The 42,927-nt window shown below is 58.1% G+C and carries 28 protein-coding genes and 1 pseudogene (1 of these 29 only partly in view); 17 read left to right on the top strand and 12 right to left on the bottom strand.

Annotated features, from left to right (window positions below):
• Nucleotides 1-280: 280 nt before the first annotated feature.
• From BBOU_RS08735 to BBOU_RS08970, 3 genes are all read right to left on the bottom strand, one after another.
• Nucleotides 281-610: a hypothetical protein gene (locus tag BBOU_RS08735; protein WP_051616776.1), complete on the bottom strand. Its 330-nt coding sequence runs from the start codon at nucleotides 608-610 to the stop codon at nucleotides 281-283.
• Nucleotides 573-1,049 carry a nucleotide-binding protein gene (locus BBOU_RS00900; RefSeq protein ID WP_051616773.1) on the bottom strand — a complete coding sequence of 159 codons (477 nt, stop codon included), beginning with the start codon at nucleotides 1,047-1,049 and terminating at the stop codon, nucleotides 573-575. The genes BBOU_RS08735 and BBOU_RS00900 overlap by 38 nt, the downstream gene beginning before the upstream one ends.
• Nucleotides 1,050-1,561: 512 nt before the next feature.
• Nucleotides 1,562-2,317, bottom strand: coding sequence for a methyltransferase (locus BBOU_RS08970; protein WP_238551920.1), 756 nt, complete (start codon nucleotides 2,315-2,317; stop codon nucleotides 1,562-1,564).
• 533 nt (nucleotides 2,318-2,850) lie between these two features.
• Here BBOU_RS08970 and BBOU_RS00890 point away from each other — a divergent pair.
• The 3 genes from BBOU_RS00890 (at nucleotide 2,851) to BBOU_RS00880 (ending at nucleotide 12,659) form a co-directional block, all read left to right on the top strand.
• A complete protein-coding gene (locus BBOU_RS00890; RefSeq protein WP_026503005.1) occupies nucleotides 2,851-7,128 on the top strand; it encodes a YobI family P-loop NTPase in 4,278 nt (1,425 codons plus the stop codon).
• Nucleotides 7,129-7,248: 120 nt separating this feature from the next.
• Nucleotides 7,249-9,219 carry an Eco57I restriction-modification methylase domain-containing protein gene (locus BBOU_RS00885; protein ID WP_026503004.1) on the top strand — a complete coding sequence of 657 codons (1,971 nt, stop codon included), beginning with the start codon at nucleotides 7,249-7,251 and terminating at the stop codon, nucleotides 9,217-9,219.
• A 2-nt stretch (nucleotides 9,220-9,221) separates the two neighbouring features.
• Nucleotides 9,222-12,659, top strand: a complete 3,438-nt coding sequence (locus BBOU_RS00880; protein WP_026503003.1) for a DEAD/DEAH box helicase family protein — start codon at nucleotides 9,222-9,224, stop codon at nucleotides 12,657-12,659.
• A 98-nt stretch (nucleotides 12,660-12,757) separates the two neighbouring features.
• On the opposite strand, the gene BBOU_RS00875 is transcribed toward BBOU_RS00880, so the two are convergent.
• Entirely contained in the window at nucleotides 12,758-14,881 is a 2,124-nt protein-coding gene (locus tag BBOU_RS00875) for a DUF262 domain-containing protein (RefSeq protein ID WP_051616771.1), read from the bottom strand.
• A gap of 303 nt (nucleotides 14,882-15,184) precedes the next feature.
• Between BBOU_RS00875 and BBOU_RS00870 the strand changes: the two genes are divergently transcribed.
• Entirely contained in the window at nucleotides 15,185-15,406 is a 222-nt protein-coding gene (locus BBOU_RS00870) for a hypothetical protein (protein WP_026503002.1), read from the top strand.
• 291 nt (nucleotides 15,407-15,697) lie between these two features.
• On the opposite strand, the gene BBOU_RS00865 is transcribed toward BBOU_RS00870, so the two are convergent.
• Nucleotides 15,698-16,840, bottom strand: a complete 1,143-nt coding sequence (locus tag BBOU_RS00865; RefSeq protein WP_152595631.1) for a hypothetical protein — start codon at nucleotides 16,838-16,840, stop codon at nucleotides 15,698-15,700.
• A 601-nt stretch (nucleotides 16,841-17,441) separates the two neighbouring features.
• Here BBOU_RS00865 and BBOU_RS00860 point away from each other — a divergent pair.
• Nucleotides 17,442-19,241 carry an ATP-binding cassette domain-containing protein gene (locus BBOU_RS00860; RefSeq protein WP_026503001.1) on the top strand — a complete coding sequence of 600 codons (1,800 nt, stop codon included), beginning with the start codon at nucleotides 17,442-17,444 and terminating at the stop codon, nucleotides 19,239-19,241.
• Between the two features lie 327 nt (nucleotides 19,242-19,568).
• Here BBOU_RS00860 and BBOU_RS00855 read toward each other — a convergent pair whose 3' ends face one another.
• Nucleotides 19,569-21,038, bottom strand: a complete 1,470-nt coding sequence (locus tag BBOU_RS00855; RefSeq protein WP_081815521.1) for an MFS transporter — start codon at nucleotides 21,036-21,038, stop codon at nucleotides 19,569-19,571.
• 504 nt (nucleotides 21,039-21,542) lie between these two features.
• On the opposite strand from BBOU_RS00855, the gene BBOU_RS09375 reads away from it, so the two are divergent.
• From BBOU_RS09375 to BBOU_RS00840, 3 genes are read left to right on the top strand one after another with little or no spacing between them, the layout of a single operon-like run.
• On the top strand, nucleotides 21,543-21,968 hold the full coding sequence (locus BBOU_RS09375) for a ferrous iron transport protein A (RefSeq protein WP_238551918.1): 426 nt from the start codon (nucleotides 21,543-21,545) through the stop codon (nucleotides 21,966-21,968).
• Nucleotides 21,965-24,253: a ferrous iron transport protein B gene (gene feoB / locus BBOU_RS00845; RefSeq protein WP_026502999.1), complete on the top strand. Its 2,289-nt coding sequence runs from the start codon at nucleotides 21,965-21,967 to the stop codon at nucleotides 24,251-24,253. Before BBOU_RS09375 ends, feoB begins: the two co-directional genes overlap by 4 nt.
• Nucleotides 24,254-24,265: 12 nt before the next feature.
• Nucleotides 24,266-24,577 carry a cytosolic protein gene (locus BBOU_RS00840; protein ID WP_015450464.1) on the top strand — a complete coding sequence of 104 codons (312 nt, stop codon included), beginning with the start codon at nucleotides 24,266-24,268 and terminating at the stop codon, nucleotides 24,575-24,577.
• Between the two features lie 263 nt (nucleotides 24,578-24,840).
• On the opposite strand, the gene BBOU_RS08965 is transcribed toward BBOU_RS00840, so the two are convergent.
• On the bottom strand, nucleotides 24,841-25,281 hold the full coding sequence (locus BBOU_RS08965) for a DUF488 domain-containing protein (RefSeq protein ID WP_081815526.1): 441 nt from the start codon (nucleotides 25,279-25,281) through the stop codon (nucleotides 24,841-24,843).
• Between the two features lie 87 nt (nucleotides 25,282-25,368).
• Nucleotides 25,369-25,917: pseudogene (locus BBOU_RS00835) on the bottom strand (DNA-3-methyladenine glycosylase); the annotation flags it as partial.
• Between the two features lie 191 nt (nucleotides 25,918-26,108).
• On the opposite strand from BBOU_RS00835, the gene BBOU_RS00830 reads away from it, so the two are divergent.
• From BBOU_RS00830 to BBOU_RS00810, 5 genes are all read left to right on the top strand, one after another.
• Entirely contained in the window at nucleotides 26,109-27,059 is a 951-nt protein-coding gene (locus tag BBOU_RS00830; protein WP_026502998.1) for an ABC transporter ATP-binding protein, read from the top strand.
• Nucleotides 27,060-27,070: 11 nt separating this feature from the next.
• Complete coding sequence (locus tag BBOU_RS00825; RefSeq protein WP_026502997.1) at nucleotides 27,071-28,342, top strand: ABC transporter permease; 1,272 nt, start codon at nucleotides 27,071-27,073, stop codon at nucleotides 28,340-28,342.
• Entirely contained in the window at nucleotides 28,329-29,612 is a 1,284-nt protein-coding gene (locus BBOU_RS00820; RefSeq protein ID WP_026502996.1) for an ABC transporter permease, read from the top strand. Before BBOU_RS00825 ends, BBOU_RS00820 begins: the two co-directional genes overlap by 14 nt.
• 43 nt (nucleotides 29,613-29,655) lie before the next feature.
• Nucleotides 29,656-30,186, top strand: a complete 531-nt coding sequence (locus BBOU_RS00815; RefSeq protein ID WP_202961004.1) for a GNAT family N-acetyltransferase — start codon at nucleotides 29,656-29,658, stop codon at nucleotides 30,184-30,186.
• Nucleotides 30,187-30,342: 156 nt separating this feature from the next.
• Nucleotides 30,343-30,753 carry an arsenate reductase ArsC gene (locus tag BBOU_RS00810; RefSeq protein WP_026502994.1) on the top strand — a complete coding sequence of 137 codons (411 nt, stop codon included), beginning with the start codon at nucleotides 30,343-30,345 and terminating at the stop codon, nucleotides 30,751-30,753.
• A gap of 73 nt (nucleotides 30,754-30,826) precedes the next feature.
• Here the strand turns inward: BBOU_RS00810 and BBOU_RS00805 are convergent, their stop codons facing one another.
• On the bottom strand, nucleotides 30,827-31,636 hold the full coding sequence (locus BBOU_RS00805; RefSeq protein ID WP_026502993.1) for a carbon-nitrogen hydrolase family protein: 810 nt from the start codon (nucleotides 31,634-31,636) through the stop codon (nucleotides 30,827-30,829).
• A 79-nt stretch (nucleotides 31,637-31,715) separates the two neighbouring features.
• Between BBOU_RS00805 and BBOU_RS00800 the strand changes: the two genes are divergently transcribed.
• From BBOU_RS00800 to BBOU_RS00790, 3 genes are all read left to right on the top strand, one after another.
• A complete protein-coding gene (locus BBOU_RS00800) occupies nucleotides 31,716-34,247 on the top strand; it encodes a TerB N-terminal domain-containing protein (protein ID WP_081815520.1) in 2,532 nt (843 codons plus the stop codon).
• On the top strand, nucleotides 34,232-35,692 hold the full coding sequence (locus BBOU_RS00795; protein ID WP_238551916.1) for an ATP-binding protein: 1,461 nt from the start codon (nucleotides 34,232-34,234) through the stop codon (nucleotides 35,690-35,692). The genes BBOU_RS00800 and BBOU_RS00795 overlap by 16 nt, the downstream gene beginning before the upstream one ends.
• Before the next feature lie 101 nt (nucleotides 35,693-35,793).
• Nucleotides 35,794-38,259 (top strand): DEAD/DEAH box helicase, encoded by a 2,466-nt coding sequence (locus tag BBOU_RS00790; RefSeq protein WP_026502990.1) that lies wholly within the window; start codon nucleotides 35,794-35,796, stop codon nucleotides 38,257-38,259.
• Nucleotides 38,260-38,372: 113 nt separating this feature from the next.
• On the opposite strand, the gene BBOU_RS00785 is transcribed toward BBOU_RS00790, so the two are convergent.
• From BBOU_RS00785 to BBOU_RS00775, 3 genes are all read right to left on the bottom strand, one after another.
• Complete coding sequence (locus BBOU_RS00785; RefSeq protein ID WP_026502989.1) at nucleotides 38,373-39,854, bottom strand: ATP-binding protein; 1,482 nt, start codon at nucleotides 39,852-39,854, stop codon at nucleotides 38,373-38,375.
• Nucleotides 39,855-40,009: 155 nt separating this feature from the next.
• On the bottom strand, nucleotides 40,010-41,545 hold the full coding sequence (locus BBOU_RS00780; protein ID WP_238551914.1) for a nucleobase:cation symporter-2 family protein: 1,536 nt from the start codon (nucleotides 41,543-41,545) through the stop codon (nucleotides 40,010-40,012).
• A 62-nt stretch (nucleotides 41,546-41,607) separates the two neighbouring features.
• Nucleotides 41,608-42,192 carry a xanthine phosphoribosyltransferase gene (locus BBOU_RS00775; protein ID WP_026502987.1) on the bottom strand — a complete coding sequence of 195 codons (585 nt, stop codon included), beginning with the start codon at nucleotides 42,190-42,192 and terminating at the stop codon, nucleotides 41,608-41,610.
• Between the two features lie 239 nt (nucleotides 42,193-42,431).
• On the opposite strand from BBOU_RS00775, the gene BBOU_RS00770 reads away from it, so the two are divergent.
• Nucleotides 42,432-42,927 carry the beginning of an ATP-dependent helicase gene (locus BBOU_RS00770; RefSeq protein WP_026502986.1) on the top strand. The gene runs 2,156 nt beyond the window's last position, so the window shows 496 of its 2,652 coding nt (coding positions 1-496); its start codon is at nucleotides 42,432-42,434; the stop codon falls past the right edge of the window.

Below are 42,927 nucleotides of genomic sequence, written 5' to 3'. Positions count from 1 at the left end.
GGACGAACCGTACGCTGCCGCCTGCCCGGACAATGCTGGTGATACTGCCGCTTGGCGGGTGCGCACCAGGCGGCAGCCTGGGCGACATGCCGTCAGGCGACGAGCCGGGTCGCACCGAACACCGCCTGGTCCACCATCCGCACATGAATCGTCAACAACCGGGGGTCGCGTGCCGTTTGTCGTATCAACCATGGGAGGCAATCCGTGTCACCCCGGTCGGCTTTCCGACGCAGTTCGGCAAGGCATGCGGCTCTCATCTGGGCTGCTTGGGCGACGGGCGTCACCGTCCGCCCCGCTTCCGTTGTGGTGTGAAGTCGGTTTTCCGGCCGCCCGCCCACATGCACGCGTGGGTGAGCCACTTGGGTTCCTGCCCCATGGGATACCCGGGTTTGCCTTGGCCGAGCATCATCGTACTGGTTTTATCCCACTGGCAGATACCACCCCATTGGGCGACCCGACTGGTGACTTGCCGCCATCCGGTTTCGGGGCGGGGTTTGGCGAGTTGTCCGGTTTGGGTGATGGCGAGTACGCGCTGGGGTTGGCGTATCGCATCCAACGCGTCCAACCCGTCATCAAGTTGACTGCCTGACGAGCCGATGATGAATATCATGCGCGCCAACCCGAGGTCTATCATGGGGCGCATGACCCCGCCTGCGAACGTGCTGGGTGTGTTCCATGGTCGCGTCCACCTGGTCGGCGTCCACGATGATGATGTCACTGGAGGTTTGCAGGGCGGTGATGGCCGACCCGTACAAGCCGACAAGGTCGTTGCGCATGGGGTCCACGCGGCCGGGGAGGAGAGCGAACGCGGCGTGAGTCCGGTTGGGCATGATGAGTGCGCCGGCGATACTGTCCAACGCGGCGTCCTCCAGGCCGCCGGTTTTGACGTGGAGGAAGGCGCGTTGGGATTGTTGCCCGGGGTTGCTGTCGATGAGGACGGTGCGCATGCGGCGTTGTCCGAGGGCGTGGACGATGGCTCGGGTGGTGGTGCTTTTGCCGAGGTCGCCGGAACCGCCGGTGACGAAGATGACGGGCGCGAGATGATTCATATCAGGTGCCTATGCGCTGTTGTTTATGGTTGGCTGGTTGGGTGCATTTCGCGTATTTCTGGCCTTTGCGGTTTCCGGCACCTTGATTGTTTGGTGATGTTTTTGGCTTGTTGTTGGTTTGGCTGTTGTGTTGATGTGCCTGATGACTGGTGTGTTTGTTTGATTGGTTGATGTTGATGTGTTTGGTTTGGTTGGCTGATGTGTTGTGTGTGGTGAGTGTGTGTTGTTGGCGAGTGTGAGTGTTGTTGTGTTGTGTTGGTGAGTGTGTTGTTTTGAGTGACGTTTAAATGAATGGCGAGGTCAGGTGATGATAAGGATGTTGGCTGGTATTGAGGAGTGTGATGTGAAGCAAGAGGGGAAAAGAGAAATGGCAAGAGGGGAGGGGCGTGGAAAAGGGAGTGGCGGATTCTAATGGTCGTCGCAACATCTTTGCTGACAGTTGGTGTTGATGGTGTCGGTTGGTGTTGACGTTGCGGTGTCGTCGATCGGTTCGGGGATCTTCTCGTTGGGTTTCATGTGGTCCGGGGGCTTGCGGGGCCTGTCGTTGGGTTCCATGGCGGCTGCGTCGGGGTGTTCCTCGGTGTATCCGGACGGGTCGGTTCCCTTGGGGGGAGTACTGGCGCGGCAAGTCGTTGGTGTTCTCGTTGGTGCTGGGCGCCCCGTCGGGGGTCCGGGCGATGGCGCGGACGCCGGCGGAGCGGTGCATGTCGGCGATGGCGATGCGCTCGTCCATGCGCAGGTGTCCGGCGTCGATCCGCTTGGGTTTGTCCATGCCGCCACGGTACCGGTCCGAGAGCGGCCGCTCGTTGCGGCCGGTGGAACGTGTCCTGCCGTTGCGCCAGGCCTTCCCGGCGCGTTTGGACACACCGACCGCGTGGGCGGCCTGGGTGAAGTCCGTGCCGCCGCGCACCAGGCCCGGTGCTTCGCGCGTCTCGCCGCCTGCATGTCCCGCAGCTTCCCGTGCTTGGTCCCGTCGAACTCGAACACCATGTTTCGATTCCTTCCGAATCCAGGGTGTTGCGACGTTCACTAGAACCCGCCGGACTGATTTTCTTGTACGGGGGATTGAGAATGACACGATCGAACACTGGGCCGAGCAGGGTTTCGAACACCGATGCGTTGATGACCTTCGTGTTATGACACACTTGGGACAGGGGGCGTTCAGAATCGGCGGCAAGATTCGCATCCTGTTCGACGGCGACCACACTGCTGCCGTCTGCCGACCGCTCCGCGACTGCCGCGGCCAGAATGCCCGTCCCGGAGCTCAAATCAAGGATGCGGACTGCGTGTTGGAGTGAACAAGCTGGCAGCCTGATCGGCGATCGGAGCGGGCGTCAGAAACTGCTCGAGGCGCTGCTGCGTCTCGGGTGACAGTGTTGCTGCTGCATGGTCACGGATTTCGGCTGCTGATGTTCTCGTACCGTCAACATTACCGCCAGGTAGGGGCGGGGTGAGGTAGATTTCTTTCCGCAGTGGGCAGTACCGTAGCTCTAGGATTTCGTGCGGAACTGAAACTGATATTGAATCTTGTATTATCCTAGATGCCAAAATAGATGAATGATTGGATGAACATCGCAGCGGTGTAAGAGTGAAAGGTTGAATTGGATTGAGAGATTCGTGAAGCATTATCGTACTGCCTCGGAGTGAGATTGACTCATTGACTGATTGACGCGGCAAGCAAATGCGGCTGTATAGTTGGATAACATCAATGGGAACGAAGCGGTCTTGATCTCGCGCGAGGTAGGCTATTCTTGCGAGTTGGCATCAGCATCGGAGCAAGAGAGAAGGAGAGCGGTTCGGTATGTGGAAGCGTGGCAAGATGACGAACGCGTCTGAGAACGGGGATTCTGATAACAAATTGGGAGTTACGGAATTAGAGCCGCTATACCCGCGGTATATCGAGGGGGAGCACCGTGTTTATGTCGATGCGATTGAGAGCGCAATTGATAATGACCATGAAGGTAAGCTGCATAACATCGCATTATCAGGGGTGTATGGCTCGGGTAAGAGCAGTATTCTTGAAAAAGTAGTTGAGGATTTTGAGGACGGAAAGCGGTTTAGGGTCGCTGCGAAGGGCAGTGGCCGAAATTCCCGCAGTCGTACGAAGAGCATTTCTCTTGCTCCATTGGCCTCCCGTATCGATAACGACATACATGACGACGGACAATTCGGCGGAAGTTCCGCTGAAAGCACTCCAGAAAGCAACAGCAATTCGGTAGATCCCCGGACCAATAAAATACAGCGCGAGATTGTAAAACAACTGTTGTATGGGGCAAGACCTGAGGATGTTCCGCTTTCAAGGTTTCATCGTATTCATGAAATGAGCGTTCCAAGGTTGCTGCTCTGCGCATTGTGCATCAGCTTGTTTCTAGTTGTATTTCTGGGAGTATTTTTCGGAGGGCAGCTTAGAGCTTTCGGAAATATATTGTTGGAATTCCCTCTACTGAATGCGAAGTTGAAGAATAATCCAAATGCGCCGATGGTTGGTTATTTGGCTTTGGCGGTATTGTTATTTTTCTTGTCTTGCATGGCATGTTCCTATCTGACGAATAGCAATTTGAAAATATGGCAAGTTGATGCTGGTGGGGCTTCTATCAAACTGGACAAAGGCGTAGATTCATTCTTTGACCAGTACCTTGATGAGATTGTGTATTTATTTGAAAAATCGAAAGTAGAACTTGTAGTTTTTGAAGATCTCGACAGGTTTGAAAGTCCTGAGATTTTCGATTCGTTACGAGAGCTAAACCAGATCCTCAATGATGACCCGAAGATTGCTAGAAAGAGAGTGATACGTTTCATATACGCGATAAGTGATGCGGTGTTTGATGATCAGTGCGTCGCTTCCTCTGCATATCAGAGTGGCAATAATAATGATTGCGATGACCATCACAGACGCACAGAGGCGTTTGCGCGTGCGAAGTTCTTCGATTTGATTGTTCCAGTTGTCCCGTTTGCGAATCCGGCCAATTCCTATCAGATGGCCCGCCGTACGCTGGGTGACAAGATTACCCAGATGGAGGGTGTCGGTGACCTCTTAGAGGATGTTGCGCGATATATTCCAGATCAACGAACTTGGATTACCATCCGGAATGATTTCATAGTGTATTGCGCAAAGCTGCATATCGGATTGGAAGATGGGAAAGATGCCGAGAATGCTCTTGGGCTATCACCAAAATATCTCCTCGGATTCCTCATTTATCGCAACTGCTATCTTACCGATGCGGCAAGTATGAAAAACGGCAAAAGTAAAGTTGATAAGATATATTCCATAGCTCGGGACATTGTTGCGGACAGCATTCCAAAGCAGACAAAGTTGAAACAAGAACACCAACGTAAGATGGAGATGGTCTCAGAGGGCCACGAAGCAAATGCCAATGCAGCTGACTTGGCACGCGATGTAAAAACATTTGCCGTGTCGCTTTCTGGATTAGATGCAGGTGAATGGTTGCTTCGTGTCGACAATAATGATGAAGAGCAATTGAAGAAAGCGAGCACATGGAGAGAAATATCAAGCAAAAAGGAGAATGAAAAAATCCATATCGGATTGTATGGCGATTATCGGCATATGTTTGAAATGTCTCCAAGAAAGTCCACCCTTGAACAACGACTAGGCAGATCCATAGATGTCGACCGTTTTACATGGGACGCGCTTGCAAAAGAGGAGAATGAGATTGAAAGGCGTCTGAAGAATCTGAAAACTGGGAATTGGACCTTCCTTCTTCATGACGTAGAATGCAAAACAAATCCAGATAATGATGACAATGATAAGGAATCAGCAGGTCGAACTCTGGCTGAATATCTTGAGGATGACTTAGACGAGAGCGATACGTTGTTGTATCACCTGATTGATGGCGGATGGCTACGGCAGGATTATAAGTTGTATTCCACTGTTTATTCAGATGAAGGAATAACTAGAAACGCTCTTGATTTTACGATTCATCACATTGATGAGAATGTCCCTGATTTCTATTTCCATCTTGATAACGCCGATGTCAAGAGTGTACTGAAGCGTGTGCAATCCCGCGGTACCTCCCTGTTGGGGCAGGCGTGGATGTTGAATATCGACATCCTCAATTATTTGTTGGAATCTGAGGATGATCAAGACGAGGAGACTCTGAAACCGGTCATTTCATACCTGTCTGATTTGAAAGATAATGCTTCGAGAGATTTTCTCAAAGCATTTCTCGGAGAGGAAGGTAACAGAACAACTGAGATTCTTCAATTGTTTGCGAGCAGGTGTCCGCAGGTGCTCACGTTCTTGACGGATGATACCTCAGATGTGCTCGAGCCAGCTATCTTGTGCGGGTATCTTGATGCTGTGTTTAGACATTTAGCTCCTGATGTCGAATATCAAGTATCTGAAGGGTTTGCCAACTTCCTTCGGCTGAATGACAGCTCTATAGCGGCGTTGAAGGATGATTCGCTGACAAAGCAAGAGGCGGAAGTTCTCGACAAGGTACTACGGAGTACTGGGTATATGGCTCCGGAGTTGAGCGCTGTGGGCACGAAGCTCCGCATGCTCCTTATTGACCGTGATGGTTACTCGTTCACGAAAGAGAACCTTCTTTCGGCGCTTGGAACTCTCGATAGTTCATTGAAGGAAGGTCTTCTTCCTTCCCTCAATAGGATCAAGGCAATTTCACCGGACGTTTATCGATATGTCATCGGGCACATGAAAGTCTATCTAGACATGTTGGAGAATCAGGAGTATTCATTTGCTTTCGATGACGCAACGTCGACCGATGATGTTGACAACACAATTATTGATGTGATGTGTGATGTAATCTTGGCGCTGAGTGATGCGCAGAGCAATGGCGAGGTGGAGCCTGGAAATAATCCGCCTGAGACTACTCTCAGTGATCGAGACAAGAAGGTAATCAAAGATGTGATTGCGAAGCGAGCGGATGGCGTCAGAGTCAGTTGTTTTCAACCCGGGGAATTGAAGGCCGGCTTATCTCAGAAGATGGCTCCGGAGGTATGCGAACAGTACGACCATTACTTCTTCTTTGAACTACTCGTTAACAATGCAATACAGTTTACTGCGAGGAACCTACTGTCAGCATTGACTGCTTTTACTAGAAGCGAGTCGCGAAAAGCCGTATACAAATGGATGAATTCTAAGGAATCCTTTGACTCTGTGGACGATATCTCGGAGTCTGACAAGATGAATCTTGCTGTCGAACTCTTGAATGTACCCTCAGTCGACTGCAATATAGATAAGAAAGTAGAATTTGTTCGTTCGCTTGATCTTGAATCTCCGTTGCCTGATGAGTTGACCCAACAGATTGATGTTGGTAACAAGTCTGTCTTCAATCTCGAAGAACATCCTAATGCCTATGCAAAATTATTGGACGAGAAGCCGATAATCGCAGATACTTTGACAGCATTCAAGATGATTCCAGCTGATAAATGGAAAGCGCGACTGGAGTGGATGAAGAAGTCTGAAGAGTTTCCGACTTATGTATCAAGTCAGCTCCTCAATCCAAATGAAGCGTGTGATGTGATATCTGATTCAGATAATCATCTTCGTGAAATCCGGCAGACGATACTGGAAAAGCCGGAAACATATCTTCAGGGTGCGAATTACGAAAATCTGCTGAAGGCTGTGAAAAATAATCTTGATCAAGAAGGAGGTGATTGTAGTGAGACACTGTTAGCGGTATTTGCGCAAAAGATAACAAAGCTTGAGAAAATAAAGGAGCTGATGCGTGACGACCTTAAGAGCTTGAACCCTGAAGGTATTCTAGTGATACTAAATTCTGTATTGTTTGAGAACGGCTTGTCCAAATCTAATATATATTTAGCTCGTGAAATTATTCTAAACTGCGGAAACCCCTATGCCCAGATGTTTGACAATAAAAAACGTGTTCTACATGTAAGAAACCAGCAATTCGTAAAACTCATTGCAAAATTCAATTATTATTCAATAAATGATTTCACTGCAGGTGAAGGAATATGGAATTACGAGCAAGAGGAGAGCGGTGTCGAAAAGTATAGATCTGTTCCTGGAATTTTGCCGAAGCTGAATCGTCATATTGATCAACTGAAACCGCGGCCGTTGATTTCTTCGGCGAGTTGAAGTTGCATCGATGCTTCTCGCAGGATTATCGCAGAGCGTTCTTATACACCGCATTTTGCCCAATACCCCTCCCGGAGTAATCTAGTATGTTGATGTGAAGCCGGTGCCTGCGAGGAGGGGATGAACGTGTCTTGCGACATTCAGTCTGATTTGATGCGCGCCGACAAACGACGTGTGCTTGGACTGTTGTTGCAGGACAAGACATCGAAGAGGAACATCCTGTGGGGCACCGACATGTACGCGGAACGCGGCACGGCATATGCGCATGACAGCGAAATCACTCCGGAACTGATTACCGGGGTGCATGCCGGTCTTATTCGCAGTAGGGCACAGAAGCATCAGGATCAGCAATCCGAGCGAACCAGAACGCATGCCGAGGTGTTCACACCGATGTGGGTGTGCGCCATGATGATTGATGCGTTGGATGATGACTGGTTCGGCGCGCAGCATGTTTTCACTGATGAATCCGGTCATCGTACTCAGCGGGTCGCCTTCCCGGAGGGTAAGATGTGGCAGGACTATGTGTGTTCGACCCGTATGGAAATTACGTGCGGTGAGGCGCCTTTCTTGGTCAACCGGTACGATGCGGCGACGGGGGAGCCTGTCCCGGTGGAGAACCGTATTGGTATTCTTGATCGCAAGTTGCGTGTTGTTGACGAGAATGCAGCGGATGAAGACGAGTGGATGCACTGGGCGATTCTTGCGTTCCGCAATACGTATGGCTACGAATTTCAAGGTGATAACCTGCTCATCGCGCGTCTGAATCTTCTTGCAACATTCGAGGAATACCTTGATTACCGGTGGCATAGAGAGGCGACCGACAAGGAGCTGCGGAAGATTGCGAATATCATCGTATGGAATGTATGGCAGATGGATGGGCTCGATAATTGCGTGCCGTACAGCATTTCGGATGAGCAAATAAGCCTTTTTGAATCACAGGGTCTTGATGATCCTATGAGATTGGTTCCGAAGAACCAGCATCCATATCGGTGCCGGGTTTATAGATGGCGTTCTAATAACAGTCAGGTTCTGGTTTCTCCTGAAGGGGGTATCGCAATGAAGTTCGATTATATTATTGGCAATCCGCCGTTCCAAGAAGAAAGTGAAGGCGATAATAAGACCTATGCCAAGCCTGTCTACAACTTCTTTCTAGACGCCGCGTATCAGCTTGGCGATGTAGTTGAGATGATTCACCCTGCACGCTTTCTCTTTGATGCGGGTAGCACGCCGAAGGCATGGAACCAGCAGATGCTCAATGACGAGCACTTCAAAGTACTGTGGTATGAAGCTGACAGCAAAAAGGTGTTCTCAAATACTGAGATTAAGGGGGGAATAGCTGTAACTCTCCATAATGCCAGAGCCAAGTTTGGAAGAATCAAACAATTTATTCCATATCCTGAATTGAAAACCGCTGTAGACAAGATTCAGGCTTCTCCAAGTTTTGTGGGATTGAACACCATTGCGGTATCTCGAACTGCTTACCGATTGACCGAAAAGCTGCATAGCGACTTTCCGAATGTCGCCATGCGACTTAGTGCTGGACATCGCTATGACATGTCCACGAACATCCTCGAACTTTTACCGGAAGTATTCCATGACTCCATTCCGGATGATGGACAAGAATATATTCAGATTGTTGGACGTGCCGCGAACACGCGCGTGACCAAATATATCCGTCGCGAGTATGTCAACCATGTGGAAAACCTTGATGCATGGAAGCTTCTGTTGCCTAAAGCTAGCGGTACTGGAGATTTCGGGGAAACTCTGGCGGATATTATCGTTGCTCAGCCCGGTACTGGCTCTACTGAGACTTTCATGAGCATGGGGAACTTTGCGGATGAAGCAGAAGCCATGAACTGCCTGTCATATGTCAAGACGAGATTTGTCCGCGCTTTGCTCGGTGTTCTGAAAACAACTCAGGATATCACCCCTGCAAAATGGAAGTACGTCCCTCTCCAAGACTTCACCTCCGCTTCTGACATCGACTGGACCCAATCCATCTCCGACATCGACAAGCAGCTGTGCAAGAAGTACAACCTGACTGATGAAGAAATCGATTTCATCGAGAAGAACGTGAAGGAGATGAAGTAATCATGGCCAATACGCCGAATATCAAGTCCTTTACGCGCATCCGCCCGATGATCTACGCCTACCAGACGCCTACGGTTCCCGAGCACAATGGCTGGACGAAGATCGGATACACAGCCACGCAATCAGTGCAGGATCGCATTAACCAGCAGAGTCATACAATCAATGTGCTGACTAAACTCCGCTGGACCGAACCTGCCATGTACATGGATGGTTCTTTTGAGACGTTCACCGATCATGACTTCCATCGTTACCTGATGAACCAGAAGCATGTGGAGCGTACACCAGGAACAGAGTGGTTCCATATCGAACCCGATCCGGCGCATACCGAGTTCACCAAGTTCGCTCACCGCGACTATGACATCGTCTCAGGCACTACCTACACGCTGCGGGACGAGCAGGCTGCGGCGGTGGAGATGACTCAGAGTTATTTCGGTAACGGTGGCAAAGAGTTCCTGTGGAACGCTAAGCCGCGCTTCGGCAAGACGCTGACCGCCTACGATCTGGTACATCGTATGGAGTTCAAGAACGTGCTCATCGTCACTAATCGTCCCAGCATTTCCGACTCGTGGCTGAACGACTTCCAACAATTCATCGGCTGGCAATACCCGTACCTGTTCGTCACAGACAATAAAGGAGTCCTGGACCAGCACGCCAAGCTTGGCAAGCACGCCAATGAGGGCATCATGACGCGTGCACAATACCAGGAATTCCTGAAAGCCCACAACATCACATCCTTCGCCGATCCAGACTACAAAGGCATGATCGCATTCGAGTCTTTGCAAGGGTTGAAAACCTCGAAGTATTTCGGCGCGTATGACGGCGTAGACAAACTTCGTTGGATCAGCGAACTGGACTTCGACCTGCTGATAGTCGACGAATCGCAGGAAGGCGTTGATACCTCCCTGACCGAAAAGGCATTCGACAGAATCAACCGCAAACACACGCTGTACCTGTCCGGCACCCCATTCAAGGCACTCGCCCAAGGCCGGTTCGCGGACGACCAAATCTTCAACTGGACGTATGTGGACGAGCAGGAAGCGAAGCAAGCTTGCGCCGACGGTGAGAACTCAAATCCATACGAGGTGCTGCCTCGCATGGAGATGTACACCTATCGCATGTCCGACATGATCACGAGCAAGATTCGTGAAGGCGCCGACGTGGACGATGACGGTGAGAACGAAGAATATGCGTTCGACCTCAACGAGTTCTTCGCCACCAAACGCGACGGTACCTTCGTGCACGAGGATGCCGTCAAGGATTTCCTCCACAACCTGACGACGCTGGAGAAATACCCGTTCTCCACGCCGGAACTCCGTGCCCAACTCTCGCATACGCTGTGGATCCTCAACCGCGTGGCAAGCTGCAAAGCGCTCGCCAAGCTCATCGAACAGGAGCCCGCTTTCGAAGGGTACAAGGTTGTGGTTGCCGCCGGTGACGGCAAGCAGCCGCTCACGGAGAACGGTGAGTCGCTCGTCAACCCCGACGACGCCGACAAGGTGGAAGCGACCGCACTCGAGCGGGTGAAAAACGCCATTGCGAACAATCCCCGCACCATCACGTTGAGCGTTGGGCAGCTGACCGTGGGCGTGACCGTTCCCGAGTGGAGTGGCGTGCTCATGCTGTGCAACCTGAACAGCGCTTCATCATACATGCAAGCGGCGTTCAGGGCACAGAACCCGTGCACCATCACTGCTGAGGTGGACGGAAAACCACAGCCAATGCGCAAGGAGACCGCCTACGTCTTCGACTTCGACCCCGTGCGTACCTTGACCATCTTCGAAGAGTTCGCGGAGAACCTTTCCCACTCGACCACAGGCGCCCATGCCGCGTCATCCGGTTCCAGGGCCGAGCAAGTGAAACGGCTGCTGAACTTCTTCCCGGTGATTGGTGAAGACGACGAAGGCCGTATGGTCCAGCTCGACGCGGAAAAGGTCATGTCCATCCCGCGCAAAATCAAGAGCCAAGAAGTCGTCAAACGTCGCTTCCTGTGCAACTTCCTGTTCCAGAACATCGCCGGCATTTTCGGAGCCCCCAAAGAAATCACGGATATTCTCAACAAGCTCGAACCAGCCAAGGAAGAGAAGCATTCCAAGAAGGACATGGAGGTTCGGCCGGCGGACTTCACCTTGGACAAGGACGGGAACCCGGTCATCGACGATGCCGATGTCAACAAAGACGTCAAAGACCTATTCAGCGATGAGAAAATCATGGTCATCGACCCTGTGGATATCCCGCCCATCCCTACGATTGAGCAGAGCCAGGATCCCGACACCGGTTATCTGTCACACGTGGATATGACCACGGATACCAACCTCTTGGCGAAACAAGCCAAAGAGCAGTTCCGTGAGAAGGTTATCGCCCCGATTGTGCAGAAGCATAACCTCAACGTACGCGACAGCAAGAAACTCGCCGAAAATGTCAACCATGCCTTCGATGCAGTGGTTGAGCAACAACGCGATGCTTTCAACCAGAAGCAGGCGGAGCTCAGGCAGGCGTACACGGAGAATCTCGAGCAATCCGAAGACCCGGACGAGCGCATGCAGATGTTGAAGGATAATGCGGTCAAACTCGCCAAAGATGCTGAAACTATGATGAAAGACATAGTCAGCCAGATCAACGAGATTACAGACGAAGAAATCAAGAACGTCAGTAGGCAAGCACAGACGATAAAGGCTGAACATGAGAAGAAAAATGATGAAGACATCATGCGCGCTCATCTGCGCGGCTTCACTCGGACCATCCCGAGCTTTGTCATGGCGTACGGCGATCGCAATCTCAAGCTGCGTAACTTCGACGACTATACCGAAGACGACGTATTCCATGAAGTGACCGGCATAACTGAAGAGCAATTCCGCTTGCTGCGTGACGGCGGTGATTACCGGGATGAAGTAACCGGCGAGAAGAAGCACTACGACGGGCACGTTTTCGATGAAACCGTGTTCAACGATGCCATCCAGGAGTTCCTCAACAAGAAGGAACAGCTCGCCAACTACTTCGATGATTCCCAGACCGAAGACATCTTCGACTACATTCCGCCACAGAAGACTAACCAGATCTTCACTCCGCGCTGGGTCGTGGAGAAAATGGTGGACGAACTGGAACAGGAGAATCCGGGATGCTTCGACGATCCTGACGCCACATTCGCCGACCTGTATATGAAATCGGGCATGTACATCGCCGAGATCGTAAAGCGTTTGTACCGCAGCGAGCGCATGAAGCAGCTGTTCCCGGACGGCGGCGAACGCATCAGACATATCTTCGAACATCAGGTGTATGGCATGGCGCCGACGCGCATCATCTACCTGATTGCAACCAATTACATCCTCGGGTTCAATGACCAGCTCAAGGCATCCACCACGCATTTTGTGCAGGCGGATGCCGCGGAAGCCGCGAAGAACGGCACGCTTCAGGAACTCGTGAACGAGAAGTTCGGGAAGTGATGAGCAGAGATGCTGGTGTGAGTGGCCAGCACGGGGGTGCACAGCGGTAACCGATTGTGCTGTGGCAAGCGGCATACTCGCCACAGCACAATCGGCAATCAACACTGGTCGATCAGCCTCATCACCTCAGGAATGTCTTCAGTGTTGTGCACATCCACCCGCGTCAAACACCCTGCCGTGAATCCGTATGGTCGCTTATCTTGCGCGTAGCCGTTCGGATCATCAAGGTCATCAATGGAGGCATTGAGACCGATGCTGAGACTTGTGGAGCTAGGACGCGCCTTGATGGTAATGTGCAGCGCCTTACCACCATTGGTGTAATAACCCACGTAATTCTTTTTCACGCCGAGACTCCAATCGGGTTGAGCCTCCGCAATGGCTTGCTGCAACTGCTCAAACAAGTCATGGCATCTGCCGCCGACGGCAAGCCCAGGTTGTGCAGTTTCAATCGACCAGTCGGCGGAGCGGGTTGTGGCTCTCGGTGTTGGCCGGTATTCGTCGATGATTTCGTCCGATAGCGTGGGGCGTTGCCATATTGAGCAAGCTCTATCAGCGAGCGCGGCGGCTCGCTCATGGATGGTTTCTGCGTTCCACACAGTGCAATCAGCGATATAGCGGTTCAAACTGAGCGGACTGTATTTGTACCCTCCGGGGTTGAGGTGTTGCTTATCCGGGAACGGCCTGTTCGAATATTCCTGGTTGTAACCGGTGAGTGTGAGATTGCCCAGCGTGTGGCACAACGTGTCGTGAGTGGTCTGCCAGTCCGGACCGAGCATGGTCTGCCATGCGGCGGAATCATCGATGGTCTGCGGCATGACATGCTCGATCTGGTACATGCCAGTATTGACAGGCTCTTTCGGATGGTACGAGTCCTCCAGACGTTCCAACAGATACAGTCGGCCTTTCTTGAAGCCGCGGTAAATGTCGCGTGTCGCAAGCGCGTCGGCGAATTCGCTGTCATCGGGGAAGTAACCGGTGGAATCCTTCTCGGGTGCGAGCAGCAGCGCGGTCAGGCACTCTTGCGGATTGTCGGCGTCATCGAGTTTGCGGTACATTCCGGCGAACATTTTGTTCAGACCTTGCGTGGACTTGCCTACCGTCATGCGGCGGAACAGGAAGGATTCGACCATGTCGCACATCCTGCCGAACTCGTCTTTGGTGAGTTTGTGCTCGTCCATCAGCGTGTACAGGCACATCAGCAGCGGACGTGCGGGTCTGACATCCAGAGTGTTGATCTTGTCGAACTTGCGCTTGAGATCGGGGTCGGGCTCCTGTCTGAGGAACATGCGGGCGTATCGTGTCGCATACGCGAGCAGTTCGGAGAGGATGGTTTGTGGTTCCCGGTCGAGGTTCCGGCTTTGCACGTAATACTTGAAATCGTGATAGGCGTTCTCTTGCTTGGGTGCGCGCTCGGGAATCTTCAGAGACAGCCAATACCAGAGGAAGGTGTTGAATTCGTTCTCGGCACCCTGCCCGAACAGGTGTTCGATAGGGCGCCAATACTGGTCGTAAAGCTCGTTCTGCCGGTCATTCGACAGTGACAGGAGCATGAAGTTGCGCACGAGGTCGATCGGGGTGAGGGGTTTGCCCTTGGAATTCATCGACTCGAAGATGAGCTGTGCATTGTCTTCATTGGGGTTGAGCTCCGTGTCGATGATCACCAGTTTGTTCAGGCCGTTCCACAGCGTTTCGGGGGAAGTTTGCCCTTCGCGGATTCTTTTAGAGAAGAATGCTTTGGCGCCCACAAGAAGACGGACCGGGTGCTCCGGCAGGGGGCTGCCGTCGACCAAGGAATGCATGGTTGTCTTATCGTCCATCGACAGGACAAGCTTGTACCGTGATTCTCCCCGGTAATCATCGTTGAACAGGTAGCTCTTGCGCAAGGATCTGGGGGAGAGGTCGGTGAGAAATTGCGCGCGTGAATCATCCTCGTCCAGATAATCGAGCAGCGCGGCGAGGAGCAAAGAAAGCGTGGTCATGCGCTGCTGACCATCGATGAGGAGCTTGCGATGGATGCTCGTCGCAGTGCTGTCCTCTTCAGGGATGTACAGGAACGAGCCGATGAAATGGGTCATGCCATCCTCACCCGCCAGCGTCACGTCGTTCCATAAGTCCTCCAGTTGCGGGCGCTGCCAGGAATATTCACGCTGATACACAGGGATGATGAACTGGGTTCTGTCCGCCCCGAGCAGATCAAGGAATCTTGCTTGTGTCGCCCGCATGGTTGGTCTCCTTCTTCGGTGATGCCTTGATTCTATGGTATTGCGGAGTGGGGTGATTGGTGTGGGGTGGTGACTGGTGGGGTGTGGTTTATGGGTTGCCGGGAGTTTGTGGATTGCCTGGGGAGGAAACTCGCTGGAGTGCGACGATGCTGTCGCACAGCGGCGAGATAGCCCGATAAATGAGAGTCGCGGTGCGACTATCACGCTACACGGCAACGTAGAGGACCGCTCGAATCGTGACGTAAGTCGGAGTATGGCGAACTCGTTCATTGCTTTTTTCGCGCTGAGTTTACACTCATCTGCATGGATTCAGATAAGTTCTGCTTCTCGGACAACAGTCTCGTCAGGGTCAGTGCCGAGGAGGAAGCCGCGCTGAACAAACGCGACGGTATTGTCCCGCGGGATGATGTAAAAGCAGCATGGGCGAACGCGAGGTTCAAATACGCACTCGAGTATGGGACTCATTTCAATCAGTCCGCGGCTTCTGAAGAATATGATCGCCTTCATGCCCAAGGCAAGATTTAGGTATTTTCTGGCTATGGTCGCTTGAGTGACAGTGGGCTCTGTCGCTGCTGGATTGCCGTGTTCCATGTGGTGCAGGCTGCAACGCTGAGGAAACCGCACTCAACCGACGCGACCCACAACTGCAAAATCGTCAGCGTCATGAGAAAAGAAAAACGGGAGCCTGTCTAGAATGGCTCCCGCTGTTGGGAGACCGCTTCACATCCGCAAAGACCGGTCGAGTCATCCCGTGTTCATGTCATGTCGAGGCTATCGATAGTAACCCAGAATCGCAACTGAGCGGCGTGTTCTGTTTCAGTGTCGCATCGATCCATGCGGCCACTTCACATACCGCTTGAACAGCTTGATCGCATCATCGGGAATATACGCGGTGTCGGCAAGGTGCATGGCATGAATAATGCCGACAAGTCGTGAAGCACTCACGACTGGAATGCCTTGGTATTCGGCGGACGTGCCGGATGGGGAATCAGGGTCGTAACGCACGTGCCTGTCGGCTGCCCACTGCAGGTTACTGACATCCGGTGTGCCTTCGGGACCGGGGACAAAGCAGATAACCCATTGTGCGTCGATGTTGTGCTTTCTGAGCAGCGGCTCCCACATGGATTGCTGGTGCAACATATTCGACGATGTCGCAAGTGTGACTCGCCCGTCCGGACCGGTCACGAACGCATGCTGAGATTTGCTGATTCGCGCAATCGTGCTGTTGCCCATGCAAATGTATTTGGTGTCCTTGCCGCCCTTGTAATACTTGGCGTCAACAAACCAGGCATGTAATCGTCCTTCATAATCCATGCCGAGCAGCACGCAGTCAATGTCGGCGTTCGTTCTACGGCCGTTGCGGTCCAAACCATAAAGGCTGTAAAACCCGATGACATTGAGGTTGCCGTTCTTGTTGAACGCAGCGATGATTCCAGCCAAGATCTTCTCGCCAATCATGCCTGAGGAGATGCCTCGTTGGCCGTAACCGCTGTGTTCAAGTCCGCTGCCCGGGAATCCGTACAGTTGCCCCCGGTAGTGCGCCTCACCCAGATTCATGCCCATTGCAGCGTGATATGCTTCGCCCAGCGAAGCCCCATATAGTTTCTTGGACGCATCTTGCGTCACTATGTGATACCCGTGATACGTCATTTCGTCCGGCGGCGCCGGCTCGATGCCATATTCGGTGACGGCGTCATGCAGCGGGCCGGGATCGTGTTCATCCAGCCAGGCGGCGTCGGCGTGGCGTCTGCATGCCGTCACCGTATGCCCTGGGATGAGCAACAGCAGCAGCGTGATTATTGATGCGCATGCGATTACTGTGTCCGGTTTGGAGGTGTAGAGCGTATTTTCGCCGGAACCATTACCGGTAGATACTCCGTTGGCGATCGACACAAAATATAGAAAGTCGAACAGCACGGCATACCACGAGGGGATGCCGGAGACAACGGCTATCAGCACACATGCAATCCGGAACTTGGTCGTCGACGTAGCGGGGGTTTCGGAATACTGACGACCTGACGCCTGAAATCCGATGAATGCATCGATGGTTACCAAGACGGCAATGACCAGAATGCATGTAATCGGCAAATCCCTCACCCCTCGATACGTCTCCCGGCAATCTCTCCTTCGGCAGTATCTTACGCCGGATTTGGCTTATTGTTCGGGGCGGCGAGTAACGATTATCGCAACTCTACCTTGCCGCTGTGTAATGGTCTGCTCGCACTGTGGTGAGGTATCTCCTGTTGAGGTTGAGGGGCGCAGGCAATCAGGTTGTGGCGTGAGTGTGGTGTAGCACGGCGGGCTGAAAGCGACCATTGGTACGGCCATTCTGATTGCTATCTCGTCGTGGTGTGAGTGTGGTGTCGCACGGCGACAAGATAGTGCCCAATAGTACGGTCATACTGCATATTCTCTCGTAGCGTTGCGACTGTGGAGTCGCATGGCGGGCTGCTAACGCCCCTAGGTACAGTTTCCGGTCGCAATCTCGCTGTGTTGCGACTGCTGCATCGCACGCCAGGCCGATGCCCCGTCCACCGTCTCTGTCAGTATCGACCACAGCATGTCTATCACCGCATTGAATCTGTCACATATCACCTACACATACCCCGGGGCGCCGGAACCGATTTTCGAAGACGTTACTGTCACGTTCGCACCCGGCTGGACCGCCGTGCTCGGCGACAACGGCATCGGCAAATCCACGCTCATGCACATCGCACAAGGCAAGCTCACTCCGGAACGCGGGCAAGTCAGCCCATCGGACGCGGTCATCGCGTTCTGCCCGCAGGATGTCGCCGCCGTGCCTGACAACTTGGATGATTTCTCCGCCGACTGGAGCCCGGAAACCATAGCGATACGCGGCACGCTCGGCATCGCGGACGACTGGCCGTACCGGTACGACACGCTCTCAGGCGGGGAACGCAAACGGTTGCAAATCGCGTGCGCGCTTGCAGCGCACCCCGACGTCCTGATTCTCGACGAACCGACCAACCACGTTGACGCTCCGACCCGGAACGCCATCGCCCAAGCCATGCTCGACTTCACCGGACAACGCCATGCCCTGGCAACCACCGCCATGCCCACCGCGAACGGGCAGCATCACGATGAGAGCAACGGTAAAGAAACCGCCACATTGCCCGCACCCCGCCGGGGACGCGTCGGCATCGTCGTCAGCCATGACATCGAACTCATCGACCAAGTCGCCATGCGATGTGCCTGCTTCGAACGCCGTCACGTCGGGCACAGCAACATCACCGTAGTCACCATGCGTCCCGGCAACTACACGGCTGCGCTCGCCGACGCGACCGCCCAACAGGCAGGGGAGCGTCACGCCCTCGATCAGGCAAGCAAAGAAGCCGCGCGATTGCAACGCGAAAGCGCATCACGCCGGCATGATGCGGCACTCGCCGCGACATCATGGCGGGCGAACCGAACCATCGACCGCAAAGACCATGACGCGCGCAACGCCGCCAAACTCGCCAAAATGACCAGTGTCGACGGCTCCGCCGGCTCAGCGCAGGCGCGCCTCGACGCCCGTGTCGAGGCCGTACGGCGGGCGGCGGACTCCATTACGGTCGCTGCGAAACGCTACAACGGGGACCTGACCGCATTCGCCGGCATCGAACCCAGCCATGCGACGGAACTCGTCCGGCTAGACGCGGGTGTTATTCCGTTCGGGGAATCGGCAGTGCAGGTTTTGGCGCAATCTAGCGACCGTGTTGCTGGTGCGGGCGGCGAGAGCAGTAATACGGCGGAAGTTGGGAAATCAGGGAAACCGATTGATATAGCGCAATCGGCGGGTACAACAGGAGCGGCATCGGATATCCCCGTGACCGCACACGCCTGGCACACCCCGGACGGTGTGCGCATACCGGTGCTCAGCGTCGGGCCGAACGACCATATCGGCATCATCGGACCGAACGGCGCCGGCAAAACAACCATCCTTAACGCGTTGCTCGCACGACTCGACACGCAACCATTCGACGTGCCGCGGCTCGTCATCGCGCAGAACACCACAAGCGACGACGCACACGCCGCGCTCGGCCAGCTGGCGCAACTCACTCCCACCGACCGTGGCGACGTGCTCTCAGCCATGGCCCAGCTCAACGCCGACCCCGACCGCATCCTCGCCGCCACCAGCGAACCCTCGCCGGGCGAACTGCGAAAACTGCTCCTGTGTCTCGGCGTCACGCGTCACCCGCATCTGATTATCATGGACGAGCCGACCAACCACCTCGACCTGCACTCCAGGCAGGCGCTCGCCCGGGCACTCGCCGCGTATCGTGGGGCGGTCATCGTCGTCAGTCACGACATGCCGTTCCTGCGCGAGGCGGTCACCCAGCTGTGGCAGGTACACGCGTAGGTGAGTGACGGGGACGCGGTGGTTGGTAGCACGGAACTTCGCTTATCTGCGGTACTTCCGGCGAGCATCTCGCCTTTCTGTAGTACCTCCCGGAGCGTATCTGCTCTATCTGTGTTCATGAAAGTCGATATCGCAAGTATCGGCCGTGGAATATCAACGATGCTACTCGTGGTATCGGGTGATGACGCACACAAATAGATGAGATAGTTCTGAGCAGGTACTACAGATACCGCAGATGGCGGTGCGTGCGTGCGGTATTCCGTTGTATCAGTCCGGTGCATGCAGGCAGGAGCCGACGGGGGCGGTTTTGCCCGTGTATCCGCCGGCTTACGCTTCCCGCTGCACGCGGAAGGAGATAGCGACACAAGCACCGATCGCCAGCGCCAACACCAGCAGGATGATGAAATCGATACGGCTGCCACTCACAGTTGCAGAACTTACAGGCATGTGCAGGGTCTGCGCGGCGATCACCGCACTCATGACCGCGGTGCCGAGTGAACCGGCGAATTGCTGCATCATCGAGAACAAGGAGTTCTGGTCGGACTTCTGCCGCGGCGCGACATATTTACTTGCGTCGGACATCGTGATGCCGAATCCGATATTGAAACCGATTCTGAGCAGCGCATAGAAGATGCCGGTCAACACAACGGTCAGCGATTCGGCGAACCCCGTGAGCAATCCCAACGCCAGTACCATGAGCGTGATGCTGACGGTGATCGGCCGGCGCAAACCGGAACGGTCGTAGGCCTGTCCGGCGAAGGGTGCGGCAAACGAACCGATCAGCGAACCCGGCAGCAGCATAAGACCCACTGTCATCGCGGAATCGCCGAGTACGTCCTGCACGTAAAGCGGGAACACAATCGAAATGCCGATATTGATGAACTGCATGCCGAAATATGAGAACAGACGCAGTCTCACCATCCGGTTGTCCAGAATCGAATAATCGAACAGCCTGCGCGCGCCATGACGGGCATGCCACACCATGACGGCTATCAATGCCAGCACGATGAGCAGGCCGATCCAGAACCGCGGGGACAGCCAGCCGCCCCGTCCGGCCTCGTTGACTGCGACAAGCAATCCCAAGAACACGCAGGACAAGACCGTGAGCCCGATGATGTCAAAGCGTTGGCCGTCAACACCCGGCGCCGTACCGTGGATGGTGAACGAGCCGGCGATGCCGATGCATACGAACAGGGGGAGGACGCCTACGAAAATCGCGCGCCAAGACCATACGCTGGTCATAATGCCGCCATACGAGGGTCCGAGCGCCGGTGCCAAGGAGATGATCACGGCGGCGAAGCCGGTGTACACGCCGAGCTTGCGTACGGGTACTTGGGTGAAAATCGTCTGGAACATCAGGGGTGTGGCGATGCCTGTGGCGATTGCCTGGAGCATGCGCCCGAACAGCAGCAGGGCGAATCCGGGGGCAACCAGGCAGATGAGCGAGCCGATGATACTCGTGGCGAGCGCGAAGAAGAACAGTGCGCGGGGATTGAACCGTTTGAGCAAGTATGCGGTGCTGCCCATGACGATAGTCACCAGCAGCAGATACCCGGTGGCGAGCCATTGCACGGTGGTCAGCGGTACATGCATGCTGCGGATGAGCACCGGGAAGTCCACGGTCATCGAGGTTTCGATGAGAATCCCGACGAAGGAGAGCATGCCGATGGACGCGATGGCCGCGCGCGTGCGCCAAGGGACGGGGGAGTCGGCTGTGTCGCGGTTTGCGGGGCGCAGGTCGGGGTTATGCTCCGTGCTGTCTGCGGGTTTCGGTTGTTGCTGTGTGCTTTCGGGCATCGTGCTCCTTGTCGTGGCGTTGTCGTCATTTGTCGTCATCTGTCATCGTTTATCGTCGTTTGCCGTCGTGCATCGTCGGTTGCCGTCACAGGTCGTGAGCCGTGTCCGGACCGATACGTTGCTATGCGCTGTCATGTGTCGTCTGTTGTGCGGCGGCTTGCCTGCTCGCGCGTGCCGGCCGGTATCGGGTTTGCAGGAGGCGCGGTTTGCGCGGGTGCAGACGTTGTCGGCGGTGCTACTGGCGCTTTGGGCGCTGCGTTAGCATTGGGCGCTGCGAGTGGGGCATGTTTTCGTCGCCGATCCCATGGGGCGTGGTGCGTCACCTCATTCAGCGCGGAAGACGGTCATACTCTACGCACCGGGGGTGGACGGTGCCGGGGGCGGATGGGCGCCGGCAGTAGGTGGCATCGGTGGTTTTCGCAGAAAAGGGGCGAACGTAAAAATACGCTATTTTCCTAAAAAGTCTTGTGCAATCGGTGTCATGCCGGTTATTGTCGGTACGTGATGAAACGAGAACCAGGCACACACAGCCCACACCCACATGACCCGGCAGCAGCTTCACATGCGGGAAAACCGGCACATCGTACCGGTTTCGATTCCGATGGTGAACCCGGCGGTGGAAACGGCTCCCAGCCCGGTAACGGCACAGGCTCTGGCATTGGCTTCGATGCCGCACGCGAGTGGACGTTGGAAGAATGCCCGGTGGGGCAGGATATGCGGGTCACCGGCGTGCGCATGGATGAACGGCATGTGTTGCGCATGCTGGAACTCGGCATCAGGGCGGGCGGCTTGGTGCGTGTCACCCAGCGGTCGAATTTCGGAGGACGTGTCATCGCCATCGGCACGGGCAGAATCGCTGTCGATGCGGCCACCGCCCAATCCATCACCGTCCGGCCAGCGGAACCCAACACGCATGGAGAACAATCATGAGCGCGGATATCAAGTCTGAAGAATCGACGAATACCGCCGGATGCGCCGCGTGTTGCGGGCATGGCGACGGCGAATCCAAACCTGCTCATACCTGGGATACTGGGCCCGACGGGCATAACGGGCATTGCGGGCATTGTGGACATTCCCAGCACGGCGGGCAGCCTGACGGGCAGCACGGCGGACACGACGACATCATGTCGATGCCGTCTCCGACCGTCCGAGGAAGGCTGGAACGGCTGTTTAACGCCATTCGATTCGGCCGCGCGCCTAATGCCGACGCGGATGCGGACTGCCACCACGGTTCCAGCGGCGGGCATAAGTTGACTGGCGAAACCGCACGACGCGTGGTCTTTGTCGGCAACCCCAACGTCGGCAAATCCACACTGTTCAACGCGCTGCTGGGCGCTGGCGCGCGCGTAATGAACGCGCCGGGCACCACGGTGCTTGTTGAGCGCGGGCGTCTGGACATGACCGGCAAACCGGGCATTCCCGAATCTTCCGCGGGCATCTGGGACATCATCGATACGCCCGGCACGTACTCGCTGCTCCCGCAGTCGCCGGATGAGCGGGTTGCCGCGCAGGCCGCCGCCGGGATTGACGGCATGCCGACACCCGATGCGCTGGTGGCCGTGCTGGACGCCACCAATCTTGTCCGGTCCCTGTACTTTCTCGCAGGCGTGCTTGAACTGGGCCGGCCCGTCGTTGTCGCGTTGTCGATGAACGATCTGGCCCGCCGCCAAGGCGACGAAATCGACCCGCAAACGTTGTCACAGGCGCTTGACGGCGTGCCGGTGATCGCGATCGATCCGCGTACCGGCGAGGGAACCGATTCGCTTATGCGCACGGTCGCCGGAAATTTCGACGGCACACCGCTTCCGCACGGCTTGCAGCCGATGCACGCCGGCAGCGACGAGGAACTCGCCGCCATGGTTCGTGAGGGCGCCGATCGCCGCTTCGACTGGGCTGCCGGCATCATCCACCGGCTCGGTCTGGACCATGCCGGGCGGGAGACGGTGTCCGACCGTATCGACCGCGTATTGCTTAACCCGTGGCTGGGTGTGCCGGTGTTCCTTGCAGTCATGTATTTGGTGTTCCAGGCGACCACCACGCTCGCCGGCCCGATGCAAGACTGGTTTGACGTGACTGTGCGCGGGTGGCTGACCGACGGGATCGACGCGGTTATGTCGTTGTTTGGTCCGGACGCCACGAGCGGTTGGGTGCACGGGCTGATCGTGGACGGTCTGCTTGATGGCGTCATCACCGTAGCTACGTTCATCCCGCCGATGGGCATCATGTTCATCATGCTGTCTCTGCTGGAGGATTGCGGGTATTTGGCGCGCGCCGCGTTCGTCATGGACCGTCTGATGCGTGCCCTGGGACTTGACGGGCGTGCGTTCCTGCCGATTGTCGTCGGTTTCGGCTGCAATCTGCCGGGACTTGCGGCCACCCGTACGCTCACTGATTCGCGGCAGCGCGTTATGGTCGGCATGCTGATACCGTTCGCCTCATGTTCCGCGCGACTATCCGTGTATCTCGTGCTCGCGTACGCGTTCTTCCGTTCCACGGCGGGCTTGGTCGTCTTTCTCATGTATGTCATCTCGATTGTGTTGATTCTGGCGATTGGCGTGCTGTTGCGTCACACTGTGTTCCGCGATTTGAAGCCTGAACCGTTTGCCATGGTGCTGCCGCCCTACCAGTGGCCGAAAGCCGTGGCACTGGTCCGGTCCGTGCTCATCCGGCTGTGGGGCTTCCTGCGTGGGGCGAGCTCGATCATCATCAGCGTGATCATTGTGCTATGGCTGCTCGCCTCCGTTCCGGCTACGGCGGGTGCGGGGAGCTTCGGAAACGTCGAGGATGTGCATGATTCGGCCTACGGTGTGGTCGCCGACGCGGTGGCGCCCGTGTTCGCGCCCGCCGGATTCGACGACTGGCATGCTTCGGCCGCCCTGCTCACCGGGTTCGTCGCCAAGGAGGTAGTGGTTGGCTCGATGTCCCAGTCCTACAGCATCTCCGGCACGGACGACCAATCCGAACAACAGCAGGGACAGGGGGCGCTCGGGAGCAAACTGCGCGAATCCTTCGATGAATCCTCCGGTGGGCATGGGCGCGCCGCGGCGATCGCGTTCCTCTTGTTCGTGCTTGCCTACACGCCATGTCTGGCGACGGTGGCCGAATTGAAACGCCAGTTCGGCGGGCGTGTCGCTGCAGGCAGTGTCGCGCTGGGGCTGGCGGTAGCGTATGTGCTTGCGGTGGTTGCATTCCAACTGCTCAGGCTGGTGATGTGAATGGGTGCTGGTATGGATACTGCCGCGGAAACCGCCAAACACACCGTTCGCCGCATGCCTACCGGTGTCCGCGGCAGGGTTGCGGTGATGATTCGGCAGGGGCTTGATATCGCCGCATGCGCTCGCGTGCTCGGTATGCCGGCGGATTTCGTGCGGCAGGTCGCCGAAAGTCTGGAAGCTGAGGGTGCAATTGATCTGGTTACGTGGCGCGGATCGCACGGCTGCGCCACCGGCGGCTGCGACCCGGACCCGGATTCCCCGCTATGCGCAGGCTGTCCGCTCAAACCGGTCCAACTGCGTAGAAAAAGACGCGCCAAGGCATAGCGAAACCGCAGAAAGCCCACAAAACCGATCCGGCACCCACCCCTCCCCACAAACTGTCTACGGTAACGTGGTGCTAAGCGTAACCAGTTTGTGAGCGGGTACAAACTGGTTACGCTGATGGGGCTCTCCGCGTAACTGGTTTGTGATGTTGTACAAACTGGTTACGCTGACGAGGCAGTTGGCGTAGCTAGTTTGTGAGGGGAGTGCGCCGGTGGTGGGGTGATGCTTGGGGTGTCGTTGACCGGCAGCGTCGGGGGTTATGCTTACTTCCTTGTGTTCGCTTCCTGTTGTGAGACCTGCGTGTCGAGCAGATACTTGCGCAGGACGACCGCGTTGTTGCGCTCGTTGTCTTTGGCGCCGTACAGGAGCGTGACGCGGGGATGACCGGCGATGAGCTCGCGCAGGCGGCTGACCGCTTCCGGGTTGGCGTCCAACTCTTCGCGGTAGCGGGAGGCGAACTCGTCGAACCGTTCGGGGATATGCCCGAACCATGTGCGCAGCTCCTTGGATGGGGCGATATCCTTGATCCACACGTCCACGTGTGCGCTTTGCTTGGACCTGCCGCGCGGCCACAGCCGGTCGACCAGCACGCGCAGCCCGTCGTCAGCGGACGGTTCCTCGTATACACGGCGGATTCTCACATCGCAGCTGGTGCTGCCGCCGTTGTCGCCGTTGTCGTCTGCAACCGTTTGCTTTGTTTGCATTGCTTGTGTCCCTTTCGCTTGTGTCCCATGCATCGGCCCGGCAGCGTCCAGCGGCACGGCTTTCGCGTTCAACGGGCTTTTCGACACATACGGATTGCCCATGATAATCAGGCGTCTTGGCCGGTCCGCCGCCTTGCTGATACCGATGCGGGGCGTGCAGCCAATCCGCTCGCCTTCCTTGAGCGACGCCCGTACCAGCCGCAGCGGTGGCATGCGCAAATCATGGCCGTACAAGGATTTGTCAATGGCGAGCGCCTGACAGAGTTTTGCCGGCCCGTTGGTCAGTTGGGCGCCCGTGCGTCCGCCACGTAGTTGCGTCATATGTTCGACGCCTTCGACCGGTTCGCCCGCCCGGATCAGCACCCCGCATCCGAAGCCGTCCGCGCCCGCGGTCACATTCACGCAATAGTGCATGCCGTACGTGAAATACACGTACGCATGGCCCGCCGGACCGAACATCGCCCGATTGCGTTCACTGCGGCCATGATACGTGTGGCTCGCCGGGTCGTTCTGGTCATAGGCTTCTGTCTCCACGATGCGTACCGCGCTATGCGTGCCGTCCGGCCAGTCGCGAACCAGCAGGCAGCCGAGCAGCCCCGCCGCCGCCTCATCGGCGCCGCGGATGAGCAATTCCATGGGGAATGCGTTCCTGTTGCAGTTCTCGTCGTCGATTTCGTCGCAGATCCGTGCCATGCTGCTTCCTTTCGTCCGGCGCGTACGCGCCGGCTGCCACCATCGTCTTCCTTGATATGGACGGCAACTGACAGGCTCGCGAACCCTCGCCTAATTTCCCCGTGTTCGGCGTGTCGGCATGACACAATGGAATCATGAACGATACGAACGACACCGCCTTGAACGTCAGACACTTGGTCAAACGCTACGGGGACATGCTCGCGCTTGACGGTTTCGACCTTCAGGTGCGCCGAGGCGAGATTTTCGGTCTGCTCGGACCGAACGGCTCTGGCAAGACCACGGCGATCAGCTGCATTCTGGGATTGCTGGATTTCGAGGCGGGCGACATCCGTGTGCTGGGCGAGCAGATGACCCCGTCCGCCTATGAGCTACGTCGACGGATTGGCATTGTGCCCCAGGAGATCGCCGTATTCGATGAGCTTAGCGTCGAGGAAAACATCGATTACTTCTGCTCCCTGTATGTCAAGGACCGCAAGCGTCGCAAGCAGCTGGTCGACGAGGCGATAGGGTTCGTCGGGCTCACGGAATTCAGGCGCTACCGGCCGAAGAAACTCTCTGGAGGTCTGCTTCGCCGGCTTAACATCGCCTGTGGGATTGCCCACCGGCCGGAACTCATCTTCTTCGACGAGCCGACCGTGGCCGTAGACCCGCAAAGCCGCAACGCGATTCTCGAAGGCATCAAACGCCTCAACCGCGAGGGCGCGACCGTCGTCTACACCAGCCACTACATGGAGGAGGTCGAACTGATCTGCGACCGCATCCTGATCATGGACCACGGCCGACATCTGGCGCTCGGTACTGCGGACGAGCTCAAAGCCCAGATCGCCACCGGGGAACGCATAACCATCGAGGCCGCCGGTCTGGGTGGGAGCGTGCCAGCAGGGATCCGTAACCTTCCATTCGTCCTCGAAGTGAAAGCGAGTGGCGATACGCTGGACATCCGTTGCAAGCATGGCGAACACAATCTGGTCGACGTGCTTGACGTGCTGCGGCGTGGGAACATCCGTCCCGGGCGCGTCACCTCACAGCCGCCGACACTCAACGATGTGTTCCTTGAGCTGACTGGCACAGCGTTGCGCGACTAAGGGAGATCGTCATGTGGCATACCTTCGTCATGGAGCTGAAAAGCTCACTGCGCACACCCGCCGTCCTGTTCTGGATGATTGCGTTCCCTGTCATCCTTGCCACGCTCATCCAAGGCGTATTCGGCACTATCGCATCCGGGAACGTCACCCTCGAGCCGGCATCCGTGGCCGTGGTCTCAGACACGGCTTGGAACACCAGCCGTGGCGCGAACACGTTCGTCAACGCGTTCTCGGCGTCAGCAAGTGAATCGTCAACATCTTCGGACTCGTCGACCGTCACCGGCAAGAACAGCGCTATCGCACTGTTCAAGCGGATCGACGCCGCAAACGTGACCGAAGCCACAACGCTCCTGCGTCAAGGCAAGGTGCTCGCCTACCTGTCAATGCAGGATTCCGGTGATTTGAGACTCACGCTCTCGCAAAGAGCCGCCACGGATATCGCCCAGACAAAGTCCGGTGGCTCCGACGGGCAGGCATGGTCACTGATCACCCTCGGCACGCTGGTCGAACAGTACAACGAACGTTCGCGCATTGTCACACAGGCAATCGAGCAGGCGGCCGCCAATGACCCGTCGAAACTGACGGACAGCGCGTGGATCGCCGCTCTGGCGGGAGCAAACCTTGAAGAGATCACCCGACAGGCATCCGGCATCAGGCATGCCGACGGCATGGTGCGCTACCATGTCGCAATCCTCGCGATGAGCATCCTTATGGCCATGACCATGACCTGCAACATGCTCAGCGCCCTGCAAGCCAATCTCTCGCCTTTGGGAGCGAGGGTCAGCGTATCCCCGTTGTCGCGTCTCGCGCGCATCGGCGCGGTCATGCTGTCCTCATGGCTGGCGACCTTCCTGTGCATGCTTATCGTCTACGCGTATATGCGCGTGGTCTTGGGCGTGTCTTTTCCGGGAAGGGAAGGGCTCGCGATCCTCGCCATTGCAATCGGCTCCGGCATGGCCAATTGTCTTGGTCTGGTGCTAGGTGCAATCCCGGTCATCTCGCTCGGTGCGAAAAGCGGTATCAGTGTCGCCTTCTCCCTGGTCCTGTCGATTTTCACCGGACTGTACGGCAACATGGCCTTCGCGGACAGTGTGCAACACGCCGTGCCGGGTATGCAATACCTCAATCCTGCCAAACAGGTGACCAACCTGTTCTATGACCTGCTGTATTACGACAGTCTCGCCCCGTTCGCCCGCACTGTAGGAGTGCTCGCCGCCATGTCGGCGATCGCGCTGGGGGCGGCCGCATTCGAACTGAGGAAGGTGAGCTATGACCACCTGTAAAGCAGCATGGCTGGTTCTGCGCGCAAACATGTTCCAACTACTGGTCTACCTGCTGGCGACCGGGGTCATGGCCGCCATGCTCGGTATCGGCATCGGACTCGCCTCCGACGGCGACGACCAGACCAGCGCCTATGAGCCGCCCGCAGCATCCCTGGCGATTATTGACCGTGACAGCGCCGGCGGTCATGCCACAGGCGCCGCATTGCGTTCGTATCTCTCGTTCTCGGCGGACATCGTTGACATCGAAGACAGTACCCAGGCCATCCAAGACGCGATCGCCACCGACTATGTTGATGTCATCGTCATCGTCCCGCAAGGCTATACGGCATCGTTCACCAAGGCGGCACGAACGCAGGGCACTCTGCCCGCGCTGAGCCTGGCGGGCTCAGGAAACGGCACTGATTCCACCGGTTCTGTGGCGGCGCGGATGCTCACCATCCGAATCAACGGGTTCCTCGGATCACTGAAATCAGCCATGCTTGCCGACCAAGACGCATCGCTCGCCCAAGCAGCCGCCACCGTGGTCAAGGCGCGCGCGGAAAGCGGCCAGTCCGTCCAAGTGGCTGCTGCTGCCCCAAGCCACGCGCATGGCTCGTCAGCCACAGGAAGTCTCACTCCGAGCGGCCGGGTCTTCGCCGCGACCCTCGCTACCATGCTTTACCCGCTGATGCTCAACATCGCGTTCATCGTGATTGTCATCATCACCGCGTTCAACAAGCCGACCACCATGCGCAGGGTCGGCGTGTCAGCCGAACCCGGCCATGCCATCTGGGCACAGGTGTTGCTCGTCTGCTGCGGCGCATCAGCCGTGGTATGGCTGTGCTGCATCGGTGTCGCCATCGCCTGCTCCGCAGTCTGCCAGGGCGGCCTTGCCGGCATCGGGTGGCGGCCATTGTTGTTCTCGCTTATCGGCACGTTCGTATTCTCCTTGACGGTCAGTGCACTGGGGTTCCTCATCGGCCAATGTCGGGTTTCCACCGCCGCGATGAACGGCATCGTCAACACCGTGACGCTCGCCTCCGCGTTCCTGTCCGGCGCGTGGCTGCCGCAATGGCTGATGCCCTCATCGTTGCAAGCGTTTGCACGCCTACTGCCCGGCTGGTGGTACGTGGACGGCGTGTATGAAGCGTTCGGCGGGCAAGGCAGTGCGATGACCGGTACGCCCGACATCGGCAGGTGGGCTGCCGCAACCGGTCTCATGGCATTGTTCGCGCTCGCGTTCATCGCGGTGGGCTTGGCTGTCTCGCGGTTCGCCGCAAGACGAAAATGACAGTGGGACTGCCATGACCCCAAGGCGCGATACCATTGGCCGCATGAGCACACCGACACCATCGTTCGCCCTGCTGCCGATCCGCACGGCAACCGTGCAGGATCTTGACGCTCTCGACCGGCTTGAACAGGCATGCTTTCCGCCGGCGGAAGCGGCCAGTCGCGCGTCGATCAGCAGCCGGCTCGCGGTATTCCCCGACCATTTCTGGCTGTTGGAAGCCCAACACGGCCCTGACGGCGGCACACAGCTCGTGAGCTTCGTCAACGGCATGGTCACTGACCAGCCGCATCTGCTCGACGAGATGTACGACGATGCCGGCATGCACGATCCGCGAGGCGCATGGCAGATGATCTTCGGCGTGGACACTCACCCGGATTACCGACGTCACGGCTATGCGGGGCGCGTGTTGCGCCATGCGATTGAAACCGCACGCGAGCAAGGCCGTCGCGGAGTGGTTCTCACCTGCAAGGATCGGCTCGTGCAGTTCTACGCGGCCTTCGGTTTCCAAGACGAAGGCATGTCCACATCCACACACGGGGGAGTGCCCTGGCATGAGATGCGCCTGACCTTCTGAGCTGCGGTCCTGCCCGTGACCGGCCGACAGGTAACCGGCGGCAACAGCGCGCACCGCAATCAAACAGCGCCGACACCACCACAACAGACCACGCACGATTGCTAATTGCTAATCATTAATCATCCTCTGTCAAGAAGCCAGAAAGCCAAGGAACCGATGACACTGCCCAAAGTCGCATTCATCTGCACCCACAACTCTTGCCGCAGCCAGATTGCCGAAGCGTTGGGCAGGGCGCTCGCCGCAGACGCGTTCGAATCATATTCCGCCGGCACCACCATCAAATCCGAAATCAACCCGGACGCCGTGCGGCTCATGCGCAGCCTGTACGGCATCGATATGCCGGCGAACGGGCAGCACCCTAAGACACTCGACCAGCTGCCGCCGATCGATGTCATGGTCACCATGGGTTGCGGTGTTGCCTGCCCGGTGCTACCCGCCCGTTCGCGTGAGGACTGGGGGCTTGAGGACCCGACCGGCAAGGATGACGCGACTTTCATCGCCACAATCCACGAGATCGAACGCGATATCCGGGACTTGCGCAGCCGGGTGTTGGCGCAACAGGTCTGACATTCACAGGCGCCGTGTCTCGGGCCGTTCGTACAGGGGTAATCGCAAACGTCGTCAACCGTGTGCAGGCTTTTCAGGCGTACAGTTCCGGCCGCCGCAGACTTGTGTACGGCTTGTCGTTCCGCATCGCCTTGGCTGCATCAAGATCGATATCGGCGGTCAGCAGGCAAGGCTTCTCGCCGGCGAGCGCCAGCACCTTGCCGTCTGGCCCGACGATGACGCTGCGCCCGTCGAAACTCATTGCGCCCTCGACGCCGACACGGTTGCACATCGCGATATTCACACTGTTCTGGAACGCCTGCACGCGCACCTCCTGAAGGAACATCTCCTCAGGTTCGGCGCTCGTGTTGGCCGTGGGGATGACCACGAGGTCGGCACCGCGCAGGGCGAGCGTGCGGATCGTCTCGGGGTAGTGGCGGTCGAAGCATACGCAGACGCCAATCGTGCCGAACGGCGTGGCAATGACACGGATCGCATCATCCGGCGCGTAATAATCCTGCTCGTAGAAGCATGCAGCCTGCGCGATATGCACCATGCCCTGCCGGCCGAGCAGACTGCCGTCGGCGCCGATGACGAGCGTGGCGTCGATCCGGCGGCCGTCTGGCTCCATAAGATACGCGTTCGGGCATGCCATGATCCGCCTGTCCGCGCACGCCTTGCGGATCGCTTCGATCGCAGGGTCGTCGAGCCGCATCGCGTACCCGCCCGCGTCGAGGGGAGAAGACGATGCCGGGTATTGCGGGAAGAACGGGGAGAACTGGATTTCCGGAAAGACGACCATATCGGCATGGCTGTCGGCAGCATCGGCAATCATCGCAAGGCTTGTCTTGAGATTGTCTTCGATGCTGCGGGTCATGCCCATTTGTGCCAGCGCGATTTTCATACCGGTATCGTATCGGCTGCGATGCGGTTGCGACAACACCCGTCTCACACGGTGAGGCGTCCACGCTAGACTCGGCGGTATGGCATTAACGGGCGGAACACGGGATTTCGTGCAGGAGATTGCGCGGTTTGCGCTACAGCGCCTGCATACCCGACCCCGCCCGGGCGGGCGAGTGCCGGGAAGCCTGGTTTTCGACCACCCGGCGACCGGCAGGAGATACGCCATGCTGATCGGCGGGTATGATCTCGTCGTGCGCTGCGAGCCATCGCATATCGCGTCGTTGCTCACCCTTCCGGGGTTTGGGCCCACCATCAAGGCCGACCATGACACGTGGATGTTCATCAAACTTGATGGGACGGTTGATCTGCCAACCATGGCCGACCATCTGACGTCATCCTACGCGATGGCATCCCTGCCCGCAGAGGATGCCTCCGCGCAAGCGACCCGATTCTCGGCGTCCGAAACGAAAACGAACCCTATAGCGACGCTGGAAGACCCATCGCAGCAATCCGTCTCGGCGGATGATGCCGCCTCGACGCGGGCGCGAATGCATGACACGGTGTACACTGACACGCCCATCCCCGTAAAACCCGCCGCATCGGGCGCTCCCGCATCGGACAGGACCGTTGCATCCGGCGTTTTCGGGCGTGTCGAGGATGCCGGTAGCCAGCCTGCCAACACTCACCACCGTCCGGGCATCCAGCCCGGCGGCTACGAACCGTATCCCGATTCCGCAGATACCGGAACGGTCTACGGGCGCAACGACTCCATCGCATCCGAAGCAACCCAGCCCGCGCATCCGAACCAGCCCGCGGGGCGAGCCATACCACGGCCGTACCGCGACCAGCCCATCATCATGCCCGAGGAATCAGACCTCGCCGCGCGCCCGTCTCGCCCTCTGCGCCCGGCCCGCCCGACTACCGCACGGCAAAGTAACTCCCGGCAAAGCATCCTGTCCGCCCGCCTGCGCCGCATGCGAGCCATCCGCGCCCACTACACTTTCCGCGACGTGACGCTCGGCCGCGCCCTCGACTTCTACCTGCAAGGCGCATCCGTGGCCGACTACCGCGACGACTACGACTGGCACGGCATCTTCCGCTGGCAGCACCCCACTTACCGGGATATGGACAACCACCAGCTGCGCGGATATTTCGCCTGGCGCACCCGGTTCCTTGACCGCACCGACCAGGCAGACCACCCTGACCGGTCCAGAATCGACAGCGACGCCGGCCCCACGCCACGCGAACGCGACTGGTACGACACGTGCATGGCGTTCTCCAAAGTCCGCGCCTACGAAATCATCTGCGGCATCGAGCCCGACGCCGACCAAGGCTTCCGTCAGCTCGCCCGCATCGCCCACGACTACGCCTGGCAGGACCGCCGCTACGCGGAAACCATCGACATGTGGATTCGCGACTACCTCATCGACCGCAACCTCACCGCATACATCAGCGAGGACACCTTCCCAGTCATCGCCTACGACGAGATAATCGACACCGTCATGCACCCCGAGTCCGCCAGCGACGAAGACTACCTCAATGCGGCCATGCACCTGTCCGGATACCACTTGAACACCTCGGCATTCGTCAAACGCCACGCCGACATCGTGCGCTACTCCCTGCGCCGTATCTGCATCGCTATTGACGAACACTTGAAAACCCGCGCCTCCAGCCTTGCCGACACCTGCTTCGGCCCACTGCCGCAAGAAAGCACATCCCTGTTTTGGGATGCGATCTACCTTGACGCGCAGCGCTACCAGCCGCAGCCCGACTACGGGCTCATGCGCCTGACCAGGCATGAACCACAAACCGTGACCATCGACCCCATCCGCTACTACCAGTGGACCCCCGAGGACGGCTGGCACCTGCACGCCTACAACCTGAACGGCTCCATAAATCGCACATTCGGCGACATCACCCGCGAAATCGACAGGCAACTACGCCTGTACCACCACTTCGGCCACCCCATGAAAGCGCCCGCATCAGGCAGTCTCGCCGCAAGCCTGACACCGGTCATCACCCGGACAATCGAGACCATTGAACACGAACGCGAAGAAGCCGCCCGGCCACATATCACCATCGACATGCAGGCGCTCGCCAGCATCCGCCACGACGCCGACCTCACCCGGGACGCGCTCATCGTCGACGACCAAGACACGCCGACCGAACCGACACCGGAAAACCGCATGAAACCGCCAGAAAAACAGGCATCCGCAATGCAGCAGGCTGAACAGGCGGAACATCCGGCAACCGAAAAAACGCCTGTGCCCGTACCCGTTCCCGAGTCCATACCGACACCGGCTCCCGCCGTGACTCCAGCAGACGAACCGGCAACGCCCCCGGCTCCCGCGCCGGCTCCCGCATCCGCGCACAAGCCGGTACCGAAAGACGACACCACGGATCCCGAACGCTTCCTTGTTCGCTCACTGCTCAACGGCGAACCATACGAGGACGAGCTGCGCCACCGGCACGAAAGCCTGAGTATGCTGGTAGACCGGATCAACGAACGCATGATGGACGAGATCGGCGACACCGTCATCGAATTCGACGGCGACCGGCCCGTTATCATCGAAGACTACGAAGACGACCTGCGGCAATGGCTGGCACGCTAGCCGCACGCCACCATACCAACGTGAAGGACGCGCACATGGACCATACCGAATCGGCAGCCAACACCCCTGACAGTGCGGAAGCAGGGCAGACTACGCCACGCCGACAAGTTCCCAAACGCATCGCCGGAGTCATCATCAACTCCCTCAAAGGCGGCGTCGTCCCTCGCATCGGCCTGCCCTACATCACCGTCGGCCGCCGCCGCGAAATCGAAGCCATCCTCCACGACGTCGACATCATCGAAGACGGGGGCGCCGCCTTCCGCTTCATCGAAGGACGCTACGGCAGCGGCAAAAGCTTCCTCCTGCAAGCCGTCCGCACCCACGTCATGGACCGCGGCTTCGTCGTCGTCGACGCCGACCTGTCACCCGAACGCAGACTCCAAGGCACCAAAGGGCAAGGACTGGCCACCTACCGCGAACTCATGCGCAACATGTCCACCAAAACACGACCGGAAGGCGGAGCGCTCCCGCTCATCCTCGACCGGTGGATCAGCCAAGTACAAACACAAACCGCGCAGGCGCTCGCCGAAAGCACAGGCGTCATGCCCTCGCCGGACGACCCTGAGTATGCGGTTCGTGTCGATCAGACCATCAGCGAGGTGATCGCTTCGATGCAGGACATGGTCCATGGCTTCGATTTCGCCCGACTGCTCACCATGTACTACCATGCCAGACGGCAAGGCGACGACGAGACCGCGGGGCGCGTGCTCAAATGGTTCCGCGGCGAATACGCCACCAAGACCGAAGCGCGCGGGGAACTGGGCGTCGGCGTCATCATCGCCGATGACAACTGGTATGACTATCTCAAGCTGTTTGCCGGATTCCTGGTCAAAGCGGGCTATCGCGGGCTGATCGTGATGCTGGACGAACTGGTGAACATCTACAAGATCCCCAACGCGATCACCCGGCAGAACAACTATGAGAAGATGCTCACGATGTACAACGATACGATGCAAGGCAAGGCGCATCATATCGGCATCATCATGTGCGGCACCCCGCAGTGTGTCGAGGACCGGCATCGTGGCATTTACAGCTATGAGGCGTTGCGCAGCCGTCTGGCGGACGGTCGGTTCTCATCCGAGGGGACGCGCGATCTGCTGGCGCCGGTGATCCATCTCGATCCGCTTGGGCCGGAGGAGATGCTTGTGCTTGCGGGTAAGCTGGCCGATATCCATGCACGGCTGTACGGCTATGAGCAGACGTTGAACGATGATGATCTGGCCTTGTTCATCCGCATCGAATACCAGCGGGTCGGCGCGGATTCCCATATCACGCCGCGTGAGGTCATCCGTGATTTCATCGAGCTGCTCGATATCCTCTACCAGCATCCCGGCAAGAAACCTGCCGATTTGCTGGCATCCGATGAATTCTCCTATGCGCAGGGCGATCCGTCCGACGGGATGAATCCTCAGGCGGGCGGACAGTACGCCCAGTTCACCATCTGAATGTCGTACGCACCTCAACGCCGACGGGTGTGCAGCTGTAATGCAATACAGATGAACAGTAGGTTGTCGGCGATACGACTATCAGGAAAGGACGGACGCGCGTGGATGTCTTCAACCGGTATGCTCCATTCATCCAGGATGCCATCTATGAACATGGCTGGCAGTCCTTACGCGGCGTCCAAGTCGCGGCGGGCGAGGCGATTTTCGGCACCGACCAGAACGTGCTGTTGAGCGCGTCCACCGCCTCCGGCAAAACCGAAGCCGCATTCTTCCCGATCCTCACCCTGATGGCGGAAGACCCTCCGGCATCGGTCGGCGCCCTGTACATCGCGCCGCTCAAAGCGCTGATCAACGACCAATTCGACCGGCTCAACGACGTGTGCGCCGAAGGTGACATCCCGGTATGGCACTGGCATGGGGACGTCTCGCAAACCCACAAACGCAAGCTCATGAAGCACCCATCCGGGATATTGCAGATCACGCCGGAATCACTCGAAGCCATGCTGCTGCACCGTCATGCCGCCATCTCCGCGTTGTTCGGTGACCTGCGATTCATCGTCATCGATGAGCTGCACGCGTTGATGCGCGGCGACCGCGGCGGACAAACCCTGTGCCTGATCGAACGGCTCTCGCGTATGGCAGGTGTCAACCCCCGGCGCATCGGCCTGTCGGCGACGATCGGCGATCCGCAGCAGGCGGCGGAATTCCTCAGTGTCGGTACCGGGAAAAGGACAGTCGTCCCACGAATCGAGTCGGCGGGACAGACTTGGCGACTGTCGATGGAACATTTCTTCAACGCCGGATCACAAGCCTCAGACAGGGGACTACGCGCACCGGCATACGCCGCGAACCCGCATGCGGTCGACGGTGATGGCCTGCCGTTGATCGAGCAGGCTCCGGCACTGCCGGCTGGCGCACACGATACCGGTACAGCCGCCAAAACCGGCGCATCCGTTGCATTGGATGCCAAACCTGACGGCAGCGTCCGGCAGCAGACTCCGGGGGCTTCCCTCGACGGCACGCAACGGCACACCGCCACCGACTCCAACCCAGCGGCGGCGGTACCAGAGCCGGCCACCGACTCGGCACCCGAAATGGCCGATCCGGGCATCGGATACATCTTCGAACATACACGCGGCCGCAAATGCCTGGTATTCTGCAATTCCCGCGAAGAAGCAGAAGCGGTGACAACCACCCTGCGCCAGTATTGCGAAGTCAAGCACGAAGCGGATCGATTCCTCATCCATCACGGCAACCTCTCCGCGCCCATCAGACAGAGCGCCGAAGAAGACATGAAGGACGAGAACAGCTGCATGACCACCGTCACGACGGCGACCCTCGAACTGGGCATCGACATCGGACGACTCGAACGCGCGTTCCAAATCGATGCGCCATTCACCGTATCCTCGTTCCTCCAACGCATGGGACGCACCGGCAGACGCGACCAGCCGCAGGAAATGTGGTTCGTCATGCGGGAAGACCCGCCACAATCCAGGGACATGGCGCCGGATATCATCCCGTGGAGGCTCATTCAGGGCATCGCGTTGATCCAACTGTACGTGGAACGCCGGTGGGTGGAACCGCCCCGACTCGACGGACTGCCGTACAGCCTCCTGTACCACCAGACCATGAGCACACTCGCCTCGGGCGGGGAGATGACACCGGCGCAACTGGCGTCGCAAGTGCTGTCGCTCGCCGTATTCCGCCATGTCACGCAGAACGACTACCGGATCCTCTTGCGGCACCTGCTTGATATCGACCATATCGAAACCACCGAGCGCGGCGGCCTGATCGTCGGCGTGGCAGGGGAGCGGATCACCAGCAACTTCAAGTTCTACGCGGTGTTCCAAGAGAACGAAGAGTACAGCGTGCGCAGCGAATCACAAGAGATCGGCACACTCGTCGCACCACCGCCCGCGGGAGAGAAAATCGCCATCGCCGGGCACGTATGGGTAGTCGACGAGGTCGATCGCAAACGCCACATCGTCTACTGCACCATGGTCAAAGGCAAAGTCCCCGCATATTTCGGAGACGTCCCCGGAGACATCAACACGGTGATCCTCGAGCGGATGCGTCAGGTCCTTATCGAACCGCCAGACACCATCTACCCCTATCTCATGCACAACGCCGTTGCCCGGTTGCGGCAGGCAAGGGTCGACGCGGCGGTGATGGGCCTTGCTGACCGGCCGCTGCGCCATTTGGGCGGCAATATGTGGGCGTTGTTCCCATGGCTGGGCACGTATGCGTTCCTGGCACTCAAACGGCTGTTGCTGCTTCGGTGCGCGCCGGTGCTTGGACTCAAAGGCATGGAAGCATGCTCACCGTACTATATGACCTTCCGCATGGAAGCGGACGCCGCCACGTTCTACCGCACCGTCGCCGCAGCCGCACAAGACCTCGACGACCCACTGACACTCATGTACCCGGACGAAGTGCCGGATTTCAACAAGTACGACCGATTCCTGCCACCCCAACTGGTGCGTAAGGGATTCGCATGCGGCGTACTCGATATCGACGGCATGCGCGCTCGCGTGCGCGAGTGGGAGCGGTTCGTCAGCGAACCCTGACATTCGGTGCCTGCAATCTTGCAAACGGTTGCGATCGCGCTGACATAAGCGATGATGGCCGCGGGCGCCCAAGCCGTCACCATCGCGGTACTCTGCGGGTGTCGCCTGCCGGGTCACCGCCCGCGCAGCCGGTAGCGTTTCGTCCCGTCCTCGGCTGCCGGATGCGCCTGCGCGATCTCTCCGGCGCGGACGAGTTCGCGCAGCCCGGACGCCACAGCGAGCGGCGTCAGATGCAGTTCGCGGATGATTTCCTTCGCGCTCATTGCCGAATGGCGTTCCAACAGGCCAAGAATCGCCTGGGAGACTTCGGACGGCGAATCGACGGCATGAAGTCTGCGTTTCGTGAACGTCATGGTGAACATGCCGTGCTCGTTGCGCGCTTCCGCCGGTTCGATGCCGGATTCGCGCAACTGGGAGAGGATCTGCCGGAACCCGTCACCCTCAGAGGTGACGACCGTGCCGCCGTGCGGAGAGGGGGTGAGTTCAAGCAGCGTGAACAGGAACTGGTTGCGCGTCGATGTCATCGTCGGCCCGTCATCCTGCGGATGTTTGGACAATACCTCCTGCGTGACGGTACCGTACAATCCGCCCGGATTCGTGATGGTGATACGGTCGGTGAACACGCTGACACGCACGGGCGTGCCTTGCGCGTCAGGGGAGTAGTCACGGTGAATGAGCGCGTTCGCGATCGCCTCGCGCAGCGCCGCCGGCGGGTATTCGGGCTTACGCCCGCCGATCCAACGCATCAGCGATTCCGTGGTGTCCTCGATCATCACCGGGATGGATCCGACCACATGCTGGGTCGCAATCAGTGATTCATTCCCGCGGAACACGTCATCGGCGTTCGTTCCGGGGAACACCGCCACGGATACGCCAAGCCGCGGATAGTATTTCTGCGGGTACCGGCCGAGTGCGAGCAGGCCGGCAAGCGTGGGACGCAGCACACCGCCGACCCGGGAGGCGTCACTGTCGTCATGGCGAAGCGCCTGCAAGTCGCACAACACCTGTTCATCACTGCGGTCGGCGAACACGTGCGGATGCCGCTGACGCGCGTTGCCGGTCACCGCTTCGACAAGCGTGGAATCCAGATCATCGATTGTGGCTCCCGGAACCAGATCGAGATCATACGTAGGCTGGTTGTGCTCTTCGATCAGCCGATCGACCTCATAGGCGGTCATATGCCGGTCGCCGTCGCCCGTGCGGATGAACGAGCCGTCATGCGGGCCGAGCGCGGTGATATAACACGGTTTGAGCCGCGGCTGCATCTCATCGACCCGTGCGAACACCAGATTGGTCCCCTCGAACGGGCAGGTGACGATCACCGGGCGCACTACCGGGGTGAGCCGTTCACACGCTTGGCTGAGCGCCTCCTGCATGGCGCGCGCGTTGAACCCCTCGACCGGCGTGAACCCGTTCTTCTCCGACAAGCCGAGAATAATCCATCCGCCGGAACCGTTCGAGAACGCGGACAGCGTCTCGGTGATGGTCGAGGACATTTTGCGCTTGCATTCCTTGACCTCGCACTGCTGGGTGTCATTGCCGATGATGCGCATCAGACCGATGAGCTCGGTCATCGTGCTCGTGTAACGGTCCATAAGGCTTCCCTTCGCCGCCGGGTGTACCCCGTTACCGACATTGTCTCACAAATCCAGGTGATTCGGTGTTGCAGACGGGAAATACGTTAACGAAAACGGCGACACCGGGAGAGATAGGTTCTTCCGGTGCCGCCGCTTTGGAGCGTCTATGAGATTCAGCGCTTTTCGTTGACTGCGCCGTTCGACGCGAGGAAATGCTCTTCGCTGGGCAGTACCGCGTTGAGGATGACCGCGACCACGAAGGACAACGCGATGCAGTTGCTCGCGAAAATCGACTGGAACAGGGAGGGGAACTGGGCGAAGATGCCCTGCACCTGCGTGAAGCCGATGCCGATCGTCAGGCTGAGCGCCGCGATGGCGATATTGCGCTGCGTGAAGCCCGCTTCGGCAATCATCTGGAAGCCGGAGAGCACAATCGTGCCGAACATCATGATGGTGCAGCCGCCGAGTACCGCTTGCGGCAGGGAGTTGAACACCGCGGCGATGCCGGGGACGAAGCTGGCGAGCACCAAGATTAGGCCGCCGGAGAGGATCACCTTGCGGTTGACGACTTTGGTCATCGCTACGAGCCCGATATTCTGTGCAAACGATGTCAGCGGCAGGCAGCCGAACAGGCCGGAGACACTGGAAATCAGGCCGTCACCGGCGATTGCGCCGGCGGTTTCGCGCTCGGAAGGCGCACGGTTGAGACCGACTTTCGCCAAGGCTGCGGTGTCGCCGAGCACTTCGACCGAGGACACCACGTACAGCAGGGCGAAGGAGATAATCGCGCCCGCGTCGAACTGCACTTTGAACGGCATGATGTGCGGCGCGCTGAGCACCGCCAGGTTCTGGAACCCGGAGAAATCGACCTTGCCCATGAACAAAGCCACCACATAGCCCACCACGAGGCCGAACAGCACCGATAGCTGCTTGGCGGTGCCTTTCATGAGCAGTTGGAACGCCAGGCATGCGACCAAGGAAACCAAGCCGAGTGTCAGGTTCTGCCAGCTGCCGAAATCCTTGGCGCCCGAACCGCCGCCGAAGGATGTGGCACCGACGCTGAGCAGCGAGAAGCCGATCGAGGTGACCACGATCGCAGACACGATCGGTGGGACGAAACGGCGCCAGAAGCGTGCAGTCAAGCCCAGTACAAGTTCGAGCAGACCGCCGACCATCACCGCGCCGACGACCGCCCCGTAGCCTTGGTTGCTGGCCACGGCGATCGCGGCTGCGACATAGGTGAAGGAGATGCCGGTGACCATGGGCAGACGGCTGCCGATACGCCACAGCGGATACAACTGGAGGCACGTGCCCAGGCCGGCGACCAGCAAACCGTTCTGGATGATCATCGCGGACTGTTCCGGACTCATTTTCGCGGCGGCGGTCACCAGGAAGATCGGGGCGAGATTCGCCACGAACATCGCCATCACATGCTGCAGGCCGAAGGGGATGCCTTTCCAGAAGGAGATCTTGCCGTCCAGTTCGGTCAGTGGATTGGATGTTGCCGCTTTCGCCGTGTTGATTGATGCGACGTCGGCCGTCGTGTCCGGCGTGTTCTCCTTCGTGACGGTGTCTTGCACGGTGTTGTCTTGTACAGGTTTGCCTTGTGTCGCGTTGTCCTGAGTTGTCGTCGTCGTAGCTGTGGTCGCCGTATTCTCCTCGGCTGCCGTCTTGTCGTTCTCCGACGGCGTTTCGGTGGGGTTGCCCATATTTCTCCTGCCTGTCTTTCCTGATCTCTTCCTTGCTGTTCGTGAAGTTGCCTGCGAGCCCGTCAGGCTTCGCGGAATGCGATTTCGCCGGTGTCGGGATCCATCGATTCCACAATCGCCAGCGATTGCAAGTCATAGCCTGCCTCGCGCAGCTTCGCGCCACCGTCCTGGAAGCCCTTCTCGATGGCGATGCCGATGCCTTCGACCACCACACCTGCTTCACGGCACAGTTCAATCAAACCTTCCATCGCCTTGCCGTTGGCGAGGAAATCATCGATAAGCAGCACATGTTCGCCGGGGTTCAGGAAGCGTTTGGACACGATGACCGGGAACTCGCGCTGCTTGGTGAACGAGTACACCTTCGTGACATACTGGTCGCCGTCAAGGTTGATGGACTGCGCCTTCTTGGCAAACACGACCGGCACATCGCCGAAATGACGCGCCGCGACACACGCGATACCGATGCCGGAAGCCTCGATGGTCAGGATTTTGTCGATCTGTTTGCCTGCGAACAGCCGCGCCCATTCCTGTCCCATGTGGTCGAACAGTTTGACATCACACTGATGGTTGAGGAACGCGTCCACTTTGAGGACGTTACCAGGTTTGACGATGCCGTCACGGCGAATACGCTCTTCGAGTTCTTTCATGACTTGCCTCATGTTCTATGGGGGAGCTTATGCTCCGGGTTGTCTCATTGCCTCGATTGCGGGACGACCGTCATAACCGATGGCGAAAAACGCCTCGCGAGGTTGAGCATGTGATGCAGAGAGCATACCGCGAGCGCCGCACATCCGCCCGGCAGTAGGGGTGCCTCACGCTGACCTGTGGCTGTGGTAGAAATTATGGGCGCCGTACAGTCGGCGATTGGACGAATCGGAGGGTGACAGTGTTCGACAGTGATTCCCAAGTCATCGCGCGCAGCGCGCAGGAGCTGCTTGACGGCCTCAATCCGCAGCAGGCACAGGCGGTCCAGTATCAGGGTCCGGCGCTGCTGATCGGCGCAGGCGCAGGCTCCGGCAAGACTCGCGTGCTCACCCGTCGCATCGCGTGGATCCTCACCCAGTTCAACGCCTGGCCGAGCCAGATCCTCGCCATCACGTTCACCAACAAGGCGGCCGCTGAAATGCGTGAACGTCTGGCCACGCTGATCGGTCCGGTCGCGCAGCGTATGTGGGTGTCCACCTTCCATTCGGCATGTGTGCGTATCCTTCGCCGTGACGGGCAGGCGATCGGCTTGAACTCCGGCTTCTCGATTTACGACACCCAGGACTGCCAGCGGCTGGTCAAGCTCATCGCCACCGACCTGAACATCGATATCAAACGCTATACCCCGCGCGCGTTGCTCGCCCGGATCTCCGACTACAAGAACAATTTGCAGACGT

The sequence above is a fragment of the Bifidobacterium boum genome (genome assembly GCF_000741535.1).
Lineage (GTDB): Bacteria > Actinomycetota > Actinomycetes > Actinomycetales > Bifidobacteriaceae > Bifidobacterium > Bifidobacterium boum.
The sequence above is the reverse complement of the archived record's forward strand: the minus strand, read 5'-3'. Positions and strand labels throughout refer to the sequence as shown.

Coding starts and splice junctions, on each gene's coding strand:
- feoB (WP_026502999.1), top strand. CDS start 21,965: ATGAGCGCGGATATCAAGTCTGAAGAATCGACGAATACCGCCGGATGC.
- BBOU_RS00890 (WP_026503005.1), top strand. CDS start 2,851: ATGTGGAAGCGTGGCAAGATGACGAACGCGTCTGAGAACGGGGATTCT.
- BBOU_RS00870 (WP_026503002.1), top strand. CDS start 15,185: ATGGATTCAGATAAGTTCTGCTTCTCGGACAACAGTCTCGTCAGGGTC.
- BBOU_RS00805 (WP_026502993.1), bottom strand. CDS start 31,636: ATGAAAATCGCGCTGGCACAAATGGGCATGACCCGCAGCATCGAAGAC.
- BBOU_RS00775 (WP_026502987.1), bottom strand. CDS start 42,192: ATGAAAGAACTCGAAGAGCGTATTCGCCGTGACGGCATCGTCAAACCT.
- BBOU_RS09375 (WP_238551918.1), top strand. CDS start 21,543: ATGAAACGAGAACCAGGCACACACAGCCCACACCCACATGACCCGGCA.
- BBOU_RS00855 (WP_081815521.1), bottom strand. CDS start 21,038: ATGCCCGAAAGCACACAGCAACAACCGAAACCCGCAGACAGCACGGAG.
- BBOU_RS00840 (WP_015450464.1), top strand. CDS start 24,266: ATGGATACTGCCGCGGAAACCGCCAAACACACCGTTCGCCGCATGCCT.
- BBOU_RS00785 (WP_026502989.1), bottom strand. CDS start 39,854: ATGGACCGTTACACGAGCACGATGACCGAGCTCATCGGTCTGATGCGC.
- BBOU_RS00800 (WP_081815520.1), top strand. CDS start 31,716: ATGGCATTAACGGGCGGAACACGGGATTTCGTGCAGGAGATTGCGCGG.
- BBOU_RS00825 (WP_026502997.1), top strand. CDS start 27,071: ATGTGGCATACCTTCGTCATGGAGCTGAAAAGCTCACTGCGCACACCC.
- BBOU_RS00885 (WP_026503004.1), top strand. CDS start 7,249: ATGAACGTGTCTTGCGACATTCAGTCTGATTTGATGCGCGCCGACAAA.
- BBOU_RS00780 (WP_238551914.1), bottom strand. CDS start 41,545: ATGGGCAACCCCACCGAAACGCCGTCGGAGAACGACAAGACGGCAGCC.
- BBOU_RS00875 (WP_051616771.1), bottom strand. CDS start 14,881: ATGCGGGCGACACAAGCAAGATTCCTTGATCTGCTCGGGGCGGACAGA.
- BBOU_RS00795 (WP_238551916.1), top strand. CDS start 34,232: ATGGCTGGCACGCTAGCCGCACGCCACCATACCAACGTGAAGGACGCG.
- BBOU_RS00820 (WP_026502996.1), top strand. CDS start 28,329: ATGACCACCTGTAAAGCAGCATGGCTGGTTCTGCGCGCAAACATGTTC.
- BBOU_RS00815 (WP_202961004.1), top strand. CDS start 29,656: ATGAGCACACCGACACCATCGTTCGCCCTGCTGCCGATCCGCACGGCA.
- BBOU_RS00830 (WP_026502998.1), top strand. CDS start 26,109: ATGAACGATACGAACGACACCGCCTTGAACGTCAGACACTTGGTCAAA.
- BBOU_RS00810 (WP_026502994.1), top strand. CDS start 30,343: ATGACACTGCCCAAAGTCGCATTCATCTGCACCCACAACTCTTGCCGC.
- BBOU_RS00900 (WP_051616773.1), bottom strand. CDS start 1,049: ATGAATCATCTCGCGCCCGTCATCTTCGTCACCGGCGGTTCCGGCGAC.
- BBOU_RS08735 (WP_051616776.1), bottom strand. CDS start 610: ATGATATTCATCATCGGCTCGTCAGGCAGTCAACTTGATGACGGGTTG.
- BBOU_RS00860 (WP_026503001.1), top strand. CDS start 17,442: ATGTCTATCACCGCATTGAATCTGTCACATATCACCTACACATACCCC.
- BBOU_RS00880 (WP_026503003.1), top strand. CDS start 9,222: ATGGCCAATACGCCGAATATCAAGTCCTTTACGCGCATCCGCCCGATG.
- BBOU_RS08965 (WP_081815526.1), bottom strand. CDS start 25,281: ATGCAAACAAAGCAAACGGTTGCAGACGACAACGGCGACAACGGCGGC.